Annotated in this window: 46 protein-coding genes; 25 read left to right on the top strand and 21 right to left on the bottom strand. The window is 74.5% G+C overall.

The annotated features are described in order from the left end of the window. The 6 genes from IR158_RS01145 to IR158_RS01120 all read right to left on the bottom strand — a co-directional run. On the bottom strand, positions 1–2,248 hold a 2,248-nt coding region (locus IR158_RS01145; RefSeq protein ID WP_291808396.1), incomplete at its 3' end, for an N-acetylmuramoyl-L-alanine amidase. Between the two features lie 139 nt (positions 2,249–2,387). Beyond that, complete coding sequence (locus IR158_RS01140; protein WP_291808393.1) at positions 2,388–5,195, bottom strand: YfhO family protein; 2,808 nt, start codon at positions 5,193–5,195, stop codon at positions 2,388–2,390. A gap of 80 nt (positions 5,196–5,275) precedes the next feature. Then, positions 5,276–7,051 carry a hypothetical protein gene (locus IR158_RS01135; RefSeq protein WP_291808390.1) on the bottom strand — a complete coding sequence of 592 codons (1,776 nt, stop codon included), beginning with the start codon at positions 7,049–7,051 and terminating at the stop codon, positions 5,276–5,278. Then, entirely contained in the window at positions 7,048–8,013 is a 966-nt protein-coding gene (locus IR158_RS01130; protein WP_291808387.1) for a lysylphosphatidylglycerol synthase domain-containing protein, read from the bottom strand. The genes IR158_RS01135 and IR158_RS01130 overlap by 4 nt, the downstream gene beginning before the upstream one ends. Positions 8,014–8,024: 11 nt before the next feature. Beyond that, positions 8,025–9,317, bottom strand: coding sequence for a glycosyltransferase (locus IR158_RS01125; RefSeq protein ID WP_291808385.1), 1,293 nt, complete (start codon positions 9,315–9,317; stop codon positions 8,025–8,027). Further along, on the bottom strand, positions 9,304–10,341 hold the full coding sequence (locus IR158_RS01120) for a hypothetical protein (protein ID WP_291808382.1): 1,038 nt from the start codon (positions 10,339–10,341) through the stop codon (positions 9,304–9,306). The genes IR158_RS01125 and IR158_RS01120 overlap by 14 nt, the downstream gene beginning before the upstream one ends. A 236-nt stretch (positions 10,342–10,577) precedes the next feature. Here IR158_RS01120 and IR158_RS01115 point away from each other — a divergent pair, with 236 nt between their 5' ends. The 4 genes from IR158_RS01115 to IR158_RS01100 all read left to right on the top strand — a co-directional run bounded on the left by IR158_RS01115 (position 10,578) and on the right by IR158_RS01100 (position 14,957). Then, the gene (locus IR158_RS01115) at positions 10,578–11,597 is read left to right on the top strand and encodes a glycosyltransferase family 2 protein (protein WP_291808380.1); all 1,020 of its coding nucleotides are present in this window, start codon (positions 10,578–10,580) and stop codon (positions 11,595–11,597) included. A 59-nt stretch (positions 11,598–11,656) separates the two neighbouring features. Beyond that, positions 11,657–12,757 (top strand): glycosyltransferase family 4 protein, encoded by a 1,101-nt coding sequence (locus IR158_RS01110; protein WP_291808378.1) that lies wholly within the window; start codon positions 11,657–11,659, stop codon positions 12,755–12,757. Next, the gene (locus tag IR158_RS01105; RefSeq protein ID WP_291808376.1) at positions 12,757–13,725 is read left to right on the top strand and encodes a lysylphosphatidylglycerol synthase domain-containing protein; all 969 of its coding nucleotides are present in this window, start codon (positions 12,757–12,759) and stop codon (positions 13,723–13,725) included. Before IR158_RS01110 ends, IR158_RS01105 begins: the two co-directional genes overlap by 1 nt. An 86-nt stretch (positions 13,726–13,811) precedes the next feature. Further along, positions 13,812–14,957 (top strand): glycosyltransferase family 1 protein, encoded by a 1,146-nt coding sequence (locus IR158_RS01100; RefSeq protein ID WP_291808374.1) that lies wholly within the window; start codon positions 13,812–13,814, stop codon positions 14,955–14,957. On the opposite strand, the gene IR158_RS01095 is transcribed toward IR158_RS01100, so the two are convergent. Continuing rightward, entirely contained in the window at positions 14,947–16,587 is a 1,641-nt protein-coding gene (locus IR158_RS01095; RefSeq protein ID WP_291808372.1) for a DUF2142 domain-containing protein, read from the bottom strand. The genes IR158_RS01100 and IR158_RS01095 overlap by 11 nt on opposite strands. A 137-nt stretch (positions 16,588–16,724) precedes the next feature. On the opposite strand from IR158_RS01095, the gene IR158_RS01090 reads away from it, so the two are divergent. The 4 genes from IR158_RS01090 to IR158_RS01075 are packed head-to-tail and all read left to right on the top strand — an operon-like array spanning position 16,725 to position 20,203. Continuing rightward, positions 16,725–17,465, top strand: coding sequence for a glycosyltransferase family 2 protein (locus IR158_RS01090; RefSeq protein ID WP_291808370.1), 741 nt, complete (start codon positions 16,725–16,727; stop codon positions 17,463–17,465). Next, positions 17,465–17,869: a DUF2304 domain-containing protein gene (locus tag IR158_RS01085; RefSeq protein WP_291808367.1), complete on the top strand. Its 405-nt coding sequence runs from the start codon at positions 17,465–17,467 to the stop codon at positions 17,867–17,869. The genes IR158_RS01090 and IR158_RS01085 overlap by 1 nt, the downstream gene beginning before the upstream one ends. Then, on the top strand, positions 17,866–19,164 hold the full coding sequence (locus IR158_RS01080) for a hypothetical protein (RefSeq protein WP_291808364.1): 1,299 nt from the start codon (positions 17,866–17,868) through the stop codon (positions 19,162–19,164). The genes IR158_RS01085 and IR158_RS01080 overlap by 4 nt, the downstream gene beginning before the upstream one ends. Then, the gene (locus tag IR158_RS01075; RefSeq protein WP_291808361.1) at positions 19,157–20,203 is read left to right on the top strand and encodes a glycosyltransferase; all 1,047 of its coding nucleotides are present in this window, start codon (positions 19,157–19,159) and stop codon (positions 20,201–20,203) included. Before IR158_RS01080 ends, IR158_RS01075 begins: the two co-directional genes overlap by 8 nt. A 25-nt stretch (positions 20,204–20,228) precedes the next feature. On the opposite strand, the gene rfbC is transcribed toward IR158_RS01075, so the two are convergent. Then, entirely contained in the window at positions 20,229–20,846 is a 618-nt protein-coding gene (rfbC, locus tag IR158_RS01070; RefSeq protein WP_291808357.1) for a dTDP-4-dehydrorhamnose 3,5-epimerase, read from the bottom strand. A 96-nt stretch (positions 20,847–20,942) separates the two neighbouring features. Between rfbC and rfbD the strand changes: the two genes are divergently transcribed. Continuing rightward, positions 20,943–21,797, top strand: a complete 855-nt coding sequence (gene rfbD / locus IR158_RS01065; protein ID WP_291808355.1) for a dTDP-4-dehydrorhamnose reductase — start codon at positions 20,943–20,945, stop codon at positions 21,795–21,797. Positions 21,798–21,849: 52 nt separating this feature from the next. Here rfbD and IR158_RS01060 read toward each other — a convergent pair whose 3' ends face one another. Together IR158_RS01060 and rfbA are read right to left on the bottom strand one after the other, a co-directional pair. Next, on the bottom strand, positions 21,850–23,778 hold the full coding sequence (locus tag IR158_RS01060) for a hypothetical protein (RefSeq protein ID WP_291808352.1): 1,929 nt from the start codon (positions 23,776–23,778) through the stop codon (positions 21,850–21,852). A 35-nt stretch (positions 23,779–23,813) separates the two neighbouring features. Further along, a complete protein-coding gene (gene rfbA / locus IR158_RS01055; RefSeq protein WP_291808349.1) occupies positions 23,814–24,686 on the bottom strand; it encodes a glucose-1-phosphate thymidylyltransferase RfbA in 873 nt (290 codons plus the stop codon). A gap of 113 nt (positions 24,687–24,799) precedes the next feature. Between rfbA and IR158_RS01050 the strand changes: the two genes are divergently transcribed. Beyond that, entirely contained in the window at positions 24,800–25,567 is a 768-nt protein-coding gene (locus IR158_RS01050) for a class I SAM-dependent methyltransferase (protein ID WP_291808346.1), read from the top strand. Positions 25,568–25,586: 19 nt separating this feature from the next. Here the strand turns inward: IR158_RS01050 and IR158_RS01045 are convergent, their stop codons facing one another. Beyond that, entirely contained in the window at positions 25,587–26,315 is a 729-nt protein-coding gene (locus IR158_RS01045; protein ID WP_291808342.1) for a TIGR03089 family protein, read from the bottom strand. Between the two features lie 262 nt (positions 26,316–26,577). On the opposite strand from IR158_RS01045, the gene IR158_RS01040 reads away from it, so the two are divergent. The 3 genes from IR158_RS01040 to IR158_RS01030 all read left to right on the top strand — a co-directional run bounded on the left by IR158_RS01040 (position 26,578) and on the right by IR158_RS01030 (position 32,187). After that, on the top strand, positions 26,578–26,904 hold the full coding sequence (locus tag IR158_RS01040) for a WhiB family transcriptional regulator (RefSeq protein WP_291808340.1): 327 nt from the start codon (positions 26,578–26,580) through the stop codon (positions 26,902–26,904). Between the two features lie 76 nt (positions 26,905–26,980). Then, entirely contained in the window at positions 26,981–30,613 is a 3,633-nt protein-coding gene (locus tag IR158_RS01035; RefSeq protein ID WP_291808338.1) for a glycosyltransferase, read from the top strand. Next, complete coding sequence (locus tag IR158_RS01030) at positions 30,610–32,187, top strand: DUF5719 family protein (protein ID WP_291808336.1); 1,578 nt, start codon at positions 30,610–30,612, stop codon at positions 32,185–32,187. The genes IR158_RS01035 and IR158_RS01030 overlap by 4 nt, the downstream gene beginning before the upstream one ends. Before the next feature lie 8 nt (positions 32,188–32,195). On the opposite strand, the gene IR158_RS01025 is transcribed toward IR158_RS01030, so the two are convergent. Continuing rightward, positions 32,196–33,104 carry a glycosyltransferase family 2 protein gene (locus IR158_RS01025; RefSeq protein WP_291808334.1) on the bottom strand — a complete coding sequence of 303 codons (909 nt, stop codon included), beginning with the start codon at positions 33,102–33,104 and terminating at the stop codon, positions 32,196–32,198. A gap of 25 nt (positions 33,105–33,129) precedes the next feature. Continuing rightward, positions 33,130–33,651: a metallopeptidase family protein gene (locus IR158_RS01020; protein ID WP_291808331.1), complete on the bottom strand. Its 522-nt coding sequence runs from the start codon at positions 33,649–33,651 to the stop codon at positions 33,130–33,132. Between the two features lie 97 nt (positions 33,652–33,748). On the opposite strand from IR158_RS01020, the gene IR158_RS01015 reads away from it, so the two are divergent. Genes IR158_RS01015 through IR158_RS01005 form a run of 3 tightly spaced genes read left to right on the top strand, consistent with a single transcriptional unit; the run spans position 33,749 to position 34,651 of the window. Continuing rightward, positions 33,749–34,138 carry a DUF3499 domain-containing protein gene (locus IR158_RS01015; RefSeq protein ID WP_291808329.1) on the top strand — a complete coding sequence of 130 codons (390 nt, stop codon included), beginning with the start codon at positions 33,749–33,751 and terminating at the stop codon, positions 34,136–34,138. Beyond that, entirely contained in the window at positions 34,135–34,389 is a 255-nt protein-coding gene (locus tag IR158_RS01010; protein ID WP_291808326.1) for a hypothetical protein, read from the top strand. The genes IR158_RS01015 and IR158_RS01010 overlap by 4 nt, the downstream gene beginning before the upstream one ends. Before the next feature lie 52 nt (positions 34,390–34,441). After that, positions 34,442–34,651: a hypothetical protein gene (locus tag IR158_RS01005; protein WP_291808322.1), complete on the top strand. Its 210-nt coding sequence runs from the start codon at positions 34,442–34,444 to the stop codon at positions 34,649–34,651. Positions 34,652–34,684: 33 nt separating this feature from the next. Here IR158_RS01005 and IR158_RS01000 read toward each other — a convergent pair whose 3' ends face one another. Beyond that, on the bottom strand, positions 34,685–35,533 hold the full coding sequence (locus tag IR158_RS01000) for an RDD family protein (RefSeq protein ID WP_291808319.1): 849 nt from the start codon (positions 35,531–35,533) through the stop codon (positions 34,685–34,687). 72 nt (positions 35,534–35,605) lie between these two features. Between IR158_RS01000 and IR158_RS00995 the strand changes: the two genes are divergently transcribed. After that, positions 35,606–36,595, top strand: coding sequence for a stage II sporulation protein M (locus IR158_RS00995; protein ID WP_291808317.1), 990 nt, complete (start codon positions 35,606–35,608; stop codon positions 36,593–36,595). Positions 36,596–36,604: 9 nt separating this feature from the next. Here the strand turns inward: IR158_RS00995 and IR158_RS00990 are convergent, their stop codons facing one another. The 7 genes from IR158_RS00990 to IR158_RS00960 all read right to left on the bottom strand — a co-directional run bounded on the left by IR158_RS00990 (position 36,605) and on the right by IR158_RS00960 (position 43,868). Beyond that, complete coding sequence (locus tag IR158_RS00990) at positions 36,605–37,060, bottom strand: DUF1801 domain-containing protein (protein WP_366928395.1); 456 nt, start codon at positions 37,058–37,060, stop codon at positions 36,605–36,607. Between the two features lie 149 nt (positions 37,061–37,209). Beyond that, complete coding sequence (locus IR158_RS00985) at positions 37,210–38,373, bottom strand: winged helix DNA-binding domain-containing protein (protein WP_291808313.1); 1,164 nt, start codon at positions 38,371–38,373, stop codon at positions 37,210–37,212. 40 nt (positions 38,374–38,413) lie between these two features. Next, positions 38,414–39,730, bottom strand: coding sequence for a DUF58 domain-containing protein (locus IR158_RS00980; protein ID WP_291808310.1), 1,317 nt, complete (start codon positions 39,728–39,730; stop codon positions 38,414–38,416). A gap of 4 nt (positions 39,731–39,734) precedes the next feature. Beyond that, positions 39,735–40,874 (bottom strand): MoxR family ATPase, encoded by a 1,140-nt coding sequence (locus tag IR158_RS00975; protein WP_366928394.1) that lies wholly within the window; start codon positions 40,872–40,874, stop codon positions 39,735–39,737. Further along, positions 40,871–42,061, bottom strand: coding sequence for a DUF4350 domain-containing protein (locus IR158_RS00970; protein WP_291808307.1), 1,191 nt, complete (start codon positions 42,059–42,061; stop codon positions 40,871–40,873). The genes IR158_RS00975 and IR158_RS00970 overlap by 4 nt, the downstream gene beginning before the upstream one ends. Then, the gene (locus IR158_RS00965) at positions 42,058–42,705 is read right to left on the bottom strand and encodes a DUF4129 domain-containing protein (protein WP_291808304.1); all 648 of its coding nucleotides are present in this window, start codon (positions 42,703–42,705) and stop codon (positions 42,058–42,060) included. Before IR158_RS00965 ends, IR158_RS00970 begins: the two co-directional genes overlap by 4 nt. Next, on the bottom strand, positions 42,702–43,868 hold the full coding sequence (locus IR158_RS00960) for a hypothetical protein (RefSeq protein ID WP_291808301.1): 1,167 nt from the start codon (positions 43,866–43,868) through the stop codon (positions 42,702–42,704). Before IR158_RS00960 ends, IR158_RS00965 begins: the two co-directional genes overlap by 4 nt. Before the next feature lie 165 nt (positions 43,869–44,033). Here IR158_RS00960 and mtrA point away from each other — a divergent pair, with 165 nt between their 5' ends. The 8 genes from mtrA to IR158_RS00920 form a co-directional block, all read left to right on the top strand. Further along, positions 44,034–44,717, top strand: a complete 684-nt coding sequence (gene mtrA / locus IR158_RS00955; RefSeq protein ID WP_291808298.1) for an MtrAB system response regulator MtrA — start codon at positions 44,034–44,036, stop codon at positions 44,715–44,717. A gap of 40 nt (positions 44,718–44,757) precedes the next feature. After that, positions 44,758–46,521, top strand: a complete 1,764-nt coding sequence (gene mtrB / locus IR158_RS00950) for an MtrAB system histidine kinase MtrB (RefSeq protein ID WP_291808295.1) — start codon at positions 44,758–44,760, stop codon at positions 46,519–46,521. Then, positions 46,518–48,206: an LpqB family beta-propeller domain-containing protein gene (locus tag IR158_RS00945; protein WP_291808292.1), complete on the top strand. Its 1,689-nt coding sequence runs from the start codon at positions 46,518–46,520 to the stop codon at positions 48,204–48,206. The genes mtrB and IR158_RS00945 overlap by 4 nt, the downstream gene beginning before the upstream one ends. Positions 48,207–48,326: 120 nt before the next feature. Further along, a complete protein-coding gene (locus tag IR158_RS00940; protein WP_291808289.1) occupies positions 48,327–49,208 on the top strand; it encodes a ComF family protein in 882 nt (293 codons plus the stop codon). 157 nt (positions 49,209–49,365) lie between these two features. Beyond that, a complete protein-coding gene (gene raiA / locus IR158_RS00935) occupies positions 49,366–50,001 on the top strand; it encodes a ribosome-associated translation inhibitor RaiA (protein WP_291808285.1) in 636 nt (211 codons plus the stop codon). Between the two features lie 466 nt (positions 50,002–50,467). After that, positions 50,468–51,754: a crosslink repair DNA glycosylase YcaQ family protein gene (locus tag IR158_RS00930; RefSeq protein ID WP_291808282.1), complete on the top strand. Its 1,287-nt coding sequence runs from the start codon at positions 50,468–50,470 to the stop codon at positions 51,752–51,754. Between the two features lie 119 nt (positions 51,755–51,873). Next, positions 51,874–54,678: a preprotein translocase subunit SecA gene (gene secA / locus IR158_RS00925; protein WP_291808279.1), complete on the top strand. Its 2,805-nt coding sequence runs from the start codon at positions 51,874–51,876 to the stop codon at positions 54,676–54,678. Between the two features lie 115 nt (positions 54,679–54,793). Beyond that, the coding region (locus IR158_RS00920) for an aminotransferase class I/II-fold pyridoxal phosphate-dependent enzyme (protein ID WP_291808276.1) at positions 54,794–55,480 on the top strand (687 nt) is incomplete at its 3' end.

Here is a 55,480-nt window from a genome sequence, read left to right as displayed (position 1 = left end):
CGACGTAGACGTGCACCCCGATGGGGGCCGTCGTGTCCGGGTCGAGCGCCCAGCCGCCCACGGTGATGCTCGTGGGCGTGGTCCGGATCGTGTCGAGCGAGCCGATCGGCGGGTGCCCGACCTGCACGGTGCGGCACGTGAGCACCGGGTTCGGTCCGGTGGGCTGGTTGATGAGGTACAGGCAGACGGAGCGGCGGCCCTGCTCGGCGGGGATCGTCACGTCGAACCCGTGGGCGTCCCCCTTGCCGTAGGCCCGCCCGACGTCGGGCCGCGAACGGTCGGCCGTCAGTGCACGGGCGGCCTTGCCGTCGACGTAGACGTGCACCCCGATGGGGGCCGTCGTGTCCGGGTCGAGCGCCCAGCCACGCAGGGAGATGGTCGTCGGCGTCGTGGAGATCGCGTCCAGCACGCCGACGGGTGCCGCGTTGCTGACGGTCACGAGCGCGCAGCCGAGCACGACGTCCGCGCCGGAGCCCCGGTTGACCGCGGTGACGCACACGACGTGCCTGCCGTTGGCGGCCGTGATCCGCGCGTCGAAGCCGTGGCGCGACCCCACGCCGTAGGCGGCGGCGACATCGGGCCGGGCGCGGTCGGCGGCGATGTCGGAGACCTTGCCACCGACGGACACGCGGATCGTCAGCGACGCGTCGGTCTCGGGGTCGAAGGCCCAGCCGCGCACGGTGATGCCGGAGCCGCCCTGGTAGGCGTCGACGACGCCGCGCGGGGAGGCCGCGACCGCGGCGTTCGCCAGCTGGGCGACGCGTGCGCGGATCTGGGCCAGACGGTCGTAGAGGTACTGGCCGGGACACGTCGTGGTCGCGGCGTCGCGGTGCGCGTAGATCGTCGGGAACGACACCACGGTGCCCGCGGGGAAGCGTGACGCACCGCCGCCGGACACCATCGTCACGTTGGTGCCTGCGGTGATGCGGTGGACCGAGAACTTCCAGGCGATGAGCTGGCTGATGGCCTCCACCATCGCGTCGGGGGCCCCGGTGGTCGCGAAGTTACCGATCGCGGACACCCCGATCGTCCGGCTGTTGAAGCCGCCGGTGTGCACACCGACCACGGTGCTCGTCACGCCGCCGGCGCGTCCCTCGAAGGTCCGGCCGAACCGGTCCACGAGGAAGTTGTAGCCGATGTCGCACCAGCCCCGGCCGCCGGCCGCTTCCGGACGCGTGTGGTACGAGTAGATGCCGCGGATGATCCCGGCAACGGCGTCGGCGGAGTAGTCGTTCGCCGAGGCGGTGTGGTGCACGGCGGCCGAGACCATCGAGTTGGAGTAGTCGGGCGTGCAGCCGCGCAGCGACTCGTCCGCGCCCCAGCCGGCGCGGCTGATGATGGCGGGGCGCGCGGGGGCGGCCGCCGCGAGCACCGCGGCGTCGCGTACGGCGGCGTCACTCGCCCTGCCGGCGCCGGTGCTCGCCCCGACGGTCGCGCGCGCGTCGACCGTGGCCTCGCCGGGGTCGACCAGGACCGCCTTGAGCCCCGTGACCCTGCCGCTGCCCGCCTCGGCCCAGACCTGGAGGCCGTCGGCGCCGGCGGTGACGACGGCGTCCGTCCCGTCACGCGCACCCGCCTCGGCATCCGGGGTGCCGAGGTCCGGGGCGATGTCCGACGCCGACACGCCGACCCACTCCGACCAGCTGCCCGCCTCCCGGACCCGGTAGCGCACGACCACGTCGTCGAGGCCCGGCTCGTCCTGCCACGTGAGCCCGAGCACGGTGAACGGCGCGGTGTCGAGCGGTGCGGTCAGGACATCCGGAGTGGGCGTCGTGCCGGCACCGGCGGTCGGCGACGGCGACGGCGACGGCGCCGTGACGTCGGGGCTCGGCGCGGCGCCACGCGGCGCGGCCGACGGGCTCGCCGCAGGCTCGGAGGGGGCGGCCGGGGCGGTGGGCTCGGCGTCGGTCGCCGACGTGCGGGGCTCGTCGTCCTCGGTCGGCGTCGCGGCGAGGGCGGTGCGGACGACCCGCCCTCCCTCGCCCGACGAAGCGGTCGACCCGGCGTCGTCGACGGTCGCGTCCTGGCTCGCTGTCGCCGGTTCCGCCTCCTCCGCGAGCGGCACGTCCTCGGGGTCGGGGAGCGAGCTCACGAGGTCCGAGCGCACGCCGACGAGGTCGAGCTCCGTGACGTCGACCGAGCCGTCCGCCTCGGTCGCCGCGGTCGCGGCGGACCCCGGCAGGACGACGAGGGACGTGGCGAGGGCGGCGCTCAGCAGGACGGCGGCGGCGCGGCGAGGGTCGGACATGGGTGTCTCCTGTGCTCGGGCGTTAAGTCGAGGGGACCACGGACACCGGTCGGGCGCGCGGCCGACACGCCCGGTTCGACCGCTTCGACGGACGTGCGCGACGGCGCGTGCGCGGTCTGCCCCCTCCGTCCCGGGCGGCTCAGCTCCTCGCCGGCCGGCCCTCGTCGCCCCGGGCCCGGAACCGCCGCACGGCGAGCGTGACACCTGCGGCGAGCAGGACGACCACGCCGGCCGTGGTCGTCCAGAGGCCCGTGACCAGGCCGGGCGGCGCGTACGTGAGCTCGACCGTGTGCTGTCCGGCGCTGATCTCGACGCCCGAGAGCGCGTGGTCGACCCCGATGAGCTCGACCGGCCGGCCGTCGACGCGGGCGTGCCAGCCGGGCCGCCGGGCGTCGGCGACGACGAGCACACCGTCACCGTCGGCGGCCACGTCGAGCACGATCCGGTCGTCGTCCTGCAGGACGCGCACGACCCCGCGCGAACCGGCGGTCGGCGTGGTGGCGGGCGGCACGTCGAGGACGGCTTCGTCGTCGTCCAGGTGACCCCCCGCGAGCAGCGCGACCCGCGACTCCGGGTCGTCCTCCACCACGACCTCGGACGCCCAGCGGAACCGGGGGAGCGCGGTCGTGCGCTCGTAGACGGTCGCGTCGCCCGTGTGGACGACGACGAGGTCGTCGTCGGCACGGACCACGTTCGTCGCCCACCGGCCCTGGCGGTCGGTCTGCAGGGTGACGGTGGCGTCGTCGACACGCAGCCGCACGCGGAGCGGCCCCTCCTCGTCCACCGACGGCAGTGCCATCCACACGCTCCCGGGGTGGGCGAACCCGCGGGTCACCTGCGCGGTCCGGGCGACGACGCGATCGTCGTCGTCGACCAGCTCGAGCACGAGGGTGCCCTCCTGGCCGGACGCGAAGACGAGGCCCATCACCAGGTCGACGCGGACGCCCCGGACCGGGCCGTCCAGCTCCGCCGACGTGGCCCACTCACCCTGGAGGAGCGGTGCGTCGCCCCGCGGGCGACTCGTGCGCTCGAGGTCCCCGAGCAGCTCCGCCCCGGGCTCCACCACGGCGTAGCGCGCGGCGAGACGGTCGAGGGCGGGGGAGCCCAGGGCCTCCGAGGTCATCGTGGAGTAGGTGTCGCTGCGCATGGCGTCGGGGTCTGCCGACTCCAGGAGCGCGCGCCACTCCTCCGTGTGGAACGCGTGCCCCGTCGCGGACCGCAGCCCGTACGCGGTGCTGCTCCCCGGCAGCATCGTCAGTCCCGTGCTGGTGAAGCGGTCGCTCCCGAGCCGGTCGCGCAGGACCTCGTGCGTCGGCGTCTCGGGGTAGAAGGTGCTCACGGGCGATCGGGGCCACCACGCGTGAGCGACCTGGCCCGCCTGCACGGCCATGAGCAGGGGCAGGCACACCGCGGCCGCGACAGCCCAGGACCGACGGGAGGTGCGCAGCGCGACGAGCAGCAGCGTCACGGCGACGGCGAGAAGGACGACACCGACGACGAGACCCGTCCACGCAGCGCCGACCTGCTCGTGCGGTGCAGCCCGCAGCGCACGCACGACCGCGACCGCCAGGGCCACGGCGGCGGCACCGCCGAGTACCCACGCGGTGGCGGGGACGGGGCGACGGGTGGGCCGGGGGACGGTCTCGTGGTCGTCCGAGCGGGCGTCCGCCTGCGGCACGTCGGTCGAGCGTGCCCGGACCGACCGGACGAGGCGTTCCATCCCGTAGGCGGCGCACACGGCCGCGACCAGTCCCAGGAGCCCTCGCACGCGGCCGACGTAGTTGACGTCGAAGCCGGGCAGCCGTTGCACGAGGCCCAGCGCCAGTCCGGAGTAGACGACGGCCACGCAGGCGGCACCGCCCGTCGCCGCCGTGACGAGCGGCCACGAGAGCGCCCGGCGGGAGCGGACGGCGAGGGCGAGGACGACGAGCACCAGCGTCACGGCGCCGACGTACGACAGCCGCTCGACCGGGTTGCGCGAGCCGCCCCACAGCGGGTCGTCGACAGCCCCGAGGACGTCGGGGGCGAAGGTCGTCGCGAGCGCCGACCAGTCGAGGTGCATCTCCGGGGACTGCAGGCGGCGGTCCAGGCTGACGGCGCTGGTCGTGTTGAGGGCGAAGGGGATCAGCTGCCACGCCGACAGGGCGGCTCCGAGCAGTGCGCCGCTCGTCGCCACAGCAACCGACCGCAGCCACTCGCGCAGCGCCGCCCGGGCGTGCCACAGGCGCACGACCACCAGGACGAGCGACGCGTACGCCCCGTGCAGCAGCACCGCGGGAAACCCGCCGAGCAGCATCGCGGCGATCACGGCGCCCAGGGGCAGCGCGTCGCGCCACCGGCGGTGCTCGACAGCACGGTCGACGGCCCACAGCAGCAGCGGCAGGAGCACGGCGACACGCGTCTGCGGCCAACCGGTCCAGGCGATCATGAACCCGCTCGACAGGAAGGCGAGGCTGCCGACGGCCCACGAGGCCGGCCCGAGGCCGAGCCGCCGGAGCAGCAGCACCATCCCGCCCACGCCGACGGCGATCTCGAGGAGCTTCACCAGGCCGGGCGCGTACACGTCCGGCACGAGGAGCCAGGGGAGCGTCAGTGGCGAGAACATGGAGGAGTCGGGCAGCGACCCCAACGGGCTGCCCCCCGCGACGTACGGGTTCCACCACGGCATGTCGCCCTCGAGCAGCGCGTGCTTGAGCAGCAGCAGCCGCGGGATGACGGAGTCGACGGTGTCGGCGGGCCACGGGTTCCGTGCGGGGGTGTCGGCCAGGACGCCGTCCCACGGCGCGTACGCGCCCAGCATGTCGGTCGCGGCGAACACCGTCCGGCCGAGCAGCGCGGAGCCGACACCGACGACGACGAACAGGGCGAGCCCGCACCAGGCGGCGGCCGTGACGAGCGTGACGCCACGCGACGCGGGGTCCTGCAGGGCACGGACGGCTCGCTCCACGGCCCGTCCACCGGAGCGGCGCACGGAACGGATCACGCCGACGAGCGGTCGTACGGATCGATCAGGGGTGCCGCCCGACCTCACGGACGAACCTCGCGCACCGAGACGCGGCACTGCTCGATCGGGGCGCCGGCGACGTCGGAGCAGGTCGTCAGCGCCGTGAACGTCGCGAGCGGCGTACCGAGCGCCGTGAGGTCGGGATCGGCACCCGCCACAGGTGTGAACTGCAGGTGGTACCGGATCCCTGCATCGCGGACCTGCTGCCGGAAGGACGGGTCCGTGAGGTCGTACCCCTGGTCGGCCCGGCCGAAGACGCGGGCGTCGAGGTAGTAGGCCAGCCGAAGTGTCGCCCGGTAGTTGCTCCCGAGGATCGCGGAGCCCGCCGGCACGAACGGACGCATCTCACCGGCGAGGCGCGCGATGTCGGGGGGCTGCGACGCGGCCAGGGCGTGGGTGACACCGCGGGCCTTGCCGCCGACGCTGAACGGCGCACGCACCCCGGCCCCGTGCTCCCACGCCGCCGTCAGCGGGATGAGCAGGGCGAGTATCGCGGCGGCGGTGCGGACGACGAGGCCGCGGCCGGCCACGAACCGCTGCCATAGGGCAGGCAGCGCGCTGTACGCCGCCAGGGAGGACAGGGTGAGCAGGGGCCAGTAGTAGCGGGCGTTCCCGCCCTGCGTCGCGGCGGTGGTGACGCCGGCGTAGCCGAGGAAGTACACCCAGCCGGTGAGGACGAGCGCGAGGGTCGTCCGGCGCAGCCGTGCCTCGCCCGCTCGCGAGAGCACGAGCGCCGCGGTGGCGAGCGCCAGCACCGGGACGGTCCAGGGAGCGAAGCTGCGGATCCGTTCGAGGTAGTACGGGAAGGCCAGCAGCCGCTGCTCGACGTAGTAGGTGAGGCGGTCGCGCACCGTCAGCTGCTGCGTCTCCTGCCCGCCGCCGTCCGACCCGCCGCCGGTCCGTACCTGGAACGTCCGGTCCTCGCCGAACGAGATCGCGTGCTCGTTCGGTGGCGCCCACAGCACCGGCTCGCGCGCGGCCGCGCCGCCGGTCGGGTCGACCTTCGCGCTCATGTTGACGGCGAAGGACGAGCCGATCGTGGCCTCGCCGTACTTCCACGACAGGACGGCGGCCCAGGGTGCCGCGAGCAGGCCGGCGACGAGCACCGCCAGGCCGGCCGCAGCGGCCACCTGGCGTCGTGCCGTGCGGTCACGCAGCCGCAGCACGAGCCAGGCCGCGAGCACGACGACGACGACGGGCACGAGGAAGAGCTTGGTGACGTACCCGAGCGTGCACGTGGCGCCGAGCAGCACGGCGTGCCGTCGGACGTGGCGACCCGTCGCGAGGGACTCGTCGAAGCGCGCGAGGACGAGGGCGAACAGGGTCGTCCAGCTCACGACGAGGACGTCGGGCGTGAGCGACCGGACGTTGGCGAGGTAGAAGACCGCGGCGGTCGCCATGAACAGCAGGGTAGGCACGCTGCGGCCGTGCGTCGCCCACCACACCAGCGCGCCGCCGGCCGCGAGGCCCAGGGAGGCGCCCACGGCGGAGACGGCGACGATCGCGACGACGCCGTCGACGCCGAGTGCGATCAAGGGCGCCGCCAGCCAGCTGATCAACGGCGACCAGTACGCGTTCACGGCGGAGCCGAAGAGCCCCGACGCGTACTGCCGCGCGATCGAGATGTACGAGATGCCGTCGATGTTGTTGAGGTCGTGGCGTGCGCGCACCGTCGCGACCGCGAGCAGAGCGGAGGTCACGGCCCACAGGACGGCGGGGGCGGCCGGCACGCGGTCGACCGTTGCCCGCAGCCGACGCGCCGCCCCGGCAGCCACCGCCCCGGGCGTCGGGGCGGTCACGAACCGTCTCCCGTGGTGCCCGAGGACGCGGGGACCGTGCGCGGCGCGCCGCCCCGCGGGCGCAGCGCTGCGGCGCAGGCCAGGAAGAGGACGTCCACGGCCACGCTCCACAACCGCGTCAGTACCGTCACGACGACGGCGGCCTCGAGCGGCATGAGCGCGCTGAGGAACAGAGCCTGCACACCTTCGCGGACGCCCAGCCCTCCTGGCGCGAAGACGGCCAGCATGCTCACGGCGGACGCGATGCTGGCGGCGCCCACGACGTACGCCAGGTCGCTCCACGGCAGGTCGGAGTACACCGCGCGGGCCAGCAGGTAGTACGAGGCGCCGGTCAGCAGCGTGCCGAGCACGTACAGTCCGCCCCCGCTGAGGACCAGCGACCAGGTTGGGCGGTCCTCAGCGGGCAGCCGCCGGCGGGCGAGGCGATAGGCGAGGTCCAGCAGGCGACGCAGAACGGGAGGTGCCAGCGCCAGGAGGCACACGCCGGCGGCGACGGCGGACAGCACCGTCGCACGGCCCCCCAACGCGTCGAGGCGCGGGTCCAGGGCCAGCAGCGCGAGGCCGACCAGCAGCGTCGAGATGAGCTGCAGCGCGGCCTCGAGGGTGCCGCTCACGGCGAGCTTCGACCGGCTCACGCCGTGCTGAGCCGCGAAGTAGACCTTGCCGACGATCCAGGTGCCGGCGCCCAGCACGTACCGACCCAGCCACGCCTTGGCGTAGACGTACGAGAGCTCGCGTGCCGACCGGTGCACGTCGCGCGCGCCCAGGCGTCTCAGCAGGTGCAGCCAGACCAGCGCGCCCCAGTACCGGAACCCGAGCGCGAGCACCGTCGCGGCGGCCAGGGGGGCGGCGGAGAGGTGCAGCCCCTCCAGCTGGGCCCAGTCGATCCGGACGAGGTAGACGGCCACCGCGACCACGACGACGGCACTGAAGCCGATCTGGATCCAGGTGCGCGACGTCATCCGCCGACGGCTCACAGCCCTGCGTCCGTGCGTGTGATGAACGGGGCCACGAGCGCCTCGTAGTGCCGCTTCGCGAGCCGCTCCCACGAGAACTCGTGCGACAGCTCGAGCCCTCGGAGCGCGAGCTGCTCGCGCTGCTCGGGAGGCATCGCGGTCAGCCGCACGAGCGCGGCTGCGAGCCCGGCAGCGTCGCGCTGCTCCACGAGCAGCCCCGTGCGGCCGTCCTGCAGGATGTCGTCGGCGCCGCTCTGGCGGGTCGCGATGCACGGCAGGCCGTAGGAGAGGCCTTCGAGGAGGACGACCGGCAGGCCCTCCATGTCGCCGTTCGAAGCGACGACCGACGGGACGACGAGAGTGTCGGCCGCTCGGTACCACGCCTCCTTGTCCTCGCCCGTGGCGTAGCCGGCGAACGTGACGCGGTCAGCGAGGCCGAGAGCGTCGGCCAGCGCGACGAGCTCGTCGAGCAGCGGTCCGTCGCCCACGACGACGAGCCGCCAGGTGCCCAGGTCGTCGCGGACGGCGGCGAGCGCGTCGAGCAGGTAGGGCAGGCCCTTCTTCTCGACGAGACGCCCGACGAACAGCAGCACCTGCTCGTCCGGAGCCGCCTGGATCCGTGCGCGCGCACGCTCGCGGATCGTCCCGTCGTGCACCCGCGCGGGCAGGTTGGTGCCCATCGGGATGATGTGGATCGGCACGCCGCAGGTGTCGTCCTCGTCGAACCGTCGCAGTCGCGCGAGCGTCTGCGAGGAGACCGCGGACGCTGCGGCGGCCCGCCGCAGGGTCGAACGCACGACGAGGCGTCCCAGGACCGGCAGCCGGTGCCAGACGTCGACGTCGGAGGCGTGCGTGGTGAAGACGAAGGGGATCCCCGTCAGCCTCGAGACCCACGACGCGACGATGGCCTGCGGTGTGAACCAGTGTGCGTAGACGACGACAGGGCGCGTCCGTCGCGCCTCGCGCAGCGCTGTCACGAACTCGCCGAGGAAGAGGAACGGGACCGCGACGTACAGCCACGGGTTCCGTTGCAGCGCGGGCATGATGCCGCGTCCGGCGAGCACCTCGCCCGACCGGGGCCAGAAGTAGTGGAAGCGGATCTCCTCGAAGCCTGCGTGCCGCGTCCGGTCCTGGGTCGCGGAGCGCCGGTCGTGCGGAGCCACCACGCGGATCACGAGCTCGGGGTACTCCTCGGAGAGGGCGACCACCTGGTCGTGCACGAACGCCGGGACAGGGTCCTGGGCGTGGGTGGGGAACGTGGACGCCAGGACCAGGACGGATGGTCCCCGCCGCGGCTCAGCCCTGTCCATGGACCAGATCGGCGAACCGCGCGCGGTCGGCGTCGGTGAGCGCCCGCGTGTTGACGTACGTCAGCCGGCCGGCGCGACGCAGCAGGGACTCGATGACGTCGAGCTCGAGGCGGGTGAACCTCTCGTCGAACGTCGCGTCGCCCGACACGAGGTCGCGCATCGAGTCGTTGAGGTCGGCCGACCGTGCCACCTCCGCGGCGAGCTCGCGGGCGTTGTCGTCGCCGACGTCGACCGTCGTGGTGGCCGGGCCGTCCTTCCGGAGGAAGCCGATGCCCCCGACCGGCGCGGCGCTGCCGAAGACGTCACCGGGGAAGATCTCGTCCGCGTGGATGCGCGTCGAGATGAGGAACTCGGTCCGCAGCACGCGCTCGAGGACGAACCGGATGGCGTTCTTCCCGTACACCGCCGCGCGGTAGCGCAGCGGGATGCGCGCGCCGACCAGGCTGCGGACGTTGTACGTGAAGATGTGGAGCGGCCGCGGGTACGGGTGGACGATGCCCGACGTCGTGTCGACGAACAGCAGGTCGTCGCCCAGGAACCGGAACCCCTGCGCGAGCAGCGCGATGCTCAGCGTGGTCTTGCCCGTGCCGCCGTAGGCGGGCAGGGCGATCGCCTCGCCGTCCTTGGTGACGCCCGCCGCGTGCATGAACAGGACGCCGCTGTGCAGCAACTTGTAGTACATGACGGGTTCGAGCACCTGGGCCTGGAGGAACACGCCAATCGCGTTCATGTAGACGCGGTCGACCCAGTGCCGACCGAAGTAGATGTCGACCTGGTCGGTCTCCAGGCCGCGAACGAGCGTCCGGTACGTGAACAGCCGCTTGTACCGCGTGTGCCGGACGATGTCGCCGGGCCGTGCGTCCGGGAGGTCGTCGACGACGTGGACCCGGATCGTGGCGGCGGTCGCCGCTGCCGGGTCGCCCTGCGCGATGCGCAGGTACTCATTGTCGAAATATCGCCGATAACCGCGGTGGCGGGTGTTCAGCTCTACGGTCAGAAATCCGTAGAAGTTGTACCTCTTCACTGCTGCTTCCCACCTGTCCTGCCGGCTGCGCGTCCGCGGACCGTCTGTTGCGGCCGTCTCGGCGTCGTGGCCGCATCGATCCGTGTGCCAGTGATTCATCGGATGTTCGACCACTGGGCGCCGAAACTTTAGCAGTCGGGACCATCCCGAGGGGCGCCTTCCTGGTCACGTGTCCGGGTGGCGTCAGGCCTCGGTAGACTTGCCCCGATTCCGGTCCACCACCACCAGGACGTGACGTGAAGGTCTTCATTCAGATCCCGTGCCTCAACGAGGAGACGACGCTCCCCGCCGTGCTGGCGTCGATCCCTCGGCACATCGACGGCGTCGAGCTGGAGATCCTGGTCATCGACGACGGCTCGACCGACCGGACCGTCGAGGTGGCCCGGGAGCACGGTGTGCGGCACTTCGTGCGGCACACCCGGAACATGGGCCTGGCACGGTCGTTCAAGGACGGCGTGCACTACGCGCTCGCCCACGGCGCGGACGTCGTGGTCAACACCGACGGCGACAACCAGTACCCGCAGGACCGGATCCCGGACCTCATCGCGCCGATCGTCTCCGGTGAGGCGGACATCGTCATCGCGGACCGACAGACCGCGACGATCGCCCACTTCTCGCCGTTCAAGAAGATGATGCAGCGCCTCGGCAGCGCGGTGGTCAACGGTGCCGCCGACACCGACCTGCCCGACGCGGCGAGCGGCTTCCGCGCGTACTCGCGTCCGGCGCTGCTGCGGCTGAACGTCGTCACGGAGTTCAGCTACTGCATGGAGACGATCATCCAGGCGGGGCACAAGCGCCTGAAGATCGTCAGCGTGCCGGTGACGACCAACGCGAAGACGCGGGAGTCACGGCTGTTCACGAGCATGTTCCAGCACATGCGGAAGTCCGCCGCGGCGATCGTGCGGAGCTACCTCATGTTCAAGCCCCAGGCAGTCTTCGTGACACTCGCTGCCGTCTTCGGGGTGCTCGCCTTCGTGCCGATGATCCGGTTCCTGGTGCTGTGGATCGTCAACGACGAGGCCGCCGGCAACGTCCAGTCGCTCATCTTCGGGGCGATCATGGCGGTCGCGGCGCTCCTGTCGCTCGCCCTCGGCGTGCTGTCGGAGCTTCAGCGCACGAACCGCATCCTCCTCGAGGAGCAGCTCGAGCGGATCAAGGAGCTCCAGTACCGCCGGGAGCTCGAGAACGGTCCTGACTGGGAGAGCTGGTCGACGGAGCCGGTGCAGGTCGCCGCGTCGTCCGACGGGGCCGCGTGACCCGCACCGAGGGTGTCCGTCGGCCGCGGAGCGGCCCGGACCACGAAGGCGCCGGCCCGGTGCTCCGTGCGGCGGGCACGTACGACAGCGGTGCGCACCCGAGGATCCGCGTGCTCCTCGAAGGGCTGGCGCGGCGCGGCTGGACCGTCCAGGAGGTGGTCGAGCCGCTGCGGTTCGACACCCGGCGACGCGTCGAGGTCCTGCGGCGCCCCTCTCGGCTGCCCGCCTTCGGGTGGGCGTTGGTGCGCGCTTGGTCCCGCCTGGGGCCGCGTCTGGTCTCCGCGCGTCGGGGCCCGGCGCCGGACGCCGTCGTGGTGGGCCACATGGGGCACTTCGACGTCGCGCTGGTGCGCGCACTGTCCCCGAGGTGTCCGGTGGTCCTGGACTACCTCATCTCCGGTGCGGGCACGGCTCGCGACCGCGGCGAGCAGGGGCGGGTCAAGCAGCGGCTCCTGCGTGCGCTCGACCGCTTCGCGCTCGCACGGGCCGACGTCGTGGTGGTCGACACCGAGGAGCACGCACAGGCGCTCGACCCGGACGCTCGCCGACGTACCGTGGTGGTCGCGGTCGGGGCGGACGACCGGTGGTTCGGCGCGCGTCGCAACGAGGCTGCGGAGCCGGACGGCGGTGGCCGGCTGCGCGTCGTCTTCTACGGCGTCATGACCCCGCTGCAGGGCGCCGGCGTGGTGGCCGAGGCGCTGCGGGCGCTCGACGGTGCCGTGGACGCGACGATCGTCGGCCAGGGGCAGGACGGCGAGCTGGTCGACAGGCTGCTCGCCGACGTGCCAAGGATCCGCCGGCTGCCCTGGGTCCAACCGGACGACCTCCCCGCCCTCGTCGCGGAGCACGACGTGTGCCTCGGCATCTTCGGGGACGGCGAGAAGGCCCGGCTCGTGGTGCCCAACAAGGCTTTCCAGGGTGCGGCCGCGGGGTGCGTCGTCGTGACCGGTGACACCGCACCCCAGCGCCGGGCTTTCGGCTCTGCGGCGGTCCTCGTCCCGCCCGGTGACGCGGCGGCCCTCGCAGAGGCGCTGCGGCAGCTCGCGAGCGATCCGGCGGAGCTCGCCCGTCGCAGGTCCGCGTCCCGGGCCTGGGCGGACGCCCACTTCCGTCCCGAGTCGGTCGTCGCGCCGCTCGACGAGCGGCTGCGGGCACGCTGATGGGTCGGCTGCTCGCGCTGCTGCGCAACCCCGCCGTCCGGACGGGGTTCGTCGTGGTCGCGGTCGGGGCCGCGGTGGTCGCCGTCGTCGTCGAGCGCGAGACGCTGCTCGAGGCGCTCGACAGCCTCTCGGCCGGGGCCGTGCTCCTGGCCGCGGCGCTGGGGGCCGTCTTCCTCGTGTGCACGGGGGCCTCCTGGCGCACGGTCCTCGCCGACCTGGGCTCACCGCTGCCGCGCACGGACGCGCTGGTGATCTTCGGCGTCAGCCAGCTCGGCAAGTACGTGCCCGGCGGGGTCTGGAACGTCGTCGCGGCGGGGGAGATGGGAGCGGTGCACCGGATCCCGCGCCGCCGGTCGGTCACCGCCATGGGTGTGTCCGTGCTCGTCTCCGTGGTCACCGGTCTGGCGCTGGGCGTGCTCACGGTCGCGACGGTCGGTGCCAGGGGTCTGGACCTGCGCTGGCTGTGGTGGGCCGCACCGGTCATGGTCCTCTTGCTCGTCCCGCCCGTCCTGAACAGGTGCCTGGCGCTGGGCATGCGCGTGCTGCGCCAGCCGGTGCCCGAGGAGCCGCTCACCACGAGCGGGACGCTCCGCGCCGTCGCGTGGGCGATCGTGGGCTGGCTGGCGATCGGGTGCCAGGTCGGCGTCATCGCGACCGCCCTCGGACTCCCGCTCACCGTCGGGTCCTTCCTGCTGTGCGTCGGGGCGTACGCCCTCGCGTGGGTCGTGGGCTTCCTCGTCGTGGTGACCCCCGCCGGTCTCGGCGCCCGGGAGGTGGTGCTCGCGGCGATGCTGGGCGGGTCGCTCGCGTCCGGGCAGGTCCTGCTCGTGGTCCTGTCGTCCCGCGTCCTGCAGACCGTCGGGGACCTCGCGCTCGCCGGCCTCGGTGCGCTGCTCGCCCGCCGCGCGGCGTCGAGGCGCCGCGCCGCCGCGGGCACGGGCGTGCCGTCTCACGGCGAGGCCCTCTGACCCTGCGCGGCACCGCCGCGCGGCGTCGGGACGTGCGCGTCGCTCCGCCGGCGGCTGCGCCACGGCGGACGCCCTAGGGTGTCCGGGTGCGGATCCTCCTCGACGCGACAGCAGTTCCCGAAGACCGTGGCGGCGTCGGGCGGTACGTCGACGCGCTGCTGCCGGCCCTGGTGGCGCAGGGCGTGGAGCTCGCCGTCGTGTGCCAGGCCCGTGACGCCGCTCGCACGTCCGAGCTCGTGCCGTCTGCCGAGGTCGTCGCCGCGCCGCCACGGATCGTGCGGCGGCCTGCTCGACTCGCCTGGGAGCAGGTCGGCCTGCCCCGCTTGGCCCGGGGCCTCGCGGTGGACCTGCTGCACAGCCCGCACTACACGATGCCGCGTGTCCCCGGGGTGCCGGTCGTCGTGACGCTCCACGACGCGACGTTCTTCTCGCACCCCGAGCTGCACTCGCGCCTCAAGGGCGGCTTCTTCCGGCGAGCGACACGTCACGCCATCACGCACGCCGCGGCGCTCGTCGTGCCGTCGCGCGCGACCGCCAGCGAGGTCGTACGCCACGCCGGGGGTGCTCCCGAGATGTTCCACGTCGCGTACCACGGTGTCGACACGTCGCTGTTCCACCCGGTCGACGAGGGCGACCGCGCTCGTGTCGCTGCCTCGCTCGACCTGGGCGGGCGACCCTACGTCGGGTTCCTCGGGACGCTCGAGCCGCGCAAGAACGTCCCGGCGCTCGTGCGGGCGTGGGGGCGGGCGGTCACCGACCTCGCGGAACCGCCGGCGCTGGTCCTCGCGGGCGGACGGGGATGGGACGACCAGGTCGAGCCCACGGTCGCGGCGGTCCTCGCCGAGCACCCCCACCTGCGGGTCAGGCTCCCGGGCTACCTGCCGCTGGAGGACCTCCCGGGCTTCCTGTCCGGCGCGCAGGTGCTGGCGTACCCGAGCCTGGGTGAGGGCTTCGGGCTTCCGGTCCTCGAAGCCATGGCGTGCGGCGCGGCGGTCCTCACGACGCGCGAGCTCTCGCTGCCCGAGGTCGGTGGTGACGCGGTGGCCTACTGCGGGACGGACGAGAACTCGATCGCCACCGGGCTGCGCGCGCTGCTCGACGACACGGCTCGTCGTTGTGCCCTGGCCGCCGACGCCGTCCACCGGGCGGCACGCTTCACGTGGCAGGCCGCTGCCGCGGCGCACGTCGAGGCCTACGACGCCGCGTTGCGGCGTCGCGCCGTCAGGCCCTGAGCGGCCCGGACGCCGAGGCCGGCTCCGCCTCGCCCGGTGCACCGGGAGCCGTCCGGTCGGGACCCGTCGCGGGCTGCACGGCGGACAGGGCCGGGGTGTCGCCCGGACGGAACCAGCGCCACGCGAGCCAGGCCAGCACCGCCGCGAGGACCGCGTACGCGAGTGTTCCCGTGAGGAAGCCGATCGGGGACGACCACCGCGGCTCGAGCGTGAGGACCTCTCCGGCGAGCCCCTCGGCGTACCGGCGTGACGCCCAGTAGAACGCGGCGACGTGGCCGACGAGGACCACGGGCAGCGTGCCGCGCGCCAGACGGCGGAGGAGGTCGCGCTCCGGGGTGCCGGTGCCGTCCGCGACCAGGGCGGCCAGCAGCGGGACGCCCACGGCGAGGGGCAGCGCGTATCGTCCCTGCCAGATCAGCCCGGTGTCGGCGGCCGTCGGCACCTGCAGCACGAGCGGGGCGGCCGCCGTGCCGACGACCAGGAGCAGCAGGGCGCGTCGCAGCCGGGGCGCGCGCGCCGCGCTGAACGCCACCAGCAGGACCGCCCCGAGCATCGCGTACCACGCGATGAACGTGGCCGGCGGTGAGGGCGCGTCCAGCCACCCGTAGTCACCGATCATGTTGAGCAGGTACTCGGACGTCTTGCCGACGACCGACAGGACGGTCGTGCGGGGATCGGCGAAACCGGGGTACTGGTCCCGCGTCGTGACGACGGACGGGTGCGTCACCAGCCACGCCACGGCCGCTGCGCACGCGGCGAGGGTCGCCGCGACGAACCACCGGAACCGGGGGTGGCGCACGACCTCCCGCCACCGGCCGCGCGGCGCGGCGACGAGCGCCACGACGACGACCGCCAGGGCCCACAGCGGCGCGGACGACCGCGAGTTCACCAGCAGGGCCCCGGTGACGACCGCCTGTGTCAGGGCTCCCGTCGTCACGGGGCCGCGGCTCAGCACGATCCCGAGGCAGGCGCACCAGAAGGCGAACGCGGCGGCGATCTCCAGACCGGCCGGGTTCACGGTCGCCCCGAGGAAGAAGCACATCGGGGTCAGGGCGATGGCGGCGCCCCACGGACCCGCGCGGTTGCCCGTCACGCGGGTCAGGCGGAACAGCCCCCAGGTCAGCAGCAGGCCACTGACCAGGGCGCTGACCAGGCGCATGGCCATGATCCCGGCCTCGGCGGGGAGGAACAGCGACGGCCACCCCACGAGCGCGTAGTACAGGGGCGGGTACTGCGCGGCGTACGTGCGCGTCTCGATCGCGTCACCGGACTCCGGCAGGTCCTGCTGGCAGGCAGCGGGGACGTCGGGCTGGAAGGCGAAGCAGTTGGGCAGGAGCACGGACGCCGCGTAGTCCGCCGGGAGCAGGACGACGCCGGCGACGCCAGGCTCGGCGCCGGCACCGGGGTCGGGCTCCGCGTCAGGAAGCGTCACCTGACCGCGGACGACGCCCGCGGCGCGCACCACGTGACTGGGCTCGTCCGGGGAGGACATCAGCGGTGTGCCCAGTGACCAGCACATCCCGAGCGCGACGACGAGGGCTCCGACGGCCGTCCAGCGGGCGGCGGTGCGTCGGTGATGACCGCTCCGCGTGCCCGCGTCGTCGTCGTGGGCAACGGGCGTGCGGGACATCGGCGCTGGCCTCCGGTTACGGTTCCGCCGCCGGGCCGGCGACGCGGACAGTGTAGGCGTGCCGCCGTCGCGCCGGGGCTGTCACGGTGGCGCCGCGTCCGTCCGGCGGCGCCCTCCCGGACGGTAGTCTTTCCGCCGTGTCCGTCCCCCCTGTGAGTCGTGTGCTGGTGGTCCTGCCGGCCTGGAACGAGAGTGAGTCGCTCCCCGGAGTGCTGGCGGAGATCCGCGAGCACCTGCCCGGGGTCGGGGTGCTCGTGGTCGACGACGGGTCGCTCGACGGCACCGCCGCAGTCGCACGGGCGCACGGGGTGGACGTGCTTGAGCTGCCCTTCAACCTCGGCGTCGGCGGTGCGATGCGGGCGGGCTTCCGGTACGCGCTCGAGTCCGGCTACGACGCCGTGGTCCAGGTCGACGCCGACGGTCAGCACGACCCGCGTGACGTCCCGCGCATCGTCGAGCGGCTCGCGCACGCCGACGTCGTGATCGGTGCCCGCTTCGCCGGGACGGGGCAGTACGTGGCCCGCGGTCCGCGGCGGTGGGCGATGCGCGTCCTCGCGGCCGTGCTCAGCAGGGTGGCCTCGACGCGCCTCACCGACACGACCTCCGGATTCCGCGCCGCCGGCCCGCGGGCCGTGGCGCTGTTCGCCCGCCACTACCCCGCGGAGTACCTGGGCGACACCGTCGAGTCCCTCGTGATCGCGGCCCGCTGCGGGTTGCAGATCGAGCAGATCGGCGTCGCCATGCGCGAGCGCTCGGCGGGACGACCGTCGCAGAGCCCGGTGAAGGCGTCGATCTACCTGGCACGGGCGTGCCTCGCGCTGCTGATGTCCCTCATGCGCCGCCGTGAGACGGTCGTCCCGCAGGAGGTGGCGGTCTGATGAACGGGCACCTCTTCGCGCTTCTCGGGGCGCTCGTCACGCTGGTCTTCATGTTCGAGCTCCTGCGCCGCCGACGGCTGCGCGAGAAGTACGCGAGCCTGTGGATCGTCGTCGCGCTCCTCGTGCTCGTCGCAGCGGTGTTCCCTGCCGTCACGGAGTGGCTCTCCGCCCTGGTGGGGATCACCACGCCGGTCAACCTCGTGTTCTTCCTCGGGCTGCTCGTGCTCCTCGTCGTCTGCGTGCAGATCAGCGCCGAGGTCAGCGAGCTCGAGCTCGAGAACCAGACGCTCGCCGAGGAGGTAGCGCTGCTGCGCCTGCGCGTCGAGCGGCTGGAGAGCGCCGTGGAGGGCGGCAGCGCGTCCGAGACGCCCGCAGCCCCCGACACGGACGGCCGGAACCTGTGACGGCCCCCGCCGAAGCCTCGTCCCGTGGCCTCGGCGACCGTTGGGGATTCCTCTCCGTCGCCGTCGGGCTGGGCGTCTACGGCCTGGCGTCGTACGCGTACCTGACCGTATCGGGACGGGCGCTCGGGGTCGCGTTGTTCGCCCCGCTGTCCGTGCTGTGGACCCTGCTCAATGCGGTCGGCATCGGCTTGTTCCTCCCGCTCGAGCAGGAGCTCGGGCGCACGACGGCGTCCCTCAGGGCGCGGCGACGCGGGAACGGTCCGGCCGTGCGGGCGGTGCTCGCGACGGGCGGCGCTCTCCTGGCGGGCGTGGCGGTGGTGTGCCTCGTCGCCTGGCCCGCGTTGGAGGCGCGGCTGTTCCACGGTCACGCCGTCCTCGTGCCGCTGCTGGTCGGCGGGCTCGCGGGGATGGCGGTCGCGTACGCAGCGCGAGGTCTTCTCGCGGGGAACAGCCGGTATCCCGCGTACGGTGCGCAGCTGGCCGTCGACGGCGTGCTGCGCGTCGGCGGGGCGGGGCTCCTCGCCGTGCTCGGCGTCCGCGAGGTGGGCGCCTACGCGCTCGTGCTCGTGCTGGCTCCGCTCCTGTCGGTGCTCGTGACGACCCGTCGCGCGGGTCTCGTTGCGCCCGGGGAGGCGACGGACGCCGTCGGGCTGCGCCGCGCGGTCGTCGCACTCGTGCTGGCTTCGCTCGCGTCGCAGCTCCTTGCCAACGTCGGCCCCATCATCGTGCAGCTGCGTGCCGCGCCGCACGAGCAGGTGCTCACGGCACAGTTCACCGCGGCCCTCACGGTCGCGCGCGTCCCGGTCTTCATGTTCGCCGCGGTCCAGGCGGTGCTCCTGCCGGGGCTGGCGGCGCTGCGCGGCGCCGGTGACCTCGCCGGCTTCCGACGACGGCTCGGCCTGGTCACGGCCGTGACGGCAGGGCTGGCTGCAGCCGGGACGCTGGCTGTCTGGGCGTGGGGCGACGCGCTCGTCCCACTGCTGTTCGGGGACGCCTTCAGCGTCGCGAGCGTCGGTCGCGGTGCCGTGACCCTCATCGCGCTGTCCGGCGGCCTGTTCATGCTCGCGCAGGTCGCGGCCCAGGCGCTGCTGGCCCTCTCCGGGGACCGCGCCGTCGGGACGGGCTGGGGCGTCGGCCTGGTCGCGCTCGTGCTGACCGCTGTCGTCCCAGGCCCCGTCACGACCGTCGCGGCCGTCGCGCTCGTCGTCGGTTCGGCCGTCGCGCTGCTGGCGCTGGCTGTCCCACTGCTCGCCCGGCTGCGTGTCGCCGCCGCCACGGAGGTCGACCATGTCTGAGACCACCGAGCCTGGCCCCGGCGTGGACCGGGACGTCGACGTCGTGATGCTCGCGTACGGCGACGAGCCGTACCTCGACGAGGCGATGTCGGCCGTCGTGGCGTCGGCTGGGGTGCGGGCCCACCTGACGCTCGTGGACAACGGGACCACCCGCGGCGACCTCGACGAGCTGTGCGCGCGGACCGGCGCGACGCTGCTGCGCCCCGGGCGCAACCTCGGGTTCACGGGCGGCGTCAACCGCGGGCTGGCCGAGGGTCGGTCCCCGTACGTGGCTCTGGTCAACAGCGACGCCATCGTCGCCCCGGACGCCCTGGCCCGCCTCGTCGCCGTCGCGGCGGACCCCGCCGTCGGCATCGCGTCCGGTGACGTGCGGCTCGCGGACGACCCGCAGACCATGAACTCGGCGGGCAACCCGCTGCACGTCCTCGGGCTGAGCTGGGCCGGTGGGCTGGGGGAGCCGGCGACGTCGCACTCCGAGCCGGGCGACGTCGCCTCGGCCAGCGGCGCGGGGCTCGTGCTGCGTCGCGAGGTGTGGCACCTGCTGCGCGGCTTCCCGGAGGAGTTCTTCGCGTACCAGGAAGACCTCGAGCTGAGCTGGCGCACGTGGCAGGCCGGGATGCGCGTGCGGTACGTGCCGGACGCCGTCGTCGTCCACTACTACGCCTTCGGTCGGCACGCGTCGAAGATGTACCTGCTCGAGCGCAACCGCCTGCTGTTCGTCCTCACCACCTACGGCGCCCGCACGCTCGCGCTGCTCGCCCTGCCGCTGCTGGCGTTCGAGCTCGCCATGCTGGTGGTGGCGACGGCCCAGGGGTGGGGCCGCCAGAAGCTGCGCGGGTGGTGGTGGGTGCTGCGGCACGCCGCATGGGTCCGCTCCCGACGGCGGTGGGTGCAGCAGCAGCGCGCCGTACCCGACCGGGACCTGGTGCAGCTGTGGGTCACCCGCTTCGACCCCGCCGTGCTCCCGCTGCCGCCGGGTGCGGGGATTCTGCAGAGCGCCCTGGCCGGGTACTGGCGGGCGGTGCGGCCGCTGCTCTGAGGGAGCGGCGCGCACCGCCCGGGCTTCAGACGCGCAGGCTGCGCAGGTACTCGTCCACGGCCGCCGCGTCGGGGAGCAGACCGGCGGCGCGCGCCTCGGCGAGCGTCGGCGCGGCGGTGTCCTTGTCGGACAGCTGCAGCGTCAGGGGGCTGCCGTCCCGAGCCGTCGTCGGCCACGTGATCCCGATCTCGGCGTCCAGCGGGTGGATGCCGTGCTCGCGGCCGGGCGCGTAGCCCGACGAGCACAGGTACAGCACGGTGGAGTCGTCCTCGAGCGAGACGAACGCGTGGCCCAGGCCCTCGCCGAGGTAGATCGCGCGCCGGTCGACGTCGTCGAGCAGCACCGAGTCCCACCGGCCGAAGGTCGGTGACCCCACCCGGATGTCCACGACCACGTCGAGCACCGCCCCCTTGGCGCACGTCACGTACTTCGCCTGCCCCGGAGGCACGTCGGCGAAGTGGATCCCGCGCAGGACGCCGGCCGCCGACACCGAGCAGTTGGCCTGCTGCAGGTCGAACGCGTGCCCGGTGGCCTCACCGAACGGTCCGGACTTGAAGTACTCGAGGAACACGCCCCGGGGGTCCCCGTGCTGCTGGGGCGTGATCTCCCACGCCCCGGGCACGTTCAGCTCGCGGTAGTGCACGTCGGCTCCTTCTCGATGGTGGGCGGGACGACTCACCCTACCGGCGGGTGAGGGCGGGTAAGGTGAGCCGCCGTCGTCGGATGACAGGGAGCAAGCGTGCGCTGGGTGGTCATGGGAAGTGCTGGGATGCTCGGCACGGACGTCGTGTCGGCGGCTCGGTCCGCAGGGCACGACGTGGTCGCGCACGACCGGGAGACGGTCGACATCCTCGACCCCGACGCGGTCGGCCGCACGGTCGACGGCGCGGACGTCGTCGTCAACTGTGCCGCCTGGACGGCGGTCGACCTCGCCGAGGAGCGGGAGTCGGACGCGTTCGCCGTCAACGCCACCGGCCCACAGGTCCTGGCGCGCCGTGCGCGTGAGGCCGGCGCGCGGATCGTCCAGATCTCGACCGACTACGTGTTCCCGGGCGACGCGACGTCGCCCTACGGGGAGACGGACCTCGCCGCGCCGCGCTCCGCGTACGGAAGGACGAAGCTCGCCGGTGAGTGGGCGGTCCGAGCCGAGAACCCCGACCACCTCGTGGTGCGCACCGCGTGGCTCTACGGGGCTGCTGGTCGGTGCTTCCCCCGCACGATCGCGCGCGCGATGGCCGAGCGCGGTGCGCTGCAGGTCGTGGCGGACCAGGTCGGCCAGCCCACGTGGACCCGTGACCTGGCGGACCTCGTGCTGCGTCTGGTCGCCGCAGGTGCACCGGCCGGCACGTACCACGGCACGTCGTCGGGCTCCACCTCCTGGCACGGTTTCGCGCAGGAGGTCGTCGCCTCGGCCGGGATGGACCCGGAGGCGGTGGCACCCACCTCGAGCGCCGACTACAGCCAGGCAGCCCCTCGCCCCGCCTACTCGGTGCTGGGGCACGACGCGTTCGCACGTGCCGGCGTCGCTCCCATCGGTGACTGGCAGGAGCGTTGGAGGGTCGCCGCGGGCGAGGTGCTGGGAAGCACCGCCTGACGTCGACGCGCCGAGCTGACGCCGGGCCCGTCCACGGGATCGAGATGGCTCGTTACCAGGACACGACCGGCACGTCCTCGACGAGGTCGGAGACGACCGTCGCGACGTCGCCGGGAGCGACCACGACCCGCCAGCCGCGCTCGTCGACGACCCGGGCGAGATCGCTGGGCGCCGCGGGCGCCAGCAGGACCGCGGCGTCCGCCTCGGTCGCGGTGGTCCACGTGCCGGTGAGCGCGAGGAACCACTGCTGGGCGTTCACCGGGTGCAGGGTGGGGATCGCCTGGAGGAAGACCGCCGGCGACGAGGTCGCCGTCGCGAGTGCCGCCTCGGCGCCGGCGAGGAGGTCCCCGGCCGTGGTGACCAGGGCCGGCTCCGCGGGGAAGGTGCCGGTGGAGCGGCCGAGCACGTCGTGGACCTGCAGGAGCGCCACGCTCCCGACGGTGACCGCACCGACGAGGCGCAGTCGTTCCTGCCTGCTCCGCACCGACGGCACGGGGGCTCCGCGGAGCACGACGCCGGCGGCGACGACGACCGCGGACACGAGCGCGAGCCCGAGGACGAGCTTCCAGAAGTAGTAGGACAGCTCGCCTGCCGCCAGGACCTGCAGGGCGCCGACCGCGACCGCACCCCCTGCGCCGATCGCGACGACGGCGGCCGTGGCCGGGAGGCGCCGGTGTCCACCAGGCGCGAGGCACACGGCGACGGCACCGGCCACGAGTGACAGGGCGAGCCCCGCCTGCGGGAGGGCGATGCCTCCGGGAATGACCAGGACCTCGGCGACGTCCAGAGCCCGCAGGGTGGCAGCCGCGTGCAGGACGCCGGCGCACGTGGCCATGGCGATGACGGCGACGGTCGCCCAGCGGCGGGGCGTACCGCGCCACGCCGCGCGGTCGCGGCGCGCGGCGATGAGCAGGACGGCGGGGAGCGCGACGACGCAGAGCAGCGCCCAGCTGTGGGCGACGCACACGAGGAGACCGCCGGCCGCGGCCACCGGCAGCGGGAGGGCGACCCTGGGCGTGGTCAGCGCCAGCAGGACCGCGGCACCGGCCGCTGCGGACGCGAGCACGATGTTCGGGAAGCCGGCGCTCGCGGCGTACGCGCCCGGGCCGAGCAGGAAGACGCCGGCGACCCCGGCTGCCGCCAGCGCGAGGGCTGCCGGCCGCCGCGGTGCCGTGGGCAGCGCGCACAGGCCGGCGACCAGCACCACGGCGGACGCGCCGAAGATGATCGCGTGCGCGTGCAGGAAGAGCACGACCTCGTCCGCGGTCGGCCCAAGGAGGGGCCGGAACAGCTCGATGAGGGTAGCGACGACGGCGTGGTAGCCCTGCGGGTAGTCCCCGAACTTCCAGGGCTCGCCCGTGGGACCTGCACCGAGCGCGGGCACGACGGCACCGTGCCGTCGGATCATCAGCACCATGTCGGCGTGGGCCGAGAAGTCCCACGCCGGCAGCAGGCGAGCGAGCGCCTCAGGTCCGGTGCGGACGGCCAGCAGGCCCCGCGTCGCGACGACGGCGGTCGCGGCGGTGGCCGCCACCAGCAGGTCGACCGTGCGCCACCGGGGGAGCACCAGCTCCCTCGTCCGTGCGAGGACACGCCCCGGCCCCTCCCAGGCGAGCACGGCCACGAGCGCCCCGGTGACCGACGCAAGCAGCGCACCCGCGCGCCCTACCGTGCCGAGGGGCAGGTCGACCCACCAGAGCGCTGGGACGGCTCCGACCGCCAGACCGGCCGTCAGGAGCAGTCGGCGGACACCGAGCCGCGACGTCGGCAGCGCGATGACGACCGCGAAGGCGAAAGCGAGCGCCGCCCACCCCTCGAGCGCGCCGGTGCTCCGCAGCAGGATGACCGCCGCACCGGCCAGCCCTCCGAGGGCCAGCGCGCTCGCGCGGTGCAGGGTCCGGCGTCGCGGTCCCACGGGCACGAGCGCGCGCGTCGGCGCCTGGGCAGCGGTGCCGCGCCGTGCGGCGGTCAGGTCGAGCACAGTGCGTCCGTTCGCGGGCGCCGGCGCCCGTCAGGTCAGGGACGCTCCCGGTCGAGCAGCCCGAGCAGATACGAACCGTACCCGGACTTGACCAGCTTCTCGGCGCGTTCGCGCAGGTCGTCGTCGGTGAGGAACCCGCGACGCCACGCGACCTCCTCCGGAGCTCCGATCTTGAGGCCCTGCCGGTGCTCGATGGTGCGGACGTAGTCCGACGCCTCGACGAGCGAGTCGAACGTCCCGGTGTCGAGCCACGCGGTGCCGCGGGGGAGGACGCCGACCTGCAGGCGGCCCTGCTCCAGGTAGACGCGGTTGACGTCCGTGATCTCGTACTCGCCGCGCGCCGAGGGCTTGAGGTCGCGCGCGATCTCGAGGACGTCGTTGTCGTAGAAGTACAGCCCCGGCACGGCGTAGTTGCTCTTGGGGTTGGCCGGCTTCTCCTCGAGCGAGAGCGCGCGGCCCTCGGCGTCGAACTCGACGACGCCGTAGGCCGTCGGGTCCGCCACGCGGTACGCGAAGACGGCACCACCGTCGACGTCCCCGAACCGCTGCAGCTGCGTGCCGAGACCCGGACCGTAGAAGATGTTGTCGCCCAGCACGAGCGCAGCGCTGTCCGTGCCGACGAAGTCGGCGCCCAGCACGAACGCCTGCGCCAGGCCGTTGGGCTGCTCCTGCACCGTGTAGCTGATCGAGATGCCGAACTGGGAGCCGTCGCCCAGCAGCCGCCGGAACTGCTCGGCGTCGTGCGGGGTGGTGATCACCAGCACGTCGCGGATGCCCGCCAGGATGAGCGTTGAGAGCGGGTAGTAGATCATCGGCTTGTCGTACACCGGCACGAGCTGCTTGCTGACGCCGAGAGTGATCGGGTGCAGTCGGGTGCCGGATCCGCCGGCCAGGATGATTCCACGCATGCGCCTAGTCTGTCCCATCCGTGCGGGACGCGTGACCGGCTCCCGGGTTCTCGTCGTCCGGTGGTCGTCGTGGTCGCGGCGAAGAAGTGCGGGGTAGCGGCTACTCTGACCGGATGGCGACGAGGGTTGGTGGCGGGCCGAGCAGTCCGGGAGCGCCGCTGGCGCCCAACGCGTGGCTCCGTTGGGACGTGGTCCAGCGCAGGCTCCGGGGCGGCGAAGGGCGTCTGCTGGAGATCGGATGCGGCCGCGGTGCCTTCGGCGCGCGGCTCGCCTCGCAGTTCCAGTACACCGCGGTCGAGCCCGATCCGGTCGCGTGGGAGCACGCGGCGGCGACCGTCGGGGAGGTCGCGCCCGACGCCCGCGTCGTCCTCGGTGACGTGTCGTCGCTGGGCGGCGAGGGCGGCTTCGACGTCGTCTGCGCGTTCGAGGTCCTCGAGCACATCGAGGACGACCATGCCGTCCTGGAGTCGTGGCTGTCCTGCTTGCGGCCCGGGGGGATGCTCCTGCTGTCCATGCCTGCGGGCTCCTCTCGCATGGGGCCGTGGGACGAGGCGGTCGGCCACTTCCGTCGGTACGACCCGGAGGCGTTGGAGGAGCAGTTGACGCGGCACGGGCTCGTCGACATCGAGGTCACCTGCTACGGCACTCCGCTGGGCTACGTCACGGAGGCGGTCCGCAACAGCGTCGCCCGTACGCGACGGGTGGTCGAGGAAGGAGCGACGACCGCGGAGCGCACGGCGCGCAGCAACCGTCTGCTGCAGCCGGGTCCGGGCCTCGTGGCCGTCGCCACCCAGGTCGGCACCTGGCCGTTCTGCATGCTGCAGCGCGCGTTCCCGGGTCGCGGCACGGGGCTCGTCGTGTCGGCGAGGGCCTCCGGCTGACGGTCGTCGTGGCCTGGGCTCACGCGTGGGGCAGGGCTCGCTCGTCCGACACGACGCGGTCGACGTCTACGTCCGCGTCCTCGAGCACCAGCACGACCGACCCGTCGACGGCGAGCAGGCCGAGCCAAGCCTCCAGCTCCGCCGCCGTCACGGGACCACGGACGACGCGCCGCAGGACCCGTGCGCCGGGAGCTGCGGCTCCCGCGCCCCGGAACAGGTCCTCGTGCGTGAGCCCGGGAGCGGCAGCGGACGACGGGTCGGCCGGCGGCACCCACCCGACGACGTCGCCGTAGGTCATGACGGCGGCCGCGGCGTCGACCGCGGACGGGGGCAGGGTGCCCTCGAAGCGGCGCGCGAGCGCCGGCAGGGCGACCGCCACGACGTCGGCACCGGTGTGCGCGTCCGGGCGCCACGTGACGGCGAGGTCCGTAGCGCCACCGTCGACGGCGCGACCGTCGGCGTCGGCCGGGACGACCTCCGCCCCCGTGCGCCACGCACCGAGGGCCCACACGAGCGAGCGCCAGTGCGCCGGCAGGTCGACCAGCACCCGGGTGCCGGGGGCCGCGTCGAACTCCTCCACGAGGAGGTTCGTCGTCTTGCTCACCCAGTTGGCCAGGACCGCTCCGGACAGCTCGACCCGCTCGCCGCCGCTGCCGTACCAGGTGATCCGCGGTCGGCCGGGATCCCGCTGCAGGAGCGCGAGGAGGGCCTCGACGTCGGCGGGTGGGCGGGGGCTCGGGGTCGCCATGGGGCCCAAGGCTAGACTCGCGGGCACGCCACGCCGACGTCACAGAAGTTTCACCCGGACAACTCGGGCAACTAGCACGTCTCCGGTTGACGCGCGCGAACGACACGCGTGTAATTCGTTGCAACTGATTCATCGACGCGCTCCACCGTCGCGGCCTCCGCGCCGCACCGATCGGGTCGACAGCGATCAGCCGGACCACGGCGCACCTGGCGGCACCCGGCGAGCACGAGCACCACCGAGCACGACATCTGCGGAGGCACGTATGTGGCACCTGCTCGACGACGAGAGCTTCCCGAACGACGTCGCCACCACCGCACCCGTCGAGCCGTCGAACGTGCTGCCGATCTTCGGCACGCCCGACGACGACGGCCCCATGGGGTGGCAGGAGCGTGCCCTGTGCGCGCAGACCGACCCCGAGGCGTTCTTCCCGGAGAAGGGGGGCTCGACGCGTGAGGCGAAGAAGGTCTGCACCCAGTGCGACGTGCGCTCCGAGTGCCTCGAGTACGCGCTGGCCAACGACGAGCGCTTCGGCATCTGGGGCGGGCTGTCCGAGCGCGAGCGGCGCAAGCTGAAGCGGCGCGTGGTCTGACGGTGCTGCCTGGGGCGCGCCACGCCCGGGCGGCCTGCCGCTCGTCGCGCCGCCACGGCGGCATGATGGCGCGAGCATGACTGACACGCTGTCCCCCGTGGACCACATCACGACCGCCGCGGTACCGGTGACGACGCCGGTGACCGCGGTCGTGGTGACCCGCGGAGTCACGCACTACCTGGCGGTGACGCTGCGCGCGCTCGCGGTCCAGACCCGGCGCCCGCTACGGGTCCTCGTCGTCGACGTCGCACCGCAGGACGGCCACGTCGGCGTGCTGCTCGACGAGGCGTTCGCAGGGGTCGCGATGACGGTGCCGCGGCTGTCGACGGTCCACGCACCGCGGGCCCGGACGTTCGGCGAGGCCGTGCGGACCGGGCTCGAGGTGCTCGCCGAGGCGGGGGACGAGCGGCCGACGACGTGGCTGTGGCTGCTCCACGACGACAGCGCGCCGGCCCCCGACGCGCTCGCACGCCTGGTGCGGACGGTGTCGAACGCGCCCTCGGTGGTCGTCGCCGGCTGCAAGCAGCGCACCTGGACCGACCCGGAGCGTCTGCTCGAGGTCGGCGTCCGCACGACACGGTCGGGCCGGCGGATGACGGACGTCGAACCCGGTGAGCTCGACCAGGGCCAGCACGACGGACGCACCGACGTGCTCGGCGTCGGCCTGGCCGGTGCGCTCGTGCGTCGCGACGTGTGGGACACGCTGGGCGGCACGGACCCGGCGCTCGGGCCGTACGGTGACGGGCTCGACCTGTCGCGCCGGGCACGCCTCGCGGGGCACCGTGTCGTCGTCGTCCCCGACGCGGTCGTCCGGCACGCGCAGGCGGCCTACCACGGCCTGAGGCCCGCGCGCGGGGGGTCGTCCCGCGGTCAGGACGTGCTCGGCGCCGAGGTGGACCTCGACGGCGACGGCGAGCCCGACACCGCCGACCCGACGCGGTCGTTCGCGGCCCGCCGTCGTTCGCTCCTGCACCAGCGCCTCGTGGGTGCGCCGCTGCCGCTGGTGCCGGTCGTCGTCCTGCTCACGCTGGCGGCGGCAGTGGTGCGCAGCCTCGGGCAGGTCGCCGCGAAGCACCCGCAGCTCGCCGTCGCCGAGCTGCGGGTGGCGCTGCTCGTGCTGCTGCGTGCCGGGGACGTCGTCCGGGCGCGGCGCCGCGCCCGCGTGACGAGCGTCCTCTCGCGCCGGACCCTCCGCCCGCTGCAGGCGACCTGGCGCGACGTGTGGCGTCAGACGCGCGACCGGCGGCTCGCGCGCCTGGAGACGCGGCGCGCGGGCCGGGCGCCCAGCGAGCTCGAGCTGCGGGAGCTGGCCGCGGCCGCGACCCGGCGCCGCGTGACGCTCGCCGTCGTCGTCGGCGTGCTGGCGCTCCTGTCGGTGACCGCGCTGGGCCGCCTCGTCGGCCCCGTCGCCGCCGGCGCACCGCTCGTGGGTGAGGCGCTGGCGCGGACGACGACCGACATGAGCGACGTGTGGACGGCCGCCACCTCGGGCTGGGTCGCGGGCGGCCTGGGGGCGCCCGGCCCGGCGGACCCCTTGCTGACGGTGCTCGCCGCTCTCGCTGCGCTGCTCGGCGGTGAGCTGCGAGCGGCCGTCGGGGTGATCGTGCTCGGTGGCGTGCTGCTGGCAGGGGTCGGCGCGTGGGCGGCCGCAGGTGCTGCGACACGGTCCGTCGTGGTCCGGGCCTGGGCAGCGCTCGCGTGGGCGTCCGGGCCCGCCCTGCTGCTCGCGGTCGGTGACGGGCGGGTGGGCGCCGTCGTGGCGCACGCGGCGCTGCCGTGGGTCGCCCTCGGTCTGGCTCGGGCGGTCGGTGTCCAGCGCGTCGACCAGGTGCTCTCGGGGGTGTCCACGGCACGTCGCGACGACGACGCCGAGCGGGACGCCGACGCGGCCGCGGAGGCCCGTTCCGCACGGGCGGCAGCCCGCGCGCGCAGAGGGCTGCACGCGGCCGCACCTGCGCCGGGGGACCTGCTGCTGCGCTCCGACTCCGAGATCGACGTGGTGACACCGGTCCGTGGTGTGCCCGCCGTGCCGACGCCGCGGGCGCCGACGTCGGACGCGGTCCCGGCCGCTCCGGCAACCGCCACGCGCGCCGCCACGGCCGTGACGGACGACGTGCCGACGCTCGTCGGTGCCGCCGACCCGACCGGGTCCGTCGCGGCCGCGGCCGGTGCCGCCCTCGCGCTCGCCGTCGCGGTCGCCGCCGCGCCCGTCCTGCTGCTGCCCACGGTCCTGCTGATCGTCGTCGTCGCCTCCACCGTCCCGCGGTCGCGTGTGCGGGTCGTGGGGGTGCTCGTCCCGACGCTCGTGCTGATGGGTCCCTTCCTCGTCGAGGTCGGCAGCCGCGGCGCGGACGGTCTGCGGCTGCTGCTCGCGGACCCCGGTCCCGCGACCGTGACGGCGCCGGCGTCGGCGCTCGCGCGGGTTCTCGGCGTGCCGGCGGACCCCACGGCGCTCGTCCCCGGCGGGTTGCCGGACGTGCTCGCGTCGGCGTGGCCGTACCTGTCCGGAGCCGTCCTGCTGGTCCTGGCAGCGGCCGCGCTGCTCCGCGACCGGACCGTCTCCCGGGGCGTCCGGGTGTGCTGGGCGGTCGCGGCCGCCGGCATCGGCACCGGAGCTCTCGTCGCGGCGCTTCCCGCGGCCGTGTCGGCGGACCTGATCGCGCCCGCGTGGACGGGCGCCACGGTCTCCCTGACGACGCTCGGGCTCCTGGGGGCCGCGCTGCTCGGCAGCGACCGCCTCGCGGGCGTGCTCGTCGAGCGGTCGTTCGGCTGGCGGCAGCCCGCGGTCGCGCTCGTCACCGCCCTCGCGGTCGTGTCCGTCTCCTGCGCGGCGCTCGGGTGGGCCTGGACGGCCCGCTCGGGTGACGCGGTCGACCTGCGGGCCTCGGCCGCACCCGTCGTGCCGGCCGTCGGTCAGCAGGGGGCGCTGTCCGACGCGTCCTCGCGCGTGCTGGCGCTCGGCGTGCGGGACGACGGGTCCGTCGACTGGTCACTGCTGCGAGCCGACGGTGACCAGCACGTCGACCACGCCGCCGTCGTCGCGACGGGTGCGGCGACCGGACGGCCGGGCGCACCGCGCGCTGCGGACGTCGACCCGGCATCGGTCGAGGTGGGTGCCCTCGCGGCCCGGCTGGTCCAGGGTGCCGCGGGCGACGTCGCGCCCGAGCTGGGCGCGCTCGGGGTCGGCGACGTCCTGGCGCCGGCCGTCGCGGACGACTCGTCCGCGACGCGGGCCGCACGCGCGCGCCTCGTCGGCGTGCTCGACGCGACCGCCGGGCTCGAACGGGTGACGCACGAGGGGTCCGGGACCCTGTGGCGCGTCCGTGGCACGCAGGGCGAGGTCGTCACGTCGTGGGCCCGCCTCGTGGCCGACGCCGCCGACGTGGGCGCCCCCGGCGCGGTGGCCCTGCCGGTCCCGGCGGACGGCCGCACGGTCGGGACCGTCGTCCCGGCGGGTGACGGCACGCGTGTCCTGCTCCTCGCCGAGCGCGCCGACGCGGGGTGGCACGCCTGGCTCGACGGGCGCAGGCTCGCCACCGTCGACGCAGGGTGGCGCCAGGCGTTCGACCTCGGTGCCGAGGGGGGCGTGCTCGAGGTGCGGTACGTCGTGCCCCACCGTTCCGCCTGGTTGGGCGCCCTCGGGCTGACCACGCTCGTGACCGTCCTGCTCGCCGTCCCGCTGCGGCGCCGACGAGGAGTGCGCACATGACGGCGTCCACCACCGGGACCGGCCCCGCCGCCCCGCCGCCCGAGCGACGCGGAGGGCGTGCCCTGCGCGTCGCGTCGGGTCTGCTCGTCGTGGGCCTCGCGGGCGGTGCGCTGGCCGGGGCGACCCACCTCGGCGTCGCGGACGCCGTCACCGTGCCGGCCGACGAGGTCGAGGTCGCGCCGACGCCCGTGACACTGCAGTGCCCCGGCCCCGTCGTGCTGCCGCTGCGCGCGGAGCGCGGCGACGCCGCGTTCGACCCGTCGCCGGTGGCGCCGGACGTCACCCTCAGCGCCGTGACGGCCGCCGGGGCGGGTGCGGGCGCGCTCGCGGTCCTGCCGCTGGGCGGTGACACCGCCACGCGCGACCTGGCGGCCGGAGGTGGTGCCGTGCACCTCGGCGAGGTCGCCGCGCCCCTGGTGGTCCGTGCGCAGCCGCAGGACGTCTCGCCCGTGGTCGCGGCGACGGGCGCCTCCGTCGTGACCGACGGGGACGCCCGCGGGCTGGCGGCCGCGTCGTGCCGCGCGCCCGCAAACGACGAGTGGTTCGTCGGGGGCTCGACCGCGGTCGGTGCGACCGCGACGCTCGTGCTGACCAATCCCGGCCTCACAGCGGCGCAGGTGGACCTCGAGCTCTTCGGCCCGAACGGGCCGGTGGAGCCCAGCACGAGGCAGCACGTGGTCGCGCCGGGTGCCACGAAGGTGGTCGACCTCGGGGGTGCCGCCGCGGACCAGGCGGCCGTGGTCGTGCACGTGACGGTCGCCGGTGGTCTGGTGGCCGCGCACGTCCAGGACACCGTCGTGCGCGGGTTCACGCCCGCCGGGACCGACCTGGTCGTCGCCGGCGTCGCGCCCTCGACCCGTCAGGTGGTCACCGGCCTCGTGGCGCCGAAGTCCCAGGTCGGCTCCGCCGACGCTCCCGCGCTCCGGCTGCTGGCCCCCGGCGACGGGGTGACGACCGCGCAGGTGACGCTCCTGGGCGCTGACGGCCCCGTGACCCTGCCGGGTGCACAGCGCGTCACGCTGGCGGCGGGCGAGGTCACCGACGTGCCCCTCGGCGGGCTGCCGGCCGGTGCGTACACGGTCGTCGTGGACGCCGACGCCCCGGTCGTCGCGGGGGCGGTCGTGTCGAGCACCGGTGCGCCCGGTGCGCTGGACGACGAGCCGCGTGTCGAGCGGGCGTGGTCGCCCAGCACGACGCCGGGTGTGCACGGCACGGTGGCCGTCCCGCGCGGCGTGCAGGCACGCGTGGTGATCGGCGCCGTCGGGCAGGCGGCGGACGACGCGGGTGAGGGCGCCGCGACGCTGCGTGTGCTCGGCAGCGAGGGTGAGGTGCTCTCCGAGCACCGCGTGCGCGTCGACGCCGGGACGACGGGGGCGTGGGACGTGGCCGAGCTCGCGAAGGGCGCGGCGGCCGTGGAGCTGGAGCCGACGGGCGGTGTCCCTCTCGCGTGGGCGGTCACGCTGACGGTCCGGCAGGACGACGGTCCGCTGGTCGCGACGCTGGACCCGGTGCCCGTCGTGGACGTGACGGCTGCGCTCACGGTCCGCCAGGACGCGCGGCTCGCGCGAGGCTGAGCCTGACCTCAGCGCGGGGAGTCGCGCAGCTGCACCCGTTCCCGGACGTTGAGCCCTGCCCGTAGCGCCCAGCGCATCGGGACCTGGTACCAGTGCCGGTAGCGGCGCTCGAGGTACTGCCGGGCGCTCGCGTGGTGCGCCCGGATCATCGGGGCCGGGCGCTCGCGCCACGACGTGCCCCCGACGTGCGTCACGCGCACGTCGGGCACGTACAGGTTCTCCCAGCCGGCCCGGCCCAGCCGTTCGCCGAGGTCGACGTCCTCGAAGAACATGAAGTAGCTCTCGTCGAAGCCGCCGACCTGCTCGAACGCCTCCCGGCGCAGCAGCAGGCACGCCCCCGACAGCCAGCCGGCCTCGCGGAGGTAGCCACCGGTCGACTCCTGGCGCGCGTGGTAGCCGCGCGTCCACGGGTTGCCCGGCCACACGCGGGCGAAGACCGCGTGACCGGCGCCCTGTCGCAGCGACGGCAGCGCGCGTGCGGACGGGTACGTCGTGCCGTCCGTGTTGAGCAGCATCGGCCCGAGCGAGCCGGCGCTCGGCTGCTCCTCGCCTGCGGCGACGAGCCGCTCGAGAGATCCGGGCGTCCACTCGATGTCGGAGTTCGCGACGACGATCCACGGCGTCTGCGCACCCGCCGCGCCCCGGTTCGCCGCCGCGCCGTAGCCGAGGTTCGAGCCGGGCACGACGAGCTGTCCGCCGGACTGCTCGACGACGGCCTCCGCGACGGCGTGATCGGTGCCGTTGTCGACGACGACGAGCTCGACGGGCGTGCTGGAGGCGGTCGCGAGGGTCGCTGCGAAACGGGCGAGCTCGTCGCCCGGGTGGTACACGACGCAGACGACCCGGACGAGCGGGGCAGCCGTGTCACGCGCGGGGCTGCGCACGTCGACCGGCTCGGGGGAGGGGGGCGTGGTCATCGAGCGTCACCTTAGTCCGCGGACGTCAGTGCCCGTCGTCATAGCCGGGGTCGATCTCCTCGGGGCCACGGCCGAGGAGGTGCGCCACCTGTTCGACGACGACGTCGCGCACCAGGTCCGCGAGGTCGCCGTCGTCGGCCGCCCGGGCCTCGATGGGACGTCGGTAGACCACGATGCGGTGCGGGAGGCCCGCGTCGGCGGGGAAGTAGCGACCGAGCGGCACGCCGCCGTGCTCCCACGGTGCGGGGTTGGACGGCGGCACGTCCTCGACCGCGAACTCCGCGCCCTCGAGCTGGCGGGCCCACCGCCGTTCCAGGTCCTCCACCGCGTCGAGCACGAGGTCGTCGAAGCGTTCGGCGCGCGTCCGGTACGCCGGGGCGCCCATCGGCAGCACGGGTCCGCGCAGGCCGCGGCCGCGTCGGTCGCGACGGCGGGCAGGTGCGACGGGGCCGAGTGCGGCGGCGACGTCGGTCGTCCGACGACGCGCGGCGGGGACGGTGCCACCGTCACCGGGGACGGCGGGGCGGCGGGGGCCGAGCGGACTCACCCCGCCACTGTAGCCAGCGTCGGGGCGCCGACGCGGGGGCCCGACACGCGGACCGAGCGCGCGACGCGAAGGGCGCGTCCGGGGGTACGGTCTGCTCGTGAGATCCGTCCGGCAGTGCTCGCGCACCGCGTGCCCGCATGCCGCGGTCGCGACGCTGACCTACGTCTACGCCGACTCGACCGCCGTGCTGGGGCCGCTCGCGCAGCTCGCCGAGCCGCACTCCTACGACCTGTGCGTCGAGCACGCCGACCGGCTGACCGCCCCACGCGGGTGGGAGGTCGTGCGGCTGCTCCCCGACCTGCAGGCGGCGGCGCCGAGCCACGACGACCTCGTCGCCCTCGCCGAGGCGGTGCGGGAGGCCGGACGTCGGCGTGCCCCCGAGGCGGCGCCGACGCTGACGCCCGTCGCGGCCCCCACGGTCGACACGGCCCGTCGTCGTGGCCACCTGCGGGTCGTGCCCGGGTCCGCGCCGAGCGAGCAGCCGTGAGCGCGCCCCGCGACCGCCGTCCGCCGGCGGACGAGCCGCTCGGGTCGATCACCAGGCCCGTCGTCGACGACTCCGACATCGCTCCCGCCTGCTACGTCTGCGGGGCGGTCGACATGACGCGGATGCGGGTCTCCCTGCCTGCCGGGAACCCCGCCGTGTTCGCGTCCTGCCCGGACTGCGAGGCCACCGCCTGGTTCGTCGTCGGCGGGGACGGCCGTGCGCTCGGCCCTGACGGCGTCCCGCGCGACTGACGCGATCTCGCCGCACCGGCCTGCACGACGACCCGACGACCCTGGAGATGCCATGGCAGCGAGCGACCGACCCGCGACCGACCTCGAGCCCTGGGCCCGCGCCCTGCTGCGGTGCCCCGTCACGGGAGCCGAGCTGGTCGACGGCGTGTCCGACGACGGCTCGCCGGTCCTGGTCTCGACCGACCCCGAGCGCCCGCTCGTCTACCCCGTGATCGACGGCATCCCCGTCCTGCTCGTCGACGAGGCGCGACCGGCGTCCTGACGCGAGCCGCGACGACGGACCCCTCTGCCGGTGTCAGACGTCGGGGTCCGGGACGCCGTGCGGAAGCCGGCGCAGCAGCACGGACTCCGCCTGCTCGCGCCGCACGCGCTCGAGCTCGACGACGGTCTCGCGGCGGCCCCGCTCGGCCAGCACGGCCGACAGGAACGCCTCGGGGTGCGTCCCGGCCGGCGGGGGCGGGCTGACGTACGGTCGCAGGTCGCCGGCGAGGCGGGTCCCGAGCTCCGCCCGGGAGCCGGGGTGCAGCAGGCCGGCGCGTCCGAGGAACTGCCGGATCGCGAGCGCGAGACCGTCGGGCAGTCGCGCCACGTCGGCGTGCGCCGCCCACCCCGCCAGCTGTGGCGGCATGACGGCCGGGTTGCGCACCGGGGCCGCGGTGCGGACACGTGACGCGTAGGAGCCCGCGAGCACGTCACCGATGCGCTTGCCGCGGGGGTGCGAGATCGAGCAGATCACCGCGACGGAGCCGAACGTCAGCCACAGCTCGACCACGCCGGTGAGCGCGCGCACGAAGGCCTGCCGGAACACGATCGGCCCGCCGTCGTCCCGCACGATGCGCACGCCGGCGACGAGCTTGCCCAGGGAGCGGCCGCGCGTCAGGGTCTCGACCGTCGTGGGCAGCACGACGGTGACCGTCACGAGGACGACGATCAGCAGGATGCGGCTCGTGTACTCGTCGAGCCTGAGGGACAGGTTCTCCAGGACGAGCAGGGCGAGGATCGCGAGCACGAGCAGGGCGACGAGGTCGACGATCGCGGCGAGCAGGCGTGAGGCGACCGACGCGGGCCGCGAGTCCAGCACGACGCCCTCCCCGATGACGACACCGTCCTGGAGCTGGGTCGGGCGGGGCGTCGTGGCGGTCACCTGGGCAGAGTAGCCGCCGCCACGTGCGCCGGGACGTGACGCGCGTGCCCCGGACGATGGCAGGCTGGGGGCGTGGACCTCGATGCCTACACCCGCGCGCGCACGCCGACGTGGCAGCGCCTCGACGAGCTCTCGCGCCGTCGCGGACTGACCGGCGCCGAGGCCGACGAGCTCGTCGCGCTGTACCAGGCCACGGCGACGGACCTGTCGGCGGTGCGCTCGGCCGCCCCGGACCCCGAGACCGTGTCGCGTCTGTCGCAGGTGCTGGTGCGTGCACGCAGCCGGCTGGCGGGCACGCACGCACCGTCCTGGTCCGACGTGACGTCGTTCGTGCTCCTGCGGCTGCCTGCCGCGCTCTACCGCATCCGCTGGTGGACGGTCGCCGTCACGGCCGCGTTCCTCGCCGTCGCCGTGGCGACGGGCGTGCTCGTGGCGACGTCCCCGGAGGCGCTGGCGCTCATGGGGACGCCGAGCGAGCAGCAGCAGTACGTCGACCACGCGTTCGCGGAGTACTACGCGCCCGGCGCCGGATTTGCCGCGATGGTGTGGACCAACAACGCCTGGATCGCGGCGCTGTGCGTGGGCACCGGCATCACGGGGATCGCGCCGGCCTACGTCCTGTTCACCAACGCCGTCGGGGTCGGGTCCGCCGGCGGGCTGATGGCGTCCCACGGCCGTCTGGACGTGTTCCTCCAGCTCATCGCCCCGCACGGGCTCCTCGAGCTCACGGCCGTCTTCGTGGCGGGGGCCGCCGGGCTGCGCCTGTTCTGGACGCTGGTCGACCCCGGACCGCGGACCCGCGGGCGGGCGCTCGCCCAGGAGGGGCGCGCGCTCTTCACGGTCGCGCTCGGGCTCGTCGGCGTGCTCGCCGTGTCCGGGCTCGTCGAGGGCTTCGTGACCGGCTCGTCGCTGCCGTGGCCCGTCAGGGTGGCGATCGGCGTCGTCGTGCTGGCGGCGTTCTGGGCGTACGTGCTGGTCCTGGGCCGCCGTGCGGTCGCGGCCGGCCACACGGGCGACCTCGACGCCGACCGTGCCGGGTACGGGGTCGCCACCGCCGGCTGAGTCCTCGGGTCACTCGACCGCGTGCCTCACCAGCGCGGCGAGCCTCTCCCACGCCGCCTCCGTCGGCTGGACCAAAGCGAACGACGTCGCCCACAGGCCGCTGTCGTCGTCGAGCCCGGCCTGCACGCTGAACCCGAAGGTCGAGTAGCGCTCCTTGTCCATCTGCCCGCTGCGGAAGAAGCACACCACCTTCCCGTCGCGCGAGTACCCCGGCTGCCCGTAGTACAGCTTCGGCGCGAGCTCCGGCGCCGCTGTCGTCACGATCGAGTGCACCCGCTCGGCCAGCGCACGATCCTCCTGCGGCATCGTCGCGATCTTCGCGAGCACGTCCGCCTCGTCCGCTGCCGCCCTGTCCGCGGCACGCGCGCGTCGCGCGTCCGCCTTGAGCTCCGCAGCCCGCTCCTTCATCGCCGCGCGCTCCTGCGCGGAGAAACCACCCACCGACGTCGCACCCTTGCCTGCCACCTGACACTCCCTCGCTCGACCGACGGATGTGCGACCGACCCTAGGAGCGGGCGTCGGAGCCGTGCTTCTCGGATCCTGACCGCCTGGCGCGGTGTGCGGCTCGCCGACCGGGCGCGACGTCGTGACCGTCGGCTGAGGCTCCGGGCCGGTCAGCCGGCGTACCGGACGACGTGCGCGTCGGCGTCGTCGGCGAGGAAGCGCACCGCCGGCTCGGCCGCCTCCAGGACCTCGCGGCGCCGTGCCGCGGGCAGGGGGTCGAGCGGCGTGACGGTCAGCGTCGCCGTGACGCGCCGGCCCGTGCGTCCGCCGCTCTCGCGCGTCATCGCCCACGTGGCGCCCACCCGGCCGTCGACCAGGACCGCGGCGGGCAGCCGCCCGTTGGGCGTGCGCAGCCGCAGCCGGTGCTCGTCGTCGATCACGCGGGTGCGCTGGGCGTGCGCGAGCCACAGGTTGTCGTAGTCCGCCAGCAGCCGGACCGGAGCGGGCACGTCCCCGTCGGGCCGGGGTGCGTCCGGGAGGTCCAGCAGCTCGCGCGTCCTGCCACCCGCCCGTGCGGGGGCCGCCGGGAGGACGACGAGGCGGTCGCGGAGGCCCGCGACGACGTCCCGCAGACCCGTGAGCCCCGACCACGCCTGGACGTCCGCGACGCTCGCCGGGCCGAACGCCCCGAGGTAGCGCAGCACGACGTCCTCCAGGGCGCGGGCGCGCGCGTCCGCCACCGTGAGGTCCCCGGCGGCTGCGACCGCATCGGGGACCCACGTGTCGAGCGTCGTCCACGTGGTGGCGGCCGACCGTCCCCACAGCCCACGAGGCGTCACCTGCACCAAGGGCAGGAGCGCACGTGCGAACGCCGAGAGGTCCTGCGGGTGCGCGGCGGGCCACTCCTGCGCGAGGTGGGCGCCGAGGTCGGTCGTCCGCCGCGGCTCGGCGCGGACGTACGCGGCTGCGCGCTCGACGAGGCGGTCGAGGTCCACGACGTCCAGCGCTGCGCGCCGCCGGGGGTTGGCACGCAGCTCACCGGCCATGACCGGCAGCGCGAGCGCCGCCAGGACCGGGGCGTCACGCGCCGTGACGAGGTGGACCGTCGAGCGCATCACGGCCATCCGCAGCAGGGTGCGGTCGCTCAGGCCCGCGTCCAGGTCCGCCGTGGTGAACCCCGCGACGCGGCTCCACAGGCCCAGGAACGGTGACCACGGGTTCTGCGCCTGGAGCCCGACGAGGTGCTCGACGACCGTCGGCACGTCGTCGGACGTGCGCTGCAGGAGGTGCTGACGCGCGAGGAGCGCACGGTTGAGGGAGCGGTCGTCCAGCACGGTGCCGAACGTAGCGCCCGGGACCGACACCGGCCGCGACCTACAGGCGTCCGGCCGCCTTGAGCGCGAGGTAGGTGTCCGCGAGCCGCGGTGCGAGGTCGTCGGGCGAGGCCTCGACCACCTCGACGCCGCGCTGCCGCAGCCGCACGCCGACGGCCGCCCGCTCCAACGACGTGCGCTCCGCCGCAGCGGCGTCGAAGACCTCCTCCACCGTGCGTCGCGACGTCCGCAGCTGCTCGAGCTCGGGGTCGGCGACCGAGGCGAGGACGACCTGGTGACGACGCGTCAGCCCGCCGACGACGTCCAGGAGCCCCTGCTCGACCGCCGCCGGGTCGAGCGACGTCAGGAGCACCACGAGGGCGCGCCGGCTCAGCCGTGAGCGCACCTGCCCGACGAGCCCCGGCCAGTCGGTCTCCACCAGCGCCGGCTGCACGCCGGCGAGCGCCTCGGCCAGTGCGGGCAGGACGCGTGAGGAGTGCGAGTCCGCGGCGCGGGCACGGACCCGGCGGTCGTACGCGATCAGCTCGACACGGTCGCCCGCGTGCGCCGCGAGCACCCCCAGCAGCAGGGCCGCCTCGACCGACGCCTCGAGCCGGGTGGCGTCGAGCACGCGGGCCGCGCTCGTGCGCGACGTGTCGACGACGAGCAGCACGTGCCGGTCCCGCTCGGGGCGCCAGGTGCGCACGACGACCTCGCGCCGTCGCGCGGTCGCCCGCCAGTCGATCGACCGGACGTCGTCGCCGTCGACGTACTCGCGCAACGAGTCGAACTCCGTGCCCGCCCCGCGGACCTGGACCGCGGCCCGCCCGTCGAGCTCCCGCAGGCGCGCGAGGCGCGAGGGCAGGTGCCGCCGCGACGCGAACTCCGGCAGCACGCGCAGGCGCCCCGGCACGTCGAGCGACACCTGACGCCCCGCGACACCCAGCGGGCCCAGGGTCCGGACCGTGACCCGCTCGGCGACCGCGTCACCGCGGCGGGTCGGGACCAGCGTGGTCGTCACGCTGCGCTGCTCGCCCGCCGGCACGTCCACGCGGTGGCGCGGCGTGCGCGCACCGGTGGGCGCGTCACCGTCCGGCAGGGTCGAGGGCGGCCAGGCGTCGCGCACCACGGCCCGTGCCGTCCGCCGGCCGACGTTGCGCAAGGTGAGGACCGCCGCGACCGTCCCTGACAGCCGGACCGACGGCGGCAGGCGTCGGGAGACCGCCAGCTCGCGCGGCGAGGCCGCGAGCGCCACGTCCACCGCGCACAGCGCGAGGACGACGGCCGCCCAGACGATCACGGTCAGGGGAGCGGGCAGCAGGGCGACCGGGACGAGCCCGGCGAGCGCGACCAGGACCGCGCGTGACGTCAGGGCCACGGGCTCAGCGGGGGACCGGCACGGAGGCGAGCACCGTGTCCAGCACCGACTCGGCCGTCACGCCCTCGATCTCGGCCTCGGGCCGCAGCTGGACGCGGTGCCGCAGGGTGGGGTGCGCGAGCGCCTGCACGTCGTCCGGCGTGACGTAGTCGCGCCCGCAGAGCCAGGCCCACGCGCGGGACGTCGCCAGCAGCGCGGTGGCGCCACGCGGCGAGACGCCCAGACCCAGGGACGGCGAGGTCCGGGTCGCACGGCACACGTCGACGACGTAGCCGAGCACCTCCTGCGCGACCTGCACCCGCGCGACCTGCTCCCGTGCACGCGCCAGGTCGTCGGCCCCTGCCACCGCACGCAGGCCGGCGGCCGCGAGGTCACGTGGGTCGAAGCCCGCCGCGTGCCGCGCCAGCACCTCGACCTCGTCGGTGCGCTCGGGCAGCGGGAGCAGCAGCTTGAGGAGGAACCGGTCGAGCTGGGCCTCGGGCAGCGGGTACGTGCCCTCGTACTCGACGGGGTTCTGCGTCGCGACCACGACGAACGGGTCCGGCAGGAGGCGCGGCTCCCCGTCGACCGTGACCTGACGCTCCTCCATCGCCTCCAGGAGCGAGGCCTGCGTCTTGGGGGGCGTGCGGTTGATCTCGTCCGCCAGGAGCAGGTTCGTGAAGACGGGGCCCTCGCGGAACGAGAACTGGGCGGTGCGCGCGTCGTAGACGAGCGAGCCGGTCACGTCGCCCGGCATGAGGTCGGGCGTGAACTGGACCCGCTTGGTGCCGAGCGAGAGCGCCCCCGACAACGACCGCACCAGGAGCGTCTTGGCGACGCCCGGGACGCCTTCGAGCAGCACGTGCCCGCGGCACAGCAGGGCGATGATCAGGCCGGTGACCGCCGCGTCCTGGCCGACGACCGCCTTGCCGACCTCCGTGCGCACGGCGGCGAGCGACGCGCGCAGGTCGGCGCCCGCGGCCGTGGCAGCGGACCGGCCCGGGGCGTCGGTCCCCGGTGACCCGGGCGTCACCTGCGGTGCGGCGGGTGCGGGGGCACCCGAGGGGGTCGGCCCGGGTGCGGTGGCAGGTGCCTCGGCAGCGGGCGCGGTCGGGCTCTGCGGGACACCCCAGGTGCTCGGGGGTCGCGGCGTCTCGTCGGTCACGGTCGGTGTACCTCGCTCTCCAGGTGGTGCAGGTCGTCGGCGAGCCGCAGCAGGCCCGCGTCGTCGGTGGGTGGCGGGCCGTAGATCAACGCCTCGACGTCGCGTGCCGGCCGGCCGGTGGCACGCGCGAGGGCGTCGACCAGCGAGGGTGCGTCGGCCGACCGGGGCAGTCCCAGCCGGTGCGCGACGCGGGCCGCCGTCCCGGCGCGCAGGGCGGCGGCGGCGTGCCCGTGGGCCCGTGCCCGCCGGTAGAGACGCCCGCGGCCGCGGGTCGCCTCGGCAGAGCGCACGACGACGGGCAGCGGCTCGGCGACGACCGGTCCGAGCCGACGTGCGCGCCAGACGACCGTCACGACGAGGACGAGCACCAGCCAGCCGGCGACCGGCACCACCCAGGGCACGAGGTCGGTCAGCGACGTGCCGGCCCCGTCGGCGGCCACGGGGCCGAGGTCGTCGAACGTGGGGACGTACCAGACCAGGTGGTCGTGACGGCCGAGCATGCGCAGCGCGAGCGCGGCGTTGCCGTCGTCGTCGACCGCGGCGTTCGTCAGCGGGTGCAGGTCGGACAGCGCGGTCACGCGGCGACCGTCCTGCTCGAACGTGACGTACGCACCGCCGCGCGTCCCGTCGCCGGCGGGGAAGCACGTCGTTGCGCCGTCCGCGAGGTCCACGTACCCGCCCGCGGCGGTGATGGTGCCGGCAGCGCGAGCGTCGGGGTCGTCGCACGCGGCCTCGCGCAGCGACCGGGTGCTTCCCGTCCCGGCCGCGACGACGTCGGGGGCGAGCGTCGACAGGGCCCATCCGGCGTCGACGAGGACGAGGTCGTCGTCGAGCTCGAACAGCACGTCCACCTGCTCCGGGGTGAGCCACTGGTCACCCACCACGAGCACCGTGCCGTCCCCCGTGGCGGCCTGCAGGGCGGCCGCCGTGGTGGTGACGTGCTCGACCGTGACCCCCTGCCGCTCCAGGACGCGGGCCACGGCACGCGCACCCGTCCCGCCGGGGTTGTCCGGTGCACCGGGCGTGCTGCTCGTCGGCGGGGCGGGCAGCGTCAGGACGAGGCCGCCGAGCAGCACGATCCCCAGCACGACGAGCCACGGCCGCGATCGCCGCCAGCGGCCGACGGCCCGTGAGCGACCCGTCGACCCGTCCCCGAGCACCTCCGGGAGCTGTGCGGTCGCACTCACGTCACAGCCGCCGCGGGGCGTGCCGCGCGGACGGCGTCGTCGAGGGCGCGCATCGCCGCGTCGTCCCCGGGCGTCGCCGAGCGCTCGCCGTAGACGACGTCGTCGAACAGGTCGCCGCCGTCGCGCAGGAGGTCCGTGTGCTGGGGGAGCGCGGCCGCGGCGACGCGCGCGGCCTCGTGGGCGGTGCGGCCGGGGCGCTCGTCGAGGAGCCCGCGCTCCTCGAGGCCGCGGACGACCGCGCGGTACCGGTCGGCGACGGCCACCGACCACGTGCCGGCCCGGGCCGCGGCGTCGGCCGCGTCGCGCAGCTGCTGCGCCGTGCGGCGGTCGTCGGCGTGCAGGACGCCGACCCGTCGCCGACGCGCGGTCGCGCGCACGGGCCCGGCGACGCGCAGGGCGACGAGCACCACGAGGAGGACCACGCCGACGACGACGAGCAGGGCGGTCCGGTTCGACATGCCGAGCGACGGCATGTTCTCGAGCTGGTCGGCGAGCCACGCCAGGGCCCGCTGCAGCAGCGACTCGGGGCGGTGGTAGGCGGGGTCCAGCAGCTCCTCGCGCAGCCACCGACGCGCCTGCGCGGCATCGGGCTCGACGGGCACCCCGGTCACGACGTGCACGGCCGGCCATCCCGCACGCGTCATGCGGCACCGGTGGCAGCCCGCGCGAGCTCGAGGTCGAGCCCCTCGCGACGGATGCGCACGTCGATGTAGAGGAGGGCGACGACGGCCGCGAGGAACGTCGTGGACAGCGTCAGTCCGACGACCTGCCCGAGTGCCGACACGAGGACCGTCAGGTCGTCCGAGCCGGACGCGGCGGTGACCAGGCCCGCCACCACGGCCGCCGGGACGATGAACAGGTACATGAGCACCGAGACCAGCAGGTTCGACAGCAGGTAGATGCCGAGCAGCCGCCAGAAGCTCCCGCGCGTCAGCCGCCAGGCGCGCGCGACGGTCGGCCAGAACCGCCTGCCCTCGAGCATGAGCGCCGGCGGGACCAGCAGCGTCCGCGCCGTGAGCCACACGAGGACGACGAGCAGGGCGCCACCTCCCAGCAGGGCGACGGCGAGCGCCGCCTCGCCGGCGCCGGCGGCGGCGAGCGCGGCGACGCCCCCGCCCCACGCCAGGACCAGGAGGAACGGCACGACGAGCTGCAGCAGACCGAAGCCGACGAGCAGCCACACGCGGCGGGTGCGCCACACCTCACGCAGCGCCACGCGCTGACCCAGCACGGAACGGCTCACCGAGACGATGAGGAGCCCGGTGAGCACGGAGGTCACGGGGACCAGCAGCGGCACCGTCAGCGCCTGTCCGCCGCTCGTGGACAGCATCTCGACGAGAGCGGCGTCGGTGCTCGCCATCGTGCTGTCGAGCTCGAGGTCGCTCAGAGCGGCCCCGATCAGGCCGGACACGTAGAGCTGGACGAGGGTCTGCAGCGCGACGGCGACGGTCACCACGACCGCCGAGAGCCCGAACATCACCGCGGGGTTGGCGCGCACGGCCCGGATCGCGCCGTCGAGGACCTCGCCGAGACCGAGCGGGCGCAGGGGGATGATCCCGGGCTGCAGCGCCGGCAGGTGCCAGGCGGGCGCCGCCCCGGGCGGGGGCGCGCCCCACGCGGGCGGGGCGGACGGCTGGCCCCACGCGGGCGGGGCGGACGGCTGGCCCCACGCGGCACCCTGCGGGCCGCCGGGCGGACCAGGAGGTGGCGGCGGCACGGCGGCGCCCGGCGCCGAGGAGTCCGCCGGCGGGCCGGCGGGGTGCGCCCACGACGCGGGACCGGAGCCGTCGTCCTGCGGGGAGGTCATGCGTCGGACTCCTCGTGTCTGGCGTGCTGAGGCCCGACCGCGTCGCCGCGTCGGCGGGTCCCATGGTGCCACGACGCAGGTGAGCGCCGGTCGTGGACGCACCGTCACCCGGCTGCGCGGCGTGCTCGCTCCGCGGGAGGCCGGGTCGATGAGAGGATCGTCGGCATGAAGGGACGCGTCCTGGTGGTCGACGACGACACCGCCCTGGCCGAGATGATCGGCATCGTGCTGCGCTCCGAGGGTTTCGACCCCGTCTTCTGTGAGGACGGCGACGAGGCGTTGGGCGTGTTCCGGGCCACCCAGCCCGATCTCGTGCTGCTCGACCTGATGCTTCCCGGCAAGGACGGCACCGAGGTGTGCCGTCAGATCCGGGCCGAGTCGGGTGTGCCCATCGTGATGCTCACGGCGAAGAGCGACACCGTGGACGTCGTGCTGGGGCTGGAGTCCGGCGCGGACGACTACATCTCCAAGCCGTTCAAGCCCAAGGAGCTGGTGGCGCGTGTGCGTGCACGGTTGCGCCGCAGCGACGAGCCGGCTCCGGAGCACCTCACGATCGGCGACCTGACGATCGACGTCCCCGGGCACCGCGTCGAGCGCGCGGGCCGCTCCATCTCGCTCACACCGCTGGAGTTCGACCTCCTCGTGGCGCTGGCACGCAAGCCGTGGCAGGTCTTCACGCGCGAGGTGCTGCTCGAGAAGGTCTGGGGGTACCGCCACGCGGCCGACACCCGGCTGGTCAACGTCCACGTCCAGCGCCTGCGCTCGAAGATCGAGACGGACCCGGAGCGCCCGGAGATCGTCGTGACGGTGCGGGGCGTCGGCTACAAGGCGGGCGTCGCAGGCACGTGAGGCAGGTGCGCCGAGCGCCAGGGCGTGAAGGCCGGGCGACGTGCCGCGGCTGACGGCGTGGGGCCGGCTCGGACGCGCGCGAGCGTGGCGACCGGCGCGCGCGCTGGCCCGGCGGTGGCGGTCGTCGCTGCAGCTGCGCCTCCTCGTCTCGACCCTGACGATCGGCCTGGTCGCGCTCGCGGGCATCGGGGTGTACGTCGGCGAGCTCACCAGCGGCGGCCTGTTCGACCAGCGACGCCAGCAGGTGCTGTCCGAGAGCACGCGCAGCACGCTGCAGGCGCAGGAGGTCTTCGCGGCGTCCGCGGCCAACACCTTCACCGACGTGGCTCGGCAGCTCGAGGACGTGACGACCGCGCAGCGCAACGGCGGCTCGGGGGAGCGCGACGTGTTCCTGCTGCGCGCCCCGGGGCAGACGGGCGTGGGCGTGGGCGCCACGGCCACCGACCGCTCGCTCGTCGAGCTCGTGAGCCGTGAGCTCAAGCAGGCCGTCGTGGACGACCGCCAGCACTGGCAGTCGGTCGCCATCCCGGTGGGGAACGGTCAGGTGGAGCCGGGCATCGTCGTCGGGCAGAACGTCGACGTGCCCATGGCCGGGACCTACCAGATGTTCTTCCTCTACAGCCTGCAGGCGGAGCAGGACCGCCTCGACTTCCTCCTGCGGACCCTGGCGTTCGCGGCGGTCGCGGTCGTGGGGCTGCTGGGTGCCATGACGTGGCTGGTGACCCGTCGCACGGTCCACCCGGTGCGTCGTGCGGCCCACGTGGCCGAGCGTCTGGCGGACGGTCACCTCTCCGAGCGCATGGCCGTGCGTGGCGAGGACGAGATGGCCACGCTGGCGCGCACGTTCAACGAGATGGCCGAGAGCCTGCAGGACCAGATCCACCGCATGGAGGAGCTCTCGATGCTGCAGCGGCGGTTCGTCTCCGACGTGTCCCACGAGCTGAGGACGCCGCTGACGACCATCCGCATGGCGGGAGAGGTCATCCACGGCGCGCGGGACGACTTCGACCCCGCGATCAAGCGCTCCGCCGAGCTGTTGGCCACGCAGCTCGACCGGTTCGAGGACCTGCTGGCGGACCTGCTCGAGATCAGCAGGTTCGACGCGGGGGCCGCGGTGCTCGACGCGGAGCGGCGTGACCTGCGCGGCATCGTGCTGCAGGCCGTCGACAACGTGACCCCGCTCGCGGAGCGGCGGGGGTCGTGGCTGCACGTCGACCTCCCCGACGTCCGTGCGGACGCCGACGTGGACCCGCGGCGCGTCGAGCGCATCCTGCGCAACCTGCTGGTGAACGGCATCGAGCACGCCGACGGGTCGGCTGTGGAGGTCCGCGTCGGTGTCGACGCCACGGCCGTCGCCGTGACGGTCCGCGACCATGGTGTCGGCATGACCCAGGACGAGGCGCTGCACGTCTTCGACCGCTTCTGGCGTGCCGACCCGGCGAGGGCGCGCACCACCGGGGGGACGGGTCTGGGTCTGGCCATCTCGCTGGAGGACGCGCACCTGCACGGGGGCAGGCTGGAGGCGTGGGGTCGACCCGGTCGTGGCGCGTGCTTCCGGCTCACGCTGCCGCGGCGCGCGGGCATCCGGCTGGACGGGTCGCCGCTGCCGCTCGCCCCGGACCCCGACGAGCCGTCCGTCGCGGACGCGGGACCGCTGCGCAGCACCGACCCCGCGGCGCTTCCCGACCTGCCGCCGATGACGGGGGAGATCGCCATCGTGAGCAACCCGACCGACCCGGTCCGGACCGACGTCCGCACCGACGACGCCGCGCCGACGGCCGGTACCGCGCGGAGGCGGTCGTGACGCGCGCCGCCCGCACGCGCGCCGTCGTCTGCGTCGCGACCGTCGTCTGGGCGCTGACGGCGTGCGTCGCGATCCCGACCGGGGGCCCTGTGACGGTGGGCGGCGGCGAGGAGGTGCGCGAGCAGGACAGGGTCGACGTCCTGGCTCAGGGCCCGCAGTCCGACGCCGACCCCGCCCGCATCGTCGAGGGGTTCCTGCTCGCGGCGGACGCCGAGGCCACCGGTGACTTCGAGGTGACGCGCGAGTTCCTCGCGGCGGACGAACGCACCGAGTGGGACCCGGGCGCCGACACCATCGTCGCGAGCGCGACGAAGGTCGAGCAGACGGGCGACGCCCAGGTCACCGTGTCCCTCACCGTGAAGGCGAAGGTCGACGCCGCCGGGCGCTACCTGGAGGTGCCCGCCGACGCGCTGGAGACGCTGCGCTACGAGCTGGTGCAGGACGCGCGCGGCGACTGGCGCATCTCGCACGCCCCGGACGTCCTGGTCGTCAACTCCCGCCGGTTCACGCAGACGTTCCGTGAGACGTCGCTGTACTTCCTGACGCCCGACAGCAGGATGCTCGTGCCGGAGGTCCGGTTCTTCCGCGACCGCAACGTGCCGACGGCCGTCGTCCGTGCGCTCCTCGCCGGCCCCTCGACGTGGCTCCAGGACGCCGTGACGTCGGCGCTCCCTCCGGGGACCGAGCTCAAGCCCGAGGCGGTCTCCTTCGAGAGCGGAGGAGTGGCCGAGATGACCTTCGAGCCGGCGCGGGCGGTGCTGGAGGCGGACCGCGGGCTCCTGCTCGCGCAGCTCGAGGCGTCGCTGCGCCCGCTGGGTGTGACGACCCTGGTCGTGCGGGCAGGGGCCGGTGGGGCACCGCTCGAGGGCGTGCCCGACAGGTTGCCGACCCCGGACCCCGGCGCGCTGGAGCTCCTCGTCGACGGTCAGACGCTGCGACTGGTCGGTGAGTCGCCCGTCGCGGTCGACGACGTCCTCCCGATCGAGGGAGCACGGCCCGCGGGCCCGGCGCGATCCGCGGACGGTTCGCTGCGTGTCGCGCTCGCCGACGCCTCGACCCTGGTCGCGGTGCCCGTCGACGGCACCGGGCAGCGGACACTGCTCACCGGCCCCGCCCTGGCCTCCCCGTCCGTGGACCGGTTCGGGTGGGTGTGGACCGCGAGCGGCTCGGGATCCGGGCACCTGGATGCCGTGCGGCTCGACGGCACCTCGGTCGAGGTCACCGCGGACTGGCTGGCCGGACGGACCGTGCAGGCGGTCCGGGTGTCGCGTGACGGCACGCGGGTGGCCATCGTGTCGCGCGGCCCCGACGGCGTGACGCTGGAGGTGGCGGGCGTGGTGCGGGACGGCGGCGCGGTCCCGCTGCTGGTCGGGCCCGGCGTGGGCGCGGGCGCGTCCCTCACGCCCGTCGCGGGCGCGTCGATCGTGTGGGTCGACGACGTCACGCTCGGCGTGCTGGCCGACGGCGACGCGGGCGCGACGCCCTACCTCGTGCCCGTCGCGGGTGGCAGCACGCCGCTGGCCGCGGTCGCGGACGCGGTCGAGCTCGCCGCCGACCGGGGGACCCGCTCGCTCTACGTCGTCACGGCCGATGGTGACCTACGGCGTCACGAGGGCGGCACGTGGGTGCCGGTCCCCGGGGTCACCGGCGTGCTCGAGGTGGCGGGGGCCGCGTTCCCCGGGTGACGGCGGGTGGCGGAGGGCTCGCGCGGCGCCGAGCCGACCACAGGGCTGCACGGGGCAGGCCGCGTCCACCGACGTGGCCGCGGGACGGCGCGGGCGGCGTCGCACGAGCAGGCTGACCGTGTGCCGCCCGACCGACGACGCCCCGCACCGCCCTCCTCCCTCGCCGCGCGGTCGGTGACGGGACGCACGCCGCCCGTCGCCGCACGCGCGGTCGCCCTCGTCGCTGCGGCGTGGCGCGACCTCGTGGGCCTGCTCGTGCCGGTGGCGTGCGGAGGCTGCGGGCAGCCCGACGTGGCATGGTGCGCGCCGTGCGCCGTCACGCTGCACGGCACCGCGGTCCGCCGCGACCACGCGGCCGGGCGGCTCGACCTCCTGGACGGGCGCACCCTGCTGCCGGTCTGGGCGCCCGCCGTGTACGTCGGACCGGTGCGGCACGCCGTCTCAGCGTGGAAGGACGGGGGACGGGCCGACCTCGACCGTCCGTTCGTGTCGGCTGTCCGCCGCGCCGGCGCGACCGCGGCCGTCCACCTGCTCGCAGGCTCCCACGCACCGCCGGTCGTCCCGGACGTGCTCGTGGTGCCCGTGCCGTCGACGGCGCGCGCACGTCGTCGACGGGGGCGCGCGCCCGCCGACGTGCTCGCCGCGGCGGTGGCAGCCGGTCTGCGGGACGGCGGGGTGCCGGCCGCTCGTGCCTGCGTGCTGCGCCGGTCGGCGGGTCCCGACCTGGCCGGGCTCACCGCGCGGGCGCGGGGCGCGGCGCTCGTCGGCAGGGTGCGGGTGCGTCGGGGGCCCGGCCTCCACGGACGTCGCGTGGTCCTCGCCGACGACGTGCTGACGACGGGTGCCACGCTCGCGGCCTGCCACGCGGCGCTCGTCGCCGCCGGTGCCGTGGTGCTGGGCGCCGTCGCGCTCGCAGCCACGCCGGCGCCGGCGGGCGCCACGCCGCCGGACGTCGCCCGTACGGACCAGCCGGCGGACCGTGCGGCCCCGGAAGCGGGCTAGCGTGAGACCCTGGGTACGACGCCGCGAAGGTCTCCTGCCGCAGTCGGGTGGGGACGAGCGGCCGAGGAGGTGATGCCGCCCGCCCCCGTCGTGGGGCCGTAGACGTACGTATCGTCCGGGCGGGCTCCGCTCGCCCCTGACCTCCCAGGAGGCCCACATGGAGATCGTGGTTGCAGGCCGGCACACCGAGGTGTCCCCGCGGTATCGCGCCCACCTCGAGAGCAAGCTCGCGAAGATCGAGCAGCTGGCCCCACGCGCACAGCGCGTCGACGTCCTCGTGTCGCACGAACCGAACCCGCGCCAGTCCGGCAACAGCGAGCGGGTCGAGCTGACGGTGGTCGACAAGGGACCCGTCATCCGGGCGGAGGCGTGCGCGGACGACGCGTACGCAGCCCTGGACGTGGCCCTCGGCCGGCTGCTCGAGCGCCTACGCCGTGCGCGCGACCGGCGCAAGGACCACCGCAACCACACTCCGCTGACGCCCGTGGACGTGCGCCCGCCGGCGGCAGAGCCGCCGGCTCCGCCGGAGCGCGAGCCTGGCGAGGACGGTGTCACCGAGACCGTCCTGGGCGACTCCCCGGTGCTCATCCGCGAGAAGGTGCACCGCGCGGAGCCGATGACGGTGGACGACGCGCTCTACGAGATGGAGCTCGTCGGCCACGACTTCTTCCTGTTCGTGGACGCGGAGACCGCGCAGCCCGCGGTCGCGTACCGCCGTCGCGGCTGGAGCTACGGCGTCATCAAGCTCGACGTGCCGGTCGTGACCAGCGGATCGAGCCGCGCCGTCAGCTGACCTGACGCGGGAACCGGGGCGGCGGGCCGACGGGCCCGCCGCCCCGTGCCGTGCTGTGCCGTGCCGGGGGACGACCTCCTGCCGGCGCGTGGAGCCCCGGTGCCGGACGGCGCGGTCCGTCCGGCACCGGGAGCCGATCGTGACCGCCGGAGTGCCGAGAGCCCGCGGTCGCGGAACACGACGTTCGCCGCGCAGCAGGGGTGCGTCAAGTGCTGCGGTCAAGTTTCGGAAAACTTTCGACGTCGCGGCGCCGGGCTGAAGCGATTCGAGCCGCCGGGCGGGTCGCCGGTGTCCTGCGGCGACGGCAGATCGGCGCCGATAGCGCATATTTCGGCCCTGTCTCGGCACTTGGGCGGTCGTCGACGCCGCGTCCGAGGTCCGTCAGGTGGCGAAACTATCGGTCCTGGCCGCCGCGAGAGGATCCCCGTGGGCGGCGATGTCAGAGGGTGCGGGCAGCATCGCCGGCATGGTCGACACCCGCCCGGAGAGGCTGACGCGCTCGCAGGCGCGTCGTACCGTCCTGCGCGCCTCGGGGCTCGACCGCCCCCGGCCCGCCCGGCGGGCGCCCGGCGGGACGCGGGAGCTGCAGCAGGTCGTCGACCGGCTGGGCCTGCTGCAGGTCGACTCCGTCAACGTCCTGGCCCGCGCGCACCTCATGCCGGTCTACTCCCGCGTCGGCGCGTGGGACGTCGCGACGCTGGACCGCGCGACCGCCAGGGCGCCGCGTCGACTGGTCGAGACCTGGGCGCACGAGGCGTCGCTCGTGCCGCCCTCGACGTTCCGCGACCTCGCGTTCAAGCACGCGGCCAACCGGGCTCGCGTGGAGCAGCGGGGGGACGAGCTCAACGGCGTCCCGGTGGGGCGCTCCCCGGAGGTCGCGGCCGTCCGCAGCATCGTCGAGGACCTGGGGCCCGTCACCGCGCGCGAGGTGCAGGAGGTCCTCGGGGGCGCAGGGCGACGCTCGGAGGCGTGGGGATGGTCGTGGACGGACGCCAAGCGCGCCCTCGAGCACCTGTTCTACGTCGGAGAGCTCACGACGGCGGGCCGCAACGCCCAGTTCGAGCGTCGCTTCGACCTCCCGCAGCGCGTGCTGCCGCCCGACGTGCTCGCGGCCCCGCCGGTCGACGAGCGGACCGCCCGGCGCCGCCTCGTCGAGATCGCCGCCCGTGCCCACGGCATCGCGAGCGTGCGGTGCCTGGCCGACCACTGGCGCACGGCGACGGCGCCGACGCGCGCGGTCGTGGACGAGCTCGTGACCGAGGGCGTGCTCCGGCCCGTCGAGGTCGAGGGGTGGCGCGGCCCGCTCTACCGGCACCGTGACGCCACGGTGCCGCGCCGCGCGCGCGGCCGGGCGCTGGTCAGCCCGTTCGACCCGCTGGTGTGGGAGCGGACCCGGACGGAGAGCCTGTTCGACCTGCGGTACCGCATCGAGATCTACGTGCCGGCGGCGTCGCGGGTCTGGGGCTACTACGTCCTGCCGTTCCTGCTCGGCGAGCGGATGGTCGCCCTGGTGGACCTCAAGGCCGACCGCCGCGCGGGGGTGCTGCGCGTGCCGGCGGTGCACCGCGCTCCGGGTCCGGCGGGGGACCCGGCCACGGGGGCGCCGGGTGACGCCGAGGTCGCCTACGAGCTCGCCGCCGAGCTCCGCGGCGTGGCGGGGTGGCTGGGCCTGCCCGACGTCCACGTCGACCGGGACGCGGCCGGAGGTCTCGCGGCCGCGCTCGGGCGTGAGGTCGCCACCGCCGCAGGGTGAGCGAGGACCACGCTGGTCCTCCGCCTCGCCTACGATGGTCGGGCCCGGTCGAGCGGTCGGGCGACACGCACGCCCCGACGCCGTGAGCGGACGGGCGCCAACGACGTCGGGAGAGTTGCGTGACGGCGATCCTCGAGAAGGTCCTCCGGCTGGGCGAGGGGCGGATCCTCAAGAAGTTGTCCGGCGTCGCGGCCCAGGTCAACGCGCTGGAGGACAGCTTCACGTCGCTGTCCGACGCCGAGCTGCGCGAGGAGACCGACCGGTTCAAGGCGCGCCTCGCCGAGGGTGAGAAGCTCGACGACCTGCTGCCCGAGGCGTTCGCCGCGGTGCGCGAGGCGTCCCGCCGCACGCTGGGGCAGCGACACTTCGACGTCCAGCTCATGGGCGGCGCGGCGCTGCACCTGGGCAACATCGCCGAGATGAAGACCGGTGAGGGCAAGACGCTGGTCGCGACCGCGCCCGCCTACCTCAACGCGCTCACCGGCAAGGGTGTCCACGTCGTCACCGTCAACGACTACCTCGCCGGGTACCAGGCCGACCTCATGGGTCGCGTGTTCCGGTTCCTGGGGCTCACGACCGGCACGATCCTGTCGCAGCTGACGCCCGCCCAGCGCCGCGAGCAGTACGCCGCCGACATCACGTACGGCACCAACAACGAGTTCGGCTTCGACTACCTGCGCGACAACATGGCGTGGAGCGTCGACGACCTCGTGCAGCGCGGCCACCACTTCGCGATCGTCGACGAGGTCGACTCGATCCTCATCGACGAGGCGCGCACCCCGCTGATCATCTCCGGCCCCTCCTCGGGCGAGGCGAACCGCTGGTTCGTGGAGTTCGCGAAGATCGCCAAGACCCTCGAGGCGGGCGTCGACTACGAGGTCGACGAGAAGAAGCGCACCATCGGCGTGCTCGAGCCCGGCATCGAGAAGGTCGAGGACTACCTCGGCATCGACAACCTGTACGAGTCGGCCAACACCCCCCTCATCTCGTTCCTCAACAACTCGATCAAGGCGCTGGCGCTGTTCAAGCGCGACGCCGACTACGTCGTCATGAACGACGAGGTCATGATCGTCGACGAGCACACCGGCCGCATCCTGGTCGGTCGCCGCTACAACGAGGGCATCCACCAGGCCATCGAGGCCAAGGAGGGCGTGCCGGTCAAGGCCGAGAACCAGACCCTGGCGACCGTCACGCTCCAGAACTACTTCCGCCTCTACGACAAGCTCGCCGGCATGACCGGCACCGCCGAGACCGAGGCGGCGGAGTTCATGTCGACGTACAAGCTCGGCGTCGTCCCGATCCCCACGAACAAGCCGATGATCCGCAAGGACCAGTCCGACCTCGTCTACAAGAACGAGACGGCGAAGTTCGCCCAGGTCGTCGAAGACATCGTCGAGCGCCACGCCACCGGGCAGCCGGTGCTGGTGGGCACCACGAGCGTGGAGAAGAGCGAGTACCTCTCGCGCCTGCTGGCGAAGAAGGGCATCAAGCACGAGGTGCTCAACGCCAAGAACCACGCACGCGAGGCGGAGATCGTCGCGCGCGCGGGGCGCCTGGGCGCCGTCACCGTCGCCACCAACATGGCGGGGCGCGGCACCGACATCATGCTCGGCGGGAACCCCGAGTTCCTCGCCGTGCAGGAGCTGAAGGCCCAGGGTCTGGACCCGGTCGAGACTCCCGAGGAGTACGAGGCCGAATGGGATGCGGTGTACCAGCGCGTCCGCGAGACCGCGGCCGAGGAGGGCGCCAAGGTCGTCGAGGCCGGCGGCCTCTACGTCCTGGGCACCGAGCGGCACGAGTCCCGCCGCATCGACAACCAGCTGCGCGGTCGCTCGGGCCGTCAGGGCGACCCCGGCGAGAGCCGGTTCTACCTGTCGCTGACCGATGACCTCATGCGGCTGTTCCAGTCCGGGGCCGCCGAGGCGATCCTCGCCCGTGCGAACTTCCCCGACGACGTCGCGATCGAATCCGGCATGGTCTCCCGCGCCATCAAGAGCGCGCAGGCCCAGGTGGAGGCGCGCAACGCCGAGATCCGCAAGAACGTCCTGAAGTACGACGACGTGCTCAACCGCCAGCGCGAGGCGATCTACGCCGACCGCCGCCACATCCTGCAGGGCGATGACATCGCCGACCGCGTGCAGCACTTCATCGAGGACGCCATCTCGGCCGTCATCGACGACCACACCGGCAGCGGTCACACCGAGAGCTGGGACTTCGACGCCCTCTGGACGGAGCTGAAGACCCTCTACCCGGTGGGCGTGACGATCGACGAGGTCGTCGCCGACGCCGGCGCGCGCGGCCGCATCACGGCCGAGGGCCTCAAGCGGGAGATCCTCTCCGACGCCCGCATCGCCTACGCCAAGCGCGAGGAAGAGCTCGGCGAGCAGGCGGTGCGCGAACTCGAACGCCGCGTCGTGCTCCAGGTGCTCGACCGCCGCTGGCGCGACCACCTGTACGAGATGGACTACCTCAAGGACGGCATCGGCCTGCGGGCGATGGCCCAGCGCGACCCGCTGATCGAGTACCAGCGCGAGGGCTACCAGATGTTCCAGGCGATGATGGGGCAGATCAAGGAGGAGTCGGTCGGCTACCTGTTCAACCTCGAGGTGGAGGTGCGCCGCGCGGAGGGTGAGCAGGGCGCGCAGGTGGAGGCCAAGGGCCTCTCGGCCGGTCCCGCCGAAACGCCGCGACTGGAGTACTCGGCGGCGAACGACGCCGGCGAGGTGGAGGTGCGCAACGAGCGCGGGCAGGTGCAGCAGGCCGCCACGGGGCGCCTCCGTCAGGCCGCCGCGGCGACCGGCGGTGCTCCCACCCGCACCGCCGAGGCCCCGCGCGGCGCCTTCGGGCAGCGCACCGACGGTGCCGGACCCGCCGCCCCCGCGGCCAACCGCGCGCAGCGTCGCGCCGCCGACAAGAAGAAGTAGGCCCCTTCAGCGGTGCGAGAGGTCGAAGGGGCCGGGCCGGCTCGACGCCACGGGGCGGGGATTGGCCCGCTGAGGGTGCGCATGCCGGCACGCGGGCCGGGGATATCCTGATCCGATGAGCCCGCTTCGCCCCCTCGATCAGTCCTCCAAGCTGAAGGACGTCCTCTACGAGATCCGCGGGCAGGCCCTCGTCGAGGCCGACCGGCTGGAGTCGGAGGGTCACGCGATCCTCAAGCTCAACACCGGCAACCCGGCGTCCTTCGGCTTCGAGGCGCCGTTCCAGATCGTCCGCGACATGATCGAGGCGCTCCCGCACGCCCACGGCTACAGCGACAGCCGCGGCATCATGTCGGCGCGGCGGGCAGTGGTCTCGCGCTACGAGCAGGTCGCCGGCTTCCCCGCGCTGGATCCGGATGACGTGTACCTCGGCAACGGCGTCTCCGAGCTCATCACGATCGTCATGCAGGCGCTGCTGGACGAGGGCGACGAGGTCCTGATCCCCGCGCCGGATTACCCGCTGTGGACGGCGATGACGAGCCTGGGCGGCGGCACCCCGGTGCACTACCTGTGCGATGAGCTCGACGGCTGGCAGCCCGATCTGGACGACATCCGCGCGAAGATCACCCCGCGCACGAAGGCGATCGTCGTGATCAACCCCAACAACCCCACCGGCGCGGTGTACTCCCGCGAGGTGCTCGAAGGGATCGCGCAGATCGCGCGGGAGAACTCGCTGCTCATCCTCTCCGACGAGATCTACGACCGGATCCTCTTCGACGACGCCGCGCACATCCCCATGGCCGTG

Origin of the sequence: Cellulomonas sp. (genome assembly GCF_015234515.1) — a bacterium.
GTDB lineage: Bacteria > Actinomycetota > Actinomycetes > Actinomycetales > Cellulomonadaceae > Cellulomonas.
This window is presented reverse-complemented; position numbering and strand designations above follow the sequence as displayed.

Bases quoted from the DNA above. Each gene is read 5' to 3' on its own strand.
- IR158_RS01075 (WP_291808361.1), top strand. From the start codon at position 19,157: ATGTCTGAGACCACCGAGCCTGGCCCCGGCGTGGACCGGGACGTCGAC.
- IR158_RS01105 (WP_291808376.1), top strand. From the start codon at position 12,757: ATGGGTCGGCTGCTCGCGCTGCTGCGCAACCCCGCCGTCCGGACGGGG.
- IR158_RS00965 (WP_291808304.1), bottom strand. From the start codon at position 42,705: ATGACGCGTGCGGGATGGCCGGCCGTGCACGTCGTGACCGGGGTGCCC.
- IR158_RS01035 (WP_291808338.1), top strand. From the start codon at position 26,981: ATGACTGACACGCTGTCCCCCGTGGACCACATCACGACCGCCGCGGTA.
- IR158_RS01095 (WP_291808372.1), bottom strand. From the start codon at position 16,587: ATGTCCCGCACGCCCGTTGCCCACGACGACGACGCGGGCACGCGGAGC.
- IR158_RS01130 (WP_291808387.1), bottom strand. From the start codon at position 8,013: ATGACGTCGCGCACCTGGATCCAGATCGGCTTCAGTGCCGTCGTCGTG.
- IR158_RS01025 (WP_291808334.1), bottom strand. From the start codon at position 33,104: ATGACCACGCCCCCCTCCCCCGAGCCGGTCGACGTGCGCAGCCCCGCG.
- IR158_RS01085 (WP_291808367.1), top strand. From the start codon at position 17,465: ATGAACGGGCACCTCTTCGCGCTTCTCGGGGCGCTCGTCACGCTGGTC.
- IR158_RS01040 (WP_291808340.1), top strand. From the start codon at position 26,578: ATGTGGCACCTGCTCGACGACGAGAGCTTCCCGAACGACGTCGCCACC.
- IR158_RS01050 (WP_291808346.1), top strand. From the start codon at position 24,800: ATGGCGACGAGGGTTGGTGGCGGGCCGAGCAGTCCGGGAGCGCCGCTG.
- IR158_RS01125 (WP_291808385.1), bottom strand. From the start codon at position 9,317: ATGGACAGGGCTGAGCCGCGGCGGGGACCATCCGTCCTGGTCCTGGCG.
- IR158_RS00930 (WP_291808282.1), top strand. From the start codon at position 50,468: ATGGTCGACACCCGCCCGGAGAGGCTGACGCGCTCGCAGGCGCGTCGT.
- IR158_RS00960 (WP_291808301.1), bottom strand. From the start codon at position 43,868: ATGACCTCCCCGCAGGACGACGGCTCCGGTCCCGCGTCGTGGGCGCAC.
- IR158_RS01045 (WP_291808342.1), bottom strand. From the start codon at position 26,315: ATGGCGACCCCGAGCCCCCGCCCACCCGCCGACGTCGAGGCCCTCCTC.
- raiA (WP_291808285.1), top strand. From the start codon at position 49,366: ATGGAGATCGTGGTTGCAGGCCGGCACACCGAGGTGTCCCCGCGGTAT.
- rfbA (WP_291808349.1), bottom strand. From the start codon at position 24,686: ATGCGTGGAATCATCCTGGCCGGCGGATCCGGCACCCGACTGCACCCG.
- IR158_RS01030 (WP_291808336.1), top strand. From the start codon at position 30,610: ATGACGGCGTCCACCACCGGGACCGGCCCCGCCGCCCCGCCGCCCGAG.
- mtrA (WP_291808298.1), top strand. From the start codon at position 44,034: ATGAAGGGACGCGTCCTGGTGGTCGACGACGACACCGCCCTGGCCGAG.
- IR158_RS01005 (WP_291808322.1), top strand. From the start codon at position 34,442: ATGGCAGCGAGCGACCGACCCGCGACCGACCTCGAGCCCTGGGCCCGC.